At 51.3% G+C, this 57,671-nt stretch carries 56 protein-coding genes and 1 other annotated feature (2 of these 57 cut by a window edge); of the genes, 13 read left to right on the plus strand and 43 right to left on the minus strand.

Annotation, left to right across the window (positions count from 1 at the left end; translation table 11 throughout):
- The 7 genes from EVJ28_RS02045 to infC form a co-directional block, all read right to left on the minus strand.
- Positions 1-215, minus strand: the 5' end (the start) of a protein-coding gene (locus EVJ28_RS02045) for a TrmH family RNA methyltransferase (protein WP_131469729.1). Its footprint begins 532 nt before the window's first position; the window shows 215 of its 747 coding nt (coding positions 1-215); the start codon lies at positions 213-215; the stop codon falls past the left edge of the window.
- A 1-nt stretch (position 216) separates the two neighbouring features.
- Entirely contained in the window at positions 217-1,293 is a 1,077-nt protein-coding gene (locus EVJ28_RS02050; RefSeq protein ID WP_131487901.1) for a M42 family metallopeptidase, read from the minus strand.
- A 25-nt stretch (positions 1,294-1,318) separates the two neighbouring features.
- Entirely contained in the window at positions 1,319-1,801 is a 483-nt protein-coding gene (locus EVJ28_RS02055) for a dUTP diphosphatase (protein ID WP_131457970.1), read from the minus strand.
- A gap of 23 nt (positions 1,802-1,824) precedes the next feature.
- A complete protein-coding gene (locus EVJ28_RS02060) occupies positions 1,825-2,079 on the minus strand; it encodes a hypothetical protein (protein ID WP_070326953.1) in 255 nt (84 codons plus the stop codon).
- Positions 2,080-2,165: 86 nt separating this feature from the next.
- Positions 2,166-2,525: a 50S ribosomal protein L20 gene (gene rplT, locus EVJ28_RS02065; RefSeq protein WP_016508086.1), complete on the minus strand. Its 360-nt coding sequence runs from the start codon at positions 2,523-2,525 to the stop codon at positions 2,166-2,168.
- A 28-nt stretch (positions 2,526-2,553) separates the two neighbouring features.
- Positions 2,554-2,748, minus strand: a complete 195-nt coding sequence (rpmI, locus tag EVJ28_RS02070) for a 50S ribosomal protein L35 (protein ID WP_016508031.1) — start codon at positions 2,746-2,748, stop codon at positions 2,554-2,556.
- Between the two features lie 30 nt (positions 2,749-2,778).
- On the minus strand, positions 2,779-3,309 hold the full coding sequence (infC, locus tag EVJ28_RS02075) for a translation initiation factor IF-3 (RefSeq protein ID WP_131457969.1): 531 nt from the start codon (positions 3,307-3,309) through the stop codon (positions 2,779-2,781).
- A 348-nt stretch (positions 3,310-3,657) separates the two neighbouring features.
- On the opposite strand from infC, the gene EVJ28_RS02080 reads away from it, so the two are divergent.
- Positions 3,658-3,867 (plus strand): hypothetical protein, encoded by a 210-nt coding sequence (locus EVJ28_RS02080; RefSeq protein ID WP_131457968.1) that lies wholly within the window; start codon positions 3,658-3,660, stop codon positions 3,865-3,867.
- A 329-nt stretch (positions 3,868-4,196) separates the two neighbouring features.
- On the opposite strand, the gene EVJ28_RS02085 is transcribed toward EVJ28_RS02080, so the two are convergent.
- From EVJ28_RS02085 to EVJ28_RS02120, 8 genes are all read right to left on the minus strand, one after another.
- A complete protein-coding gene (locus EVJ28_RS02085; protein WP_131457999.1) occupies positions 4,197-5,060 on the minus strand; it encodes a DUF1002 domain-containing protein in 864 nt (287 codons plus the stop codon).
- A gap of 112 nt (positions 5,061-5,172) precedes the next feature.
- Positions 5,173-7,110, minus strand: a complete 1,938-nt coding sequence (gene thrS, locus EVJ28_RS02090; protein WP_131457967.1) for a threonine--tRNA ligase — start codon at positions 7,108-7,110, stop codon at positions 5,173-5,175.
- Positions 7,111-7,418: 308 nt separating this feature from the next.
- Positions 7,419-8,333: a primosomal protein DnaI gene (gene dnaI, locus EVJ28_RS02095; protein ID WP_070326949.1), complete on the minus strand. Its 915-nt coding sequence runs from the start codon at positions 8,331-8,333 to the stop codon at positions 7,419-7,421.
- 5 nt (positions 8,334-8,338) lie between these two features.
- Complete coding sequence (locus EVJ28_RS02100) at positions 8,339-9,688, minus strand: DnaD domain protein (protein WP_131487903.1); 1,350 nt, start codon at positions 9,686-9,688, stop codon at positions 8,339-8,341.
- A gap of 42 nt (positions 9,689-9,730) precedes the next feature.
- Positions 9,731-10,198: a transcriptional regulator NrdR gene (gene nrdR, locus EVJ28_RS02105; protein ID WP_035385865.1), complete on the minus strand. Its 468-nt coding sequence runs from the start codon at positions 10,196-10,198 to the stop codon at positions 9,731-9,733.
- A gap of 12 nt (positions 10,199-10,210) precedes the next feature.
- A complete protein-coding gene (locus tag EVJ28_RS02110) occupies positions 10,211-10,582 on the minus strand; it encodes a hypothetical protein (RefSeq protein ID WP_070326947.1) in 372 nt (123 codons plus the stop codon).
- A 111-nt stretch (positions 10,583-10,693) separates the two neighbouring features.
- A complete protein-coding gene (gene speD / locus EVJ28_RS02115; protein WP_114167243.1) occupies positions 10,694-11,080 on the minus strand; it encodes an adenosylmethionine decarboxylase in 387 nt (128 codons plus the stop codon).
- Between the two features lie 231 nt (positions 11,081-11,311).
- Positions 11,312-12,343, minus strand: a complete 1,032-nt coding sequence (locus EVJ28_RS02120) for a glyceraldehyde-3-phosphate dehydrogenase (protein WP_131469731.1) — start codon at positions 12,341-12,343, stop codon at positions 11,312-11,314.
- 155 nt (positions 12,344-12,498) lie between these two features.
- Here EVJ28_RS02120 and EVJ28_RS02125 point away from each other — a divergent pair, with 155 nt between their 5' ends.
- Complete coding sequence (locus EVJ28_RS02125; protein ID WP_131457961.1) at positions 12,499-12,981, plus strand: site-2 protease family protein; 483 nt, start codon at positions 12,499-12,501, stop codon at positions 12,979-12,981.
- A 16-nt stretch (positions 12,982-12,997) separates the two neighbouring features.
- Here the strand turns inward: EVJ28_RS02125 and coaE are convergent, their stop codons facing one another.
- From coaE to dnaE, 15 genes are all read right to left on the minus strand, one after another.
- Positions 12,998-13,603 carry a dephospho-CoA kinase gene (gene coaE, locus EVJ28_RS02130; RefSeq protein WP_131457960.1) on the minus strand — a complete coding sequence of 202 codons (606 nt, stop codon included), beginning with the start codon at positions 13,601-13,603 and terminating at the stop codon, positions 12,998-13,000.
- A 12-nt stretch (positions 13,604-13,615) separates the two neighbouring features.
- On the minus strand, positions 13,616-14,440 hold the full coding sequence (gene mutM / locus EVJ28_RS02135; protein ID WP_131487905.1) for a DNA-formamidopyrimidine glycosylase: 825 nt from the start codon (positions 14,438-14,440) through the stop codon (positions 13,616-13,618).
- A gap of 20 nt (positions 14,441-14,460) precedes the next feature.
- A complete protein-coding gene (gene polA, locus EVJ28_RS02140) occupies positions 14,461-17,058 on the minus strand; it encodes a DNA polymerase I (protein ID WP_131487907.1) in 2,598 nt (865 codons plus the stop codon).
- A gap of 207 nt (positions 17,059-17,265) precedes the next feature.
- Complete coding sequence (gene pnpS / locus EVJ28_RS02145; RefSeq protein ID WP_236634009.1) at positions 17,266-18,969, minus strand: two-component system histidine kinase PnpS; 1,704 nt, start codon at positions 18,967-18,969, stop codon at positions 17,266-17,268.
- A gap of 20 nt (positions 18,970-18,989) precedes the next feature.
- Entirely contained in the window at positions 18,990-19,694 is a 705-nt protein-coding gene (locus EVJ28_RS02150) for a response regulator transcription factor (RefSeq protein WP_131487911.1), read from the minus strand.
- Positions 19,695-19,890: 196 nt separating this feature from the next.
- On the minus strand, positions 19,891-20,826 hold the full coding sequence (mdh, locus tag EVJ28_RS02155; RefSeq protein WP_070326939.1) for a malate dehydrogenase: 936 nt from the start codon (positions 20,824-20,826) through the stop codon (positions 19,891-19,893).
- 40 nt (positions 20,827-20,866) lie between these two features.
- On the minus strand, positions 20,867-22,138 hold the full coding sequence (icd, locus tag EVJ28_RS02160; protein ID WP_070326938.1) for an NADP-dependent isocitrate dehydrogenase: 1,272 nt from the start codon (positions 22,136-22,138) through the stop codon (positions 20,867-20,869).
- Between the two features lie 114 nt (positions 22,139-22,252).
- Complete coding sequence (gene citZ, locus EVJ28_RS02165; RefSeq protein WP_131469739.1) at positions 22,253-23,365, minus strand: citrate synthase; 1,113 nt, start codon at positions 23,363-23,365, stop codon at positions 22,253-22,255.
- A gap of 184 nt (positions 23,366-23,549) precedes the next feature.
- On the minus strand, positions 23,550-24,014 hold the full coding sequence (locus EVJ28_RS02170; protein ID WP_131440022.1) for a DUF441 domain-containing protein: 465 nt from the start codon (positions 24,012-24,014) through the stop codon (positions 23,550-23,552).
- A 68-nt stretch (positions 24,015-24,082) separates the two neighbouring features.
- The gene (gene pyk / locus EVJ28_RS02175; RefSeq protein WP_131456070.1) at positions 24,083-25,825 is read right to left on the minus strand and encodes a pyruvate kinase; all 1,743 of its coding nucleotides are present in this window, start codon (positions 25,823-25,825) and stop codon (positions 24,083-24,085) included.
- A 95-nt stretch (positions 25,826-25,920) separates the two neighbouring features.
- Positions 25,921-26,889, minus strand: coding sequence for a 6-phosphofructokinase (gene pfkA, locus EVJ28_RS02180; protein ID WP_131456068.1), 969 nt, complete (start codon positions 26,887-26,889; stop codon positions 25,921-25,923).
- A 160-nt stretch (positions 26,890-27,049) separates the two neighbouring features.
- Complete coding sequence (gene accA / locus EVJ28_RS02185; RefSeq protein ID WP_131456066.1) at positions 27,050-27,985, minus strand: acetyl-CoA carboxylase carboxyl transferase subunit alpha; 936 nt, start codon at positions 27,983-27,985, stop codon at positions 27,050-27,052.
- On the minus strand, positions 27,978-28,832 hold the full coding sequence (gene accD / locus EVJ28_RS02190; RefSeq protein WP_071397830.1) for an acetyl-CoA carboxylase, carboxyltransferase subunit beta: 855 nt from the start codon (positions 28,830-28,832) through the stop codon (positions 27,978-27,980). Before accD ends, accA begins: the two co-directional genes overlap by 8 nt.
- 14 nt (positions 28,833-28,846) lie before the next feature.
- Complete coding sequence (locus EVJ28_RS02195; RefSeq protein WP_236634011.1) at positions 28,847-29,347, minus strand: FadR/GntR family transcriptional regulator; 501 nt, start codon at positions 29,345-29,347, stop codon at positions 28,847-28,849.
- A 128-nt stretch (positions 29,348-29,475) separates the two neighbouring features.
- A complete protein-coding gene (gene dnaE, locus EVJ28_RS02200; RefSeq protein WP_236634012.1) occupies positions 29,476-32,643 on the minus strand; it encodes a DNA polymerase III subunit alpha in 3,168 nt (1,055 codons plus the stop codon).
- A 101-nt stretch (positions 32,644-32,744) separates the two neighbouring features.
- On the opposite strand from dnaE, the gene EVJ28_RS02205 reads away from it, so the two are divergent.
- The gene (locus tag EVJ28_RS02205; protein WP_016508471.1) at positions 32,745-32,936 is read left to right on the plus strand and encodes a YtzJ family protein; all 192 of its coding nucleotides are present in this window, start codon (positions 32,745-32,747) and stop codon (positions 32,934-32,936) included.
- A 16-nt stretch (positions 32,937-32,952) separates the two neighbouring features.
- On the opposite strand, the gene EVJ28_RS02210 is transcribed toward EVJ28_RS02205, so the two are convergent.
- The gene (locus EVJ28_RS02210) at positions 32,953-33,918 is read right to left on the minus strand and encodes a DHH family phosphoesterase (protein WP_070326931.1); all 966 of its coding nucleotides are present in this window, start codon (positions 33,916-33,918) and stop codon (positions 32,953-32,955) included.
- Positions 33,919-33,994: 76 nt separating this feature from the next.
- Here EVJ28_RS02210 and EVJ28_RS02215 point away from each other — a divergent pair, with 76 nt between their 5' ends.
- Positions 33,995-34,309: a YtpI family protein gene (locus tag EVJ28_RS02215; protein WP_236633359.1), complete on the plus strand. Its 315-nt coding sequence runs from the start codon at positions 33,995-33,997 to the stop codon at positions 34,307-34,309.
- 40 nt (positions 34,310-34,349) lie between these two features.
- Here EVJ28_RS02215 and EVJ28_RS02220 read toward each other — a convergent pair whose 3' ends face one another.
- Positions 34,350-35,660 carry a DRTGG domain-containing protein gene (locus EVJ28_RS02220; RefSeq protein WP_070329497.1) on the minus strand — a complete coding sequence of 437 codons (1,311 nt, stop codon included), beginning with the start codon at positions 35,658-35,660 and terminating at the stop codon, positions 34,350-34,352.
- Between the two features lie 161 nt (positions 35,661-35,821).
- On the opposite strand from EVJ28_RS02220, the gene EVJ28_RS02225 reads away from it, so the two are divergent.
- Positions 35,822-36,916, plus strand: a complete 1,095-nt coding sequence (locus EVJ28_RS02225; protein WP_071397827.1) for a M24 family metallopeptidase — start codon at positions 35,822-35,824, stop codon at positions 36,914-36,916.
- 290 nt (positions 36,917-37,206) lie between these two features.
- Here the strand turns inward: EVJ28_RS02225 and EVJ28_RS02230 are convergent, their stop codons facing one another.
- Positions 37,207-37,929, minus strand: a complete 723-nt coding sequence (locus EVJ28_RS02230; protein ID WP_131469741.1) for a metallophosphoesterase family protein — start codon at positions 37,927-37,929, stop codon at positions 37,207-37,209.
- Between the two features lie 12 nt (positions 37,930-37,941).
- A complete protein-coding gene (locus tag EVJ28_RS02235) occupies positions 37,942-38,667 on the minus strand; it encodes an SDR family oxidoreductase (protein ID WP_131469742.1) in 726 nt (241 codons plus the stop codon).
- Between the two features lie 183 nt (positions 38,668-38,850).
- Between EVJ28_RS02235 and EVJ28_RS02240 the strand changes: the two genes are divergently transcribed.
- The gene (locus EVJ28_RS02240) at positions 38,851-39,288 is read left to right on the plus strand and encodes a universal stress protein (protein ID WP_016508455.1); all 438 of its coding nucleotides are present in this window, start codon (positions 38,851-38,853) and stop codon (positions 39,286-39,288) included.
- A gap of 49 nt (positions 39,289-39,337) precedes the next feature.
- Here the strand turns inward: EVJ28_RS02240 and EVJ28_RS02245 are convergent, their stop codons facing one another.
- The 4 genes from EVJ28_RS02245 to tpx all read right to left on the minus strand — a co-directional run bounded on the left by EVJ28_RS02245 (position 39,338) and on the right by tpx (position 43,193).
- Positions 39,338-39,928 carry a 3D domain-containing protein gene (locus EVJ28_RS02245; protein ID WP_131456055.1) on the minus strand — a complete coding sequence of 197 codons (591 nt, stop codon included), beginning with the start codon at positions 39,926-39,928 and terminating at the stop codon, positions 39,338-39,340.
- A gap of 450 nt (positions 39,929-40,378) precedes the next feature.
- Complete coding sequence (locus tag EVJ28_RS02250) at positions 40,379-41,590, minus strand: acetate kinase (protein WP_131456053.1); 1,212 nt, start codon at positions 41,588-41,590, stop codon at positions 40,379-40,381.
- A gap of 126 nt (positions 41,591-41,716) precedes the next feature.
- Positions 41,717-42,604 carry a class I SAM-dependent methyltransferase gene (locus EVJ28_RS02255; protein WP_071397832.1) on the minus strand — a complete coding sequence of 296 codons (888 nt, stop codon included), beginning with the start codon at positions 42,602-42,604 and terminating at the stop codon, positions 41,717-41,719.
- A 100-nt stretch (positions 42,605-42,704) separates the two neighbouring features.
- Positions 42,705-43,193: a thiol peroxidase gene (tpx, locus tag EVJ28_RS02260; RefSeq protein WP_071397833.1), complete on the minus strand. Its 489-nt coding sequence runs from the start codon at positions 43,191-43,193 to the stop codon at positions 42,705-42,707.
- Positions 43,194-43,356: 163 nt separating this feature from the next.
- Between tpx and EVJ28_RS02265 the strand changes: the two genes are divergently transcribed.
- Complete coding sequence (locus EVJ28_RS02265; RefSeq protein ID WP_070329489.1) at positions 43,357-44,166, plus strand: NAD kinase; 810 nt, start codon at positions 43,357-43,359, stop codon at positions 44,164-44,166.
- A gap of 43 nt (positions 44,167-44,209) precedes the next feature.
- On the opposite strand, the gene EVJ28_RS02270 is transcribed toward EVJ28_RS02265, so the two are convergent.
- Both EVJ28_RS02270 and ezrA read right to left on the minus strand, forming a co-directional pair.
- Positions 44,210-45,781 (minus strand): amidohydrolase, encoded by a 1,572-nt coding sequence (locus EVJ28_RS02270; protein ID WP_131456050.1) that lies wholly within the window; start codon positions 45,779-45,781, stop codon positions 44,210-44,212.
- Positions 45,782-45,856: 75 nt separating this feature from the next.
- Positions 45,857-47,587, minus strand: a complete 1,731-nt coding sequence (gene ezrA, locus EVJ28_RS02275; RefSeq protein ID WP_131456049.1) for a septation ring formation regulator EzrA — start codon at positions 47,585-47,587, stop codon at positions 45,857-45,859.
- Positions 47,588-47,824: 237 nt separating this feature from the next.
- Between ezrA and EVJ28_RS02280 the strand changes: the two genes are divergently transcribed.
- Complete coding sequence (locus EVJ28_RS02280; protein ID WP_070329486.1) at positions 47,825-48,307, plus strand: GAF domain-containing protein; 483 nt, start codon at positions 47,825-47,827, stop codon at positions 48,305-48,307.
- Positions 48,308-48,529: 222 nt separating this feature from the next.
- A complete protein-coding gene (gene rpsD / locus EVJ28_RS02285) occupies positions 48,530-49,129 on the plus strand; it encodes a 30S ribosomal protein S4 (protein ID WP_016508465.1) in 600 nt (199 codons plus the stop codon).
- Positions 49,130-49,164: 35 nt separating this feature from the next.
- Here rpsD and EVJ28_RS02290 read toward each other — a convergent pair whose 3' ends face one another.
- Together EVJ28_RS02290 and tyrS are read right to left on the minus strand one after the other, a co-directional pair.
- A complete protein-coding gene (locus EVJ28_RS02290; RefSeq protein WP_070329485.1) occupies positions 49,165-49,788 on the minus strand; it encodes a GTP pyrophosphokinase in 624 nt (207 codons plus the stop codon).
- A 106-nt stretch (positions 49,789-49,894) separates the two neighbouring features.
- On the minus strand, positions 49,895-51,142 hold the full coding sequence (gene tyrS, locus EVJ28_RS02295; protein WP_131487915.1) for a tyrosine--tRNA ligase: 1,248 nt from the start codon (positions 51,140-51,142) through the stop codon (positions 49,895-49,897).
- A 46-nt stretch (positions 51,143-51,188) separates the two neighbouring features.
- Positions 51,189-51,385, minus strand: a binding site (T-box leader).
- A 167-nt stretch (positions 51,386-51,552) separates the two neighbouring features.
- On the opposite strand from tyrS, the gene EVJ28_RS02300 reads away from it, so the two are divergent.
- Complete coding sequence (locus tag EVJ28_RS02300) at positions 51,553-53,982, plus strand: transglycosylase domain-containing protein (protein WP_131487917.1); 2,430 nt, start codon at positions 51,553-51,555, stop codon at positions 53,980-53,982.
- A 49-nt stretch (positions 53,983-54,031) separates the two neighbouring features.
- On the opposite strand, the gene acsA is transcribed toward EVJ28_RS02300, so the two are convergent.
- Entirely contained in the window at positions 54,032-55,738 is a 1,707-nt protein-coding gene (acsA, locus tag EVJ28_RS02305) for an acetate--CoA ligase (RefSeq protein WP_131456086.1), read from the minus strand.
- Between the two features lie 156 nt (positions 55,739-55,894).
- Between acsA and EVJ28_RS02310 the strand changes: the two genes are divergently transcribed.
- The 3 genes in view from EVJ28_RS02310 to EVJ28_RS02320 are tightly spaced (at most 11 nt apart) and all read left to right on the plus strand, a layout consistent with a single transcriptional unit that may run on beyond the window.
- Positions 55,895-56,524, plus strand: a complete 630-nt coding sequence (locus EVJ28_RS02310; protein WP_071397839.1) for a GNAT family N-acetyltransferase — start codon at positions 55,895-55,897, stop codon at positions 56,522-56,524.
- A gap of 11 nt (positions 56,525-56,535) precedes the next feature.
- Positions 56,536-57,168, plus strand: a complete 633-nt coding sequence (locus EVJ28_RS02315) for an acetoin utilization AcuB family protein (RefSeq protein WP_016508472.1) — start codon at positions 56,536-56,538, stop codon at positions 57,166-57,168.
- A protein-coding gene (locus EVJ28_RS02320; RefSeq protein WP_070329480.1) for an acetoin utilization protein AcuC crosses the window boundary here: on the plus strand, positions 57,165-57,671 show its start. 663 nt of this gene lie beyond the right edge of the window; 507 of the gene's 1,170 nt are visible here — the first part of the coding sequence; it begins with the start codon at positions 57,165-57,167; the stop codon falls past the right edge of the window. Before EVJ28_RS02315 ends, EVJ28_RS02320 begins: the two co-directional genes overlap by 4 nt.

Below are 57,671 nucleotides of genomic sequence, written 5' to 3' on the forward strand. Positions count from 1 at the left end.
AGTTCGAGCACCGGCATCTCATCTAGACGCCATGAACTTTTCGGACGATAGGATTCGCCCATAATCAATTGGACGAGTCGTCCGGCCCGGATCGCTTCGTCGACCAAGTGTTCACCTTCAACTAAAAATTGCCCAGACTCTTGTCTGCCTTTTTTCGTCATCAAGCGCTTCAAACGCTTAATCGTCTCGCTTTTCGTAGACGTGATTTTCGTCATATTATCCCTCTTTCAACCATTGAACCGTTTCGTTATCCAACCGCTTGGTGAGCGCCACGACTAAATCGATGGCCGCTTCATAATCGGCTTTATGGATGATTGACACGTTCGTATGCAAATAACGGACTGGAACCGTGAGCGCGACAGCCGGCATCCCGACTCCTGATAAATGGAACCGTCCGGCGTCGGTGCCGCCGCCCGGTGTCAAATCTAACTGATACTTAATGTCTTCTGCTTTCGCGACTTCGACGATCAAGTCGATGAGGCGCGGGTTCGTGACAGTCGTCGCATCAAAGAAGATGACTTGAACGCCTTCACCAAGTTTTGACAAACCTTCTGCCGGTGTCATACCTGGCGTATCACCTGGGATACCCGTATCCACGGCAATCGCGACGTCCGGTTTAATCAAGTTTGCCGCTGTGACGGCTCCACGCAATCCGACTTCCTCTTGAACCGTGGCCCCCGAGAAGACGGTTCCTGGCGCATCATTTTTCAGACGTTTGGCCGCTTCAATCGCGATCGCACATCCGATTCGGTTATCCCATGCCTTCGCCATCAAGAAGTCTTCATTTTTCATGACCGTGAACTCGCAATGCGGCACGACCGTGTCACCTGGACGGATTCCCCACTCGACGACTTGTTCTTTTGACGTCGCTCCGATATCTAAGAACATGTCTTTGATCTCGACCGGTTTTTTACGAGCTTCGGCTGGAAGGACATGCGGTGGCTTCGCACCGATCACGCCTGGGATTTTCTCTCCAGAGCGTGTGACGACGTCCATGCGTTGAGCGAGCAATACTTGGTTCCACCAGCCACCGAGTGCTTGGAAGCGCAGGAAACCACTATCTTCGATGCGTGTGACCATAAAGCCGACTTCGTCCATATGACCGGCAATCATGACACGCGGTCCCTCACCGTTCCCTGTCACACGGCCGAACAGACTACCGAGACCATCCTGTTCGAACGCCTCGACGTGGGGCTCGAGATACTCGCGCATGAGTGAACGGACTTCCCCTTCGTTTCCCGGAACGCCAGTCGCATCCGTCAGTCGTTTTAGCATATGTAAAGTTTCATTCATCTCGTATCGCTCCCTTTCGACTCCATTAGTAGCCTTGATTTTGTCGCTCATGGTTGACTTCATTCTTCGATACATACGCCGTCAGAATCAATTTCTCGTTGAAACCTAGCGTATAGCCTAGTTCGAGATATGCCGCCATCAGCGTCTCGTACATCGCTTCTGTCTTCGACAAACCAAAATTCGTCACTTTTCGAAAGATATCTAAAAAAGCATCAGTCGCGTCAAGATACGAGCTTCCTGCCGGGAACGACTCCCGTTCGTATCCGAGGGCGAGTCCGAGTGACAGTAAGAAATGGATACCGTCAACGTACTCTTCTAAGATCACGTCTTGAGGCGACGGGCCTTTCGTTGACCAAAATTTAAAACTTCGGGTCTCATTGGCGAGTTCACCGAGTTCGACGAGTAAAGCGAGTAGCCGTTCATCGAATTGGTTGCCGGATAGTTGATGTTCTTGTTTGATCCGCTCATCTAATTCACGTTGCCGATCAAATAATGTTGTCCAGTTCACCGGTTGCTCCTCCTATTCTCCACTTAAAGCAGTACTAAAATCATTAAAGACCAGCCCACTGCTAAAATCAATACTTGTATTTGCATGCTTTTTGGGGCATGAACCGTCTTTTGGCGTGTCAAATGAAGTCCAAACAACGCTCCAATGGCTCCTCCGGCATAGGCGTATAGCACGTTGAACTTCCCTTCACCGTGCGTATACTGCTTCGCCTGAAAATACGTATAGACGTTTAAAGCGATGAGCGCCAACGCGACGATGGCCAAGATAGATTGATCCATAGCGTGTCCTCCTTATCTTCATCTTAAGAAATTTACGAGAAAAAAGAAAGCGCCGAGATAGAGTCTCGGCGCTTTCGATTGAACGATTACGCGTTCAATTTTGATTTAGCTGTGTTAGCGAGTGAAGCGAACGCTTGTGCATCCGATACTGCAAGCTCAGCAAGCATCTTACGGTTGATGTCGATCCCTGCAAGCTTGAGTCCGTGCATCATACGGCTGTATGAAAGACCGTTGATACGTGCTGCCGCGTTGATACGTGTGATCCAAATACGACGGAAATCACGTTTCTTTTGACGACGGTCACGGTATGCGTACATGAGTGACTTCATGACCTGTTGTTTTGCTACTTTAAATAGAATATGTTTCGAGCCATAATAACCTTTGGCAAGTTTGATTTGCTTTTTACGACGTTGACGAGTCGTATAACCGCCTTTTACGCGTGGCATATAGTTTCCCTCCTAAATTCCTTCTGTATTACTTCGCAATCATGTTGCGAATACGTTTGTAGTCTCCAGCTGATACGATAGCACCTTTACGGAGCTTACGTTTCGCTTTCGTCGATTTGTTACCGAACAAGTGACTTGTGAAAGCGTGTGAACGTTTGAGTTTACCTGATCCTGTACGTTTAAAACGTTTAGAAGCACCGCGGTGCGATTTCATTTTCGGCATGAGTATTTCCTCCCCACTATGACTCGATGATTAATCTTCTTTCTTCGGAGCCAGCACTAAGAACATGCTGCGTCCTTCCATCTTCGGCTTTTGTTCAACTATTGCCAAGTCGGCACATTCCGCCGCCAATTTTTCCATAACACGTCTGCCGATTTCCGAGTGTGTGATGGCACGTCCGCGGAAACGGATCGACGCCTTCACTTTGTTTCCATTTTCAAGGAACTTGCGAGCGTTACGCAATTTGGTTTGGAAATCGTTGTCCTCGATTGTAGGACTGAGACGTACTTCTTTCAATTGGATGACTTTTTGGTTTTTACGCGCTTCTTTCTCTTTTTTCTGGAGTTCGAAACGGTATTTACCGTAGTCCATAATTTTAGCGACCGGTGGGTTTGCTTTGTCAGCGACCAAGACGAGGTCAAGTTCAGCTTCTTCCGCCAAGCGTAATGCTTCACTACGCGATTGTACACCGAGTTGTGCACCGTCCGCTCCAATAAGACGAAGTTCACGGGCACGAATGTTTTCGTTGATAAAGAGCTCTTTGCTAATGGTTAGCACCTCCATCGTGCGATTGCACGAGTTTTAGATTTTTAAATAAGACAACATAGTAATAGTAACAAAAAAAGCGTCGGCAGTTTCCCGCCCACACATCATTGCGTACTCAGAACGGCAAGACACCGAAACTGAATTACGTACATGATGGACCTGACCGAACCGATTCGGACGAGGTGAGAAGCGGGCGCTTCTGCTTTGTTGTATTTACTCACTAAGTCATCTTAACACTAGCAGAAAAAGATGTCAAGAATTCGCGCATGAATAATTGATAGCTCGCACTTTTATGATAATAACAGTCATTCCGTCGTTTCGCAATACCTTTTCAAAGGGAATAAAATAAAAAAGGAGGCGATGAGGATGAACTGGAGAAAAGACGTGAAACAAGATCACGATTATCATGATCAAATCAAACATATCGTCCAAGAAACGATGCGTCACCATGAAGTGAACGACGCCAAACTTGAAGCTGTATTGACCGATCTGCTTGAAGAGATGAACCGCATCACGTTGAAGATCGTCGATGACCATGAGTCTGCTCGGGACTATATCCATAAACGTTGGTATTAAAAAGCAGAGCCTTCGCTCTCAGCTTGTTGACTAACATGATTGATATCGCTCGTCCTTCCGGCGCCCACGCTTTCCGCAGGCAATCCCGGAGCCGCATCGCGACTCACGTCGCTGCTGGGTCTCCGTCAGATTGCTTTCCTGCGGGAGTCGGGGCGTCGTCGGACGAGCAACGCAAACGGTCGCCATCTGGCGGCCGTTTACATAGCATTTCTTCAATTTTATGTCGGGCAGAGCGCCTCGAAGTCTTCGCACATAAAAAAAGACGAACCAGATTGCTTTTAGCGACCTGGTTCGTCAACAGCCTGAGAGCCTTCGCTCTGCTTTTTCGTTTAGTTCGTCAACGACTTGAAGAAATTACTGAGCGACTCAAACAGCCGCGCAAAGAAACCTTGCACTTCTTTCGTCTCTAGAAACGCCTGCACGTCTTGGCCCGTTCCTTTTAACCCATCACTGATCGCTGTCCAATCCAAGTTGGCTTGTTGCATGTTCTCGAACAACGTCGTCAGCTGGTTCAATTGCGTATCTGACAATTGAACGTTGTTTTGATTCAACACTTGAATGACGATATCACGAATTTCAATATTCGTCTCGGGCATTTGATTCGCGATTTCCGCTTTGATCTCATTCATCAGCCCGGCCACATCTTCTTGACCGACCGTCTTCCCGATTTCTGACGTGACCGCAAGTTCTTCTTGCGCGAGATTTTTACGTTCCTCGGTCAGTTGAATCCCAGTCTCGTCAGCCGTCTGGTCGTACGCCTTCATAATACCTGTCAACGCAGACGTCCCGGTCACACGGATCGGGGACGTGATGTAAATATCAGCGTCAGTGACCCCGGCCGTGACGAGCGCGTTCGCATACATATCTTCCGTCACCCACGTGACGTTCTCGGTTTGAATATCAAGACCCGTCCCCTCAGTCAGCTTGATGCGTGCCGATGAGTACATGCCGCCGCCACGTTGTGCCTGGGGTACGGCGTCACCTAAATACTTCTCTTCGTCAGCTGCAGTCGTGATAATCGGTTCGATTCCTGCTGGCGCTTCGACACGCTCGAGCACCCAGTCTCGCTGCTCTGCTGATAATGTCTCCCCGAGGGTGACGATTGTATCGTCGACGATCGCTTCGGCGTTTACTTTAGGAATCATGCTAGTCGAGACGACCGTCCCGATCGTCAGCGCGATAATTGGTTTCATATAATTCAAACTGAATCACTCCTTTCTTCTACCATACGTGTTCTTTCATACATTGCGCATCCGTCTCTGGACCGAAAAGAAGACCACCCTTCCGTTGAAGGATGGCCTGCCTTTACCGTGAACGATTCGCGATTTCTTCAGTGAGGGACGTCAAGAACTCATCAAGCGTTGCCGACACTTGTTCTTGTTGACCGTAGCGACGGATGTTGACCGAACGCTCATCACGTTCTTTATCACCGAGTACGAGCGTCATCGGAATCTTCTTCATCTGTGCTTCACGGATCTTATAGCCTAACTTCTCATCCCGAAGGTCTGTCTCGACACGGACACCACGTGATAACAGTTTTGCTTTCACTTCAGCCACATAAGCATCATGGACGTGAGACACCGGGATCAATTTGACTTGGACTGGCGCGAGCCATGTCGGGAAGGCACCTTTGTACTCTTCGATCAAGTAGGCGACGAACCGTTCCATCGTCGACACGACACCGCGGTGGAGGACGATTGGACGATGATCTTTGCCGTCAGGACCTGTATACGTCAAATCGAAACGCTCTGGAAGCAAGAAGTCGAGTTGGACTGTCGACAGCGTCTCTTCTTTCCCGAGCGCTGTCCGGACTTGGACATCGAGTTTCGGTCCGTAAAACGCCGCTTCGCCATCCGCTTCGAAGTATGGCAGGCCGAGTTCGTCCATCGTTTCTTTCAATTGACGCTGTGCCGATTCCCAGATCGCATCGTTGTCGAAGTATTTCTCTTTATCGGCTGGGTCGCGATAAGACAGGCGGAACCGATAATCTTTAATCCCGAAGTCGGCATACACTTCTTGGATCAAGTGAACGATATCTTTAAACTCTTGCTTCATCTGCTCCGGTGTCACGAACGTGTGTCCATCGTTCAATACCATGTAACGGACACGTTGTAGACCTGTCAAAGCACCTGACATCTCATAGCGGTGCATGCCGCCAAGCTCGGCGATACGGAGCGGCAACTCACGGTATGAGCGCGGCTCATGCTTATAGATCGTCATATGGTGCGGACAGTTCATCGGGCGCAAGACGAGCTCTTCGTTATCCATCTCCATTTTCGGGAACATGTCGTCTTGATAGTGATCCCAGTGACCTGACGTCTTGTACAAATCGACCGAACCGAGCACCGGCGTATAGACATGCTGATAGCCGAGTTCGAGCTCTTTGTCGACGATGTAACGCTCGACCGTGCGACGAATCGAGGCACCTTTCGGGAGCCACATCGGCAAGCCTTGGCCGACTTCTTGCGAGACGAAGAACAAATCAAGTTCTTTCCCGAGTTTACGATGGTCGCGTTCTTTCGCTTCTTCAAGCAGACGCAAATGCTCGGCGAGCTGTTCTTTCGTCGCCCACGCCGTACCGTAAATCCGTTGCAACATCTTGTTGTCAGAATCTCCGCGCCAGTAAGCACCGGCGACGCTCATCAATTTAAAGACTTTCAATTTCGACGTCGACGGGACGTGCGGTCCCCGGCAAAGGTCAAAAAAGTCACCTTGATGGTAAATCGTAAGTGTCTCACTTGCCGGGATATCTTCGATCAACTCGACTTTGAGCGGGTCGCCGAGCTGTTTGTAACGCTCGAGCGCTTCGTCGCGCGTGACGACTTCACGTGTGATGTCGAGGTTTTCGTCGACGATCCGTTTCATCATCTTCTCGATTTCCGGCAAATCTTCTTCATTGATACGACGGTCCATCTCGATATCGTAATAGAACCCGTTCTCAATCGTCGGTCCGATGCCGAAATGAATCGTCCCCTCTTCGCCGTACAACCGCTTGATCGCTTGAGCCATCAAGTGAGCAGATGAATGGCGCATCAAGTCGAGGCCTGCCTCCGAGTCCGGCATGACGAGCTCGATTTGACCGTCGCGCTCGATCGGACGACGATAATCGATCAGTTCGCCATCGATTTTTGCGGCGATGGCTTTCTTACGAAGTCCCGGGCTAATCGAACCGGCTACTTCTTCTGCTGTGATACCAGCTTCAAACGCTTTGACTGCCCCATCTGGAAATGTCAATTGAATCATGTGTCTACTTCCCCTCTCTATTTGAAAAAAATAAAAAAAGCCCATCCCTATGAAAGGGACGAGCTTTGATTCTCGTGGTACCACCCTCGTTCCCAAGCTGTAAGCTTGGCTCGAACACACGATAACGAGTGTGAATCGCCGCACGATTGACCCGTGCGGTGCTCCGAGGGAGTAAGTCGATCGGCGTGTTTAGGAAGCTCTCACCATTCTTCCTTCGCTTTGAAACCCGTGACGATGTCTCGTATCCTCTTCTATGCATCAGTTATATGGTTATTAGTATAGTCAACTCGTTCGAGAAATACAATCCTTTACCGGCGACGATTTTCGCCTTTCAGTTCGATCTGTGTCGTTGTCGTCGAGATCCGTTGCATGAGCCGCTGCGCTTTCATCTTGTTTTGCGGCGATCCGTCAATCGAGAAGTGCGTCTCGAGCTCTTCGCTACTGAAGTTTGAGCTGTAGAGCGTCGGCAGACGATGCATCATGCGGTACTGCAAAATGATCCCGAACAGTTCGTCTCGTACCCACGGGCTGATCGCCTCGGCGCCGATATCATCAATCAACAAAATCGGCACGTGCTGGAACGAGGTCAAAAATGAATCGAACGAATCGGTACGAATTTTACGTTTCGCTTCCGAGACGAATCCTGGAGCGTGGACTAAAATCGTCTCGATGTCGGCGACTTTGAGTTCGTTGGCGATCGCGGCGAGCAAGTACGTCTTCCCGACCCCGAAACTGCCGTACAAGTAAAGACCGTTCACTTTTTGACGCGTCTTCATCCCCGAGACGAATCGCATCGCCTCACGGAGTGCGATCTTTCGGGCATCGTCCGAATAATCAAACGATTGAAAGCTCGCTTCCCGCACTTCTTCCGGTAAAAATAAGCTCTTGAACTTTCGATCCATCTCTTTTTGACGTCTCGCCTGGCGGTGAGCGACCGTCTCTTCATAGCGGATCGCAATTTGACCGAGATCGACATAAAGGACCGGCTGATGCCCGGGGATGACGGCTTGTTCATCGACAAGTTTCTTCCCGTCCATCTGCTCGGCATATTCGCTCAGTTTCGTAAATCCGACTTCAATCGCCGTCTCGTCGAGTTCTGGATGCGCCTTTAAAAATGTAATGACACCAGGGTGCTCGAGAGTTCGTCTGCGAATCGACTCGTACGCTTCCCGCACTTCTTTACGATTCATCATCTGGGCGAGCGTCTGATTGATCCGTTCCATGTCGCTCATCCTTTCTCTTTCAGTTCATTCAACAATTTGACGAGTTCCGCGTCATCTGGCACTGATGATTCGAGCGCCTCTTTTCGCTTCTGATCGTAAGACCGTTGCTCTTTCGCATCGTCTTCGAGCCATTTCGGTAATTCGGTCTTGTCTTTCCGACGCGAGCCGACCGTCGTACGCTGGACGTTTTCACGTTTTTGTTGCTTCTTCTCGATCAACGCGTCTTGCGTCGCTTCACGTTCTAACGCGTCACCCGCGTGCAAATAGCCCGCCGTCTTCCAACTCGTGGCGATGCGCATCACGTAATTCTCGCTGAGCCGCGTCTGTTTCTTCACTTCGATACAATAATAGAACAGCGCGTTGATCACACCTGGTGCGAGACCGAGTGTATCGACCATCTCGATGATGAGCTGTTCGTCACTTTTCGAGAGTTGTGGCGTCTTCCGAAGCGTCGATACGTACTGGTGCGGGTGCGCTTCCTCCATGACCGTTGCGTCATGCAGATCGCCGACCTCCGCCTGCTCCGTCTCGTCCGACTTCACTTTACGATGTCGCGTCTGTTTTTTCTTCAATTGTAATACCATCTGCCGGCAACCATCACGCTTCTCTTGTTCGCTGAGCGGTAAGTACGCTTCGTGAACGAAATACTCTTTTAGCATCTCGGCCATCGTCTCTTCATCGATTTGCGACACGTACGCGAGTTTTGTGATCGTCTCGTCTAACTTCTTCGTGAAGAAGCCGATTGGGAAGTTTGCCAGTTTTTTGACGATATCCATATCGAACGTATAGTTGATCTCGATCTTGGCGCGGTCCGGCTTCTCATAATTTTTTTGCGTGAACGCCATCTGGTTGACCCCTTTGACGTCGAACACTTCATTGAAATCTTTCGTCACTTCGACGATGCCTGCCGGTAACGGGTCGATCGTGAACCGTCCTTGCAACTGCTTGAATCGTACCTCCCCTACTTTGTAGAAGAGAAAACTCGATAACAGCCCATCGTTTAGGAACGTGTGGGGCGCGAGCGGGACTCTCAGTTGATAGACGTATTGCGTCAGCCGTGCGTCTTTCGTCTTGTACGTCCGGACGAGGCCGATCGCTTCGAGCCGGAATAGACTGTCCGCCAGTTCGTTGATCGAATAATCAAGCATTTCACACAAGGCGCTATGTGATATATAGTTCGACTTCATTTTGCCCGGCTTCAATTCACTCCAAAGCGTTTGATACAACGCGAGCGCCTTCACGCCGATGACGGGTTGATATAAATGATAAAGTGACTGATAAGACTCGCGATCAATGAGCCCAGTGCTCATGATCAATAGCTCATCAGTCCCGTAAAGAATCCGTTCTTTTTCCATAACGTTTCTCCCCTGAAAAAAGACGACCAGAAGGCCGCCCCTTTAGTTGGTCGATTTTTCTTGTTTCATTAAATCCTCTAACTCTTTAAAGAACACAGAGATGTCCTTAAACTGTCGATAGACCGATGCGAAGCGGACGTACGCCACTTCATCGACGCGGGCCAGTTCGTTCATGACGAGTTCGCCGACTTGTTCACTCGGGATCTCGGACTGTCCGAGCGCCCGTAACTGTTGTTCGACTTTCGTGACCACACCCTCGAGTTGCTCGAGTGTGACCGGTCGTTTCTCACAGGCGCGAATGATCCCGCGCAGAACTTTCTCTCGACTGAACTCTTCGCGGTTCCCGTCTTTTTTGACGATGATGAGCGGCGTCTGTTCAACCGTTTCAAACGTCGTGAAGCGATAGCCGCACTTTTCACATTCGCGACGGCGTCGAATCGAATAATAATCTTGGACTGGTCGGGAGTCGAGCACCCTCGTTCCGTTATGATCACATTTAGGACAACGCATGCTCAGCCCTCCTTATCGTTCGACAGATTGATTCCCGATGGCACGGAGTGGGAACTTATTTTGTAAAGCATCATAATACGCAGCGACAACTTGTTTCAGGTCAGGACCGAGCATTTGTTCACGATTCATCGTGAAATCGACGGCGGTCCGCCCTCCGTCCACTTGAACGACTGTGGCCAACGCGTCCCAACCGTCACCGTAAAAGGCGAGCTCGCCTCGCTCGGCGTCGATCCGGCGCACCGTCTGCCCCTCCGTTTTAATTCGTTCATCTAACCATGTCAGGACTGCGTTCGGCGACGTCGCGAAATAGCGCGTGCGCAACGCCTCATTTTTATGCGTATCATCCGTTTGGATATGTGTTTGAAACTTGTCTAGTAATCCCATTGTCCACCTCGGCACCTAATTTATATACGTTAAGCATATCAAAATTAACGACTTAACAAAACAATTAAAAAGGCTGACCGAAAATCGGCCAGCCCCAAAAGGTCAATCGGATTATTTGTTGATCGCCACTTGTGCTTCTGGAACACGAATCGGTCCCATACCGCGGTCAAGTTTGACGTCTTCGCGAACTTTCGCTTCCAAGCCTTCAGCAATGTATTGTGAAGCTGTCGCTGGATCGATCCGGTCCCCACATGTGAACACATCGACTGATGCGTAACCATGCTCTGGGAAACTGTGAATCGTTAAATGTGATTCTGAAATGATAACGACCCCACTCACACCATGCGGCGCGAATTTGTGGAAAGCGACTTCGCGGACTTCAGCGCCCGAGCGAAGTGCTGCATCGACGAACAAACGCTCGATGTAGTCGATATCGTTCAATTTGTCGGGATTGCACTCCCAAAGTTCTGTAATAATGTGACGTCCCATAGTATCCATATTAGTGGATCCCCCTTTACATCAATGGTCTCAAAGTAGTTGATGATCACTCACTTTGTGCCTGAATCGCCCACAACCACGGGGGCAAGTTAGTCCAAAGAGGTCCTAACCCTTTAAGTTGCGTTTGTCAGACCAATTGAAGTTCACGAGATTGAGTGTATCCTGTTTGGGACGTCGATACAAGCTATTTGTTTGAATTCGTTAAAATATTTTTGACGGAATATATTTTTCTCAAGCGTGCGTTTCTTGTTGGCCAATTTGCAGGTAGCTCGCCACCATATCCAAAAGATCGACGACGCGGCACGAATAGCCCCATTCGTTGTCATACCAAGCGAGCACTTTGACGTGGTTGCCGCCGAGCACCATCGTCGAATCCGCATCGATAATCGAGGAGCGTTCGTCTCCATTAAAGTCGATTGAGACGAGCGGTTCGTTCGAGACACCGAGAATCCCGGTCATTTCTCCGTAAGCGGCCCGTTCGAACGCTTCGTTCACTTCGGCGGCCGTGACATCACGACGTAGCTCGACGACGAGATCGACGAGCGAGACGTTTGGCGTCGGGACACGAAGCGCCATTCCGTTCAACTTGCCTTGCAGCTCGGGAAGCACAAGGCCGATCGCCTTGGCTGCCCCGGTCGACGTCGGTATAATCGAGCCACCACAAGCCCGGGCCCGGCGTAAATCTTTATGCGGATTGTCGATATTGTTCTGGTCGTTCGTGTAGGCGTGTACGGTCGTGACAAGTCCTGTCTCGATGCCGAACGTCGAATCGAGCACTTTGACGACAGGTCCGAGGCAGTTCGTCGTACAAGAGGCGTTTGAGATGATATGGTCTTGCTCCGGCATATACTCGCGATCATTGACCCCCATCACAATCGTCCGTAAGTCGCCTTTTCCCGGCGCCGTCAAAATGACTTTCTGCGCCCCGGCCGTCAAATGCTTGCGCGCCCCGACGTCCGAATTGAATTTCCCCGTCGCCTCAACGACGATCTCGACATCTAGTTCTTTCCATGGTAATCGTTCCGGATCACGCTCTGCGATTAACCGAATCTGTTTCCCGTCGACAACGAGCATATCCCCATGCGCCCGAACAGTGAGCTCAAACGGCCCATGGACCGTATCGTGCTTGATTAAGTGAGCAAGCGTCTCCGCCGGATAACTCGCATTGATCGCCACGACGTCGTGACGCCCTTCAATCATCAATTTACGAAACACCATTCTCCCGATTCGTCCAAACCCGTTGATTGCAACTTTCGTCCCCATTCCAGTTCCCCCTTTTTTCTGCGTTACGACACCATTATAACGGAAAAATGGAAGCGTTTTCACTATGTATCGTCACATTTTTATCACTTTTTTACAGTTTCGTTTTTGAAAAAGAGGGAAATTTGGTGTAGAGCTTTGGAAAGGAGCTACGTTATATGTTTGATTGGACAGACTTAGACCAATTTGTCATCTCGTTTTTTATCATCTTACCGATTGTGACAATTATCCATCAATTCGGTCATTTCTTTTTTGCGAAATTATTCGGGGGATCACTAGATATGGAGATCGGGACCGGGAAGAAACTATTCAAGGTCGGGCGCATGCAGTTTAACCGCGTCTACTTCTATGACGCCTGGTGCCAATTCTCAGACTTGAAATACAGTAATCGCTTGACGAGGAGTATCGTCTACGCGGGCGGATCGATCTTCAATCTATCGAGTATCTTGATTGTGAACGGGTTTATCCTGACACGGGAGATTGAACCGACCCTCTACACGTATCAGTTCGCCTATTTCTCGTTTTACTATGTGTTCTTCTCGCTCTATCCGATCTATTACTCGAACGGACATCCAAGCGACGGGCGCGCCATTTTCGACACATGGAAAAAAGGGGGACCGGACTCAGACCCGCTCAACTGAACAAAAAAAGAAGGCGTCAGTCGCCTTCTTTTTTCATGTCTTGAAATTGTTCGACGAGACGCGTCACTTGGGGCAACAAGTCCCCGAGCGCCCCGTTGTTGTTGATTAAAAAGTCAGCGTGATGCTTCTTTTCTTCAATCGGCATTTGCGAGTGGATCCTTGCGAGCGCTTCTTCTTTCGTCAAGCCGTTACGCTCCATGAGACGCATCAACTGCATCTCTTCCCGGCAATAGACGACGACCGTATAATCGACGAGGTCACGCATCGTCCCTTCGAACAAGAGCGGGATGTCAAAGATGACAACAGCTTCCCCTGCTGCCGCAAAGATCTGCATCTGCTCCTGCATCTCTTCCCGGATCGCCGGATGCATGAGCTGATTCAACAATTTCCGCTTCGCTTCATCATGGAAGATCTCTCGCCCGAGCGCCGGCCGGTTCAACTGCTCACCTTCAAAACAGCGCGGAAACGCTTCTCGGACAGCAGAGTAAGCTTTACCTTCAGGGTCGACGACGGTACGGGCAATCTTGTCGGCATCGATAATCGGGATCCCTTGTTGTCGGAATAGGCGGGACACCGTCGACTTCCCTGTCGCGATGCCGCCTGTCAAACCAATTTTCAACATTGTGTCCACCTCTTACTGTTGGCAGTGCGGACAGTAATGCGTCCCCCGTCCACCTAGTTTCATCTTTTCAATCGGCCGGCCGCAATTGTTACACGGTTCACCGGTCTGTCCGTAGACGTAGAGCGTCTCTTGAAACGTTCCGGCCTCCCCGTCCGGATTCGTATAGCTGCGGATCGTACTTCCGCCCCGCTCGATCGCTTCTAATAACACGGCGACCGCTTCTTGACGGACGGTCTCAACTTCAGTGAGTGAAAGCGAGGCTGCTGGCCGGGTCGGATGAATCCGTGCCCGGAACAACGTCTCGTCGACATAAATATTGCCGAGACCGACAAAAATCGATTGATCGAGCAACGCCGTCTTGATTGCTCTCACGTTCATGCGTTTCAGACGGGCGTGCAACGTTTCGGCCGTCACTTCAGGGTCGAACGGCTCGAGCGCGAGCAGCGACAGCGGCGGCGTCACGAACAACTCGTCGTTCGTCCGAAGTTCCATCGTGCCGAACTTCCTGACGTCGTTATAGTGCAGGCTCGTACCGTCGGTGAACGTGAAGACGACGTGCGTATGCTTGACCGGATCGACGACTTCGCTGTGCGGAAAGAATTTCCCTTCCATCCGTAAATGGGAGACGAGGTAGCCGTTCGTCAATTTAAATAAAATGAACTTGCCGCGCCGCTCGACGTCGACCATCGTCTCGCCGATCAACTGTTGTACCCACACGTCGGCCTCATGTCCACGAATGATTTTCGCGTCGCGTACATCGACGTCTTGAATCGTCTTTCCGGAGACGAACGGTCGCAGTCGGCGACAGACCGTCTCTACTTCTGGTAATTCTGGCATATCGATTTCCTTCCTTTACTTTATTTCGTGTCGAACCACGTCTCACCGAACGAGCCGTCCGCCCGAAGCGGGACGTCGAGAGTGATCGTATGTTCCATCGCCTGCTTCACAAGTTTTTCAAGCGCGGACGTCTCAGCAAGCGGTCCTTCAAAGATGAGTTCATCGTGAACTTGAAGCAATAGTTTCGATTGCAGGCCCGATGCTCGAAGCGCCGTATCGACGTCGATCATCGCTTTTTTAATGATGTCCGCCGCCGTCCCTTGAATCGGCGTGTTGATAGCCGTCCGTTCGGCAAAGCCGCGCAAGTTGAAGTTGCGGGAATGGATGTCCGGGATGTTACGGCGACGTTTGAGCATCGTCTCGACGTACCCATGTTCCCGCGCCCGCTCGATGGCGGCATCCATGAAGCGCTTCACGCCAGGGAACTGCTCGAAGTACGTGTCGATGAACGTCTGCGCTTCTTTCCGGCTGATCCCGAGGTTTTGCGACAATCCATAATCACTGATGCCATAGATGATCCCGAAGTTGACCGCCTTCGCTTGACGCCGCATGAGCGACGTCACTTCTTCTTTGGCGACACGGAACACGTTCGCCGCCGTCGACGTATGAATATCTTCGTCATTCAAAAATGCCTCGAGCATCTTCGCGTCTTGCGACATATGCGCCATGATCCGGAGCTCGATCTGCGAGTAGTCGACCGCATACAGCACCCAGCCCGGCTGACTTGCCGTAAACGCCTTACGGATTCGGCGTCCTTCCTCGAGTCGAATCGGGATGTTTTGCAAGTTCGGATTGACCGATGACAGTCGCCCTGTCTGTGTGAGCGTCTGCGTGTAGCGTGTATGAATCTTCCCGTCCGCTTTGATGACTTTTTGCAAGCCCTCGACGTACGTCGACTGCAGTTTTCCGAGCTCACGGTAATGCATGATATGTTCGACGATCGGATGGAGCGGCGCTAGCTTCTCTAACACGTCGGCCGCCGTCGAGTATCCGGTTTTCGTCTTCTTCACGGGTGGGAGTACCAACTTTTCAAACAAGATGACGCCAAGCTGTTTCGGCGAATTGATATTGAATGTTTCGCCGGCCAACCCGTGAATTTCTGTCTCGAGCTGATCGAGCCGGTCCCTGAGATCGGTTTCCATCGCTTGAAGCGTCGCCACGTCGACGTGAATCCCGGCCCACTCCATTTCCGCGAGCACCGAGGCAAGCGGACGTTCTAAATCTTGATAAAGTGACGTCTGCTCATTTTGATTGATCTCCGGAATGACTTTCGCGAACAACGTGAAGATGGCCATCGCCTTCTCGCCGAGATGCTGGTCGAGCACCGCTTGTTCCGGCACGTGCAGTTTCGCCCCTTTCCCGTAGACGGCCTCGTCTTCAGGCAACGCGTAATCGAAGTGCGCGGCGATCGAATCGAGCGTCGTTCCGCCCGACAAGTTGAGCAAATAACCGGCGACGAGCAAGTCTTCGTAGCCGCGAAGTGTCAATTCGTTCCGTTTCAATTGAATGATCGTCTGTTTGGCATCCAAACAGATCGTTTTCCGGGTCTCGTCCGCTAGCCACACCTTCACGTCCGGTACGTCTAACAACGACATATCCCCGACGGTCACACCGACTTTCGACGCGATTGCCACACCGATGATGTCGTCTTCGAAATAGTCGTCTCGCAGCTGTTCGAGAAACAGGACGGCTTCTGTCAAATCTTGCTGTTCGATGCCGACGTGCGTCACGTCTCGCGCTTCTGCCGCCTCTTCCGTCGTCGCATCGGTGTTCAGCTTGCCGATCAGTGATTTGAACTGAAGGCTCATGAACAACGGTTTGACTTTTGCCGCGTCATACGGATGGAACCGTAAGTCGTCCACACCGACGTCGATCGGGACGTCCGTATGGATCGTCGCGAGTTGTTTTGACATCCGGGCTTCCTGCTCGTTCGCCTCGACTTTTTCTTTTTGCTTCCCTTTTAACTCATGTGTATGTTCATACAGCCCTTCGACCGAGCCGTAATTTGACAGCAACTTGAGCGCCGTCTTCTCGCCGACACCCGGAATTCCCGGTATGTTATCGGATTTATCGCCCATCAGCCCTTTGAGATCGATCATTTGGCGAGGTGCCAAGCCCTCGTAACGTTCGTGGAACGCCGCCTCGTCCATCGTCTCGACGTCAGTGATGCCACGTTTTGTTAAGTAGACGGTGACCCGCTGATCAATCAGTTGAAGTAAATCTTTATCACCCGTGACGACCGTGACTTGTTCGAACGCCTCGTTTTTCGACAGCGTCCCGATTATGTCATCAGCCTCATATTGATCGAGCTCGAGCACTTTGATTCCGAACGCCTCACACAGTTCACGAACGATCGGGAACTGTTCGCGGAGCTCACCTGGTGTTTTCTGCCGCCCACCTTTATAGTCCGCATATGTATCGTGGCGGAACGTCTTCTTCGACGCATCAAACGCGACCGCGAAATGCGTCGGTTGCTCGTCTTCCATCAACTTTAAAAGCATCATCGTGAATCCATACACCGCGTTCGTGTTTCGTCCCGATGCATCCGTCATCGGAGGCAACGCGAAAAACGCACGATACGTCAGTGAGTTTCCATCGAGAAGCAGTAATTTATTCATCGTCCAACCTCCATTCTCTTCTGTATCCATCATATCATACGGGCACATGCGTTCGAAAAAAAGACCCTTTTCTAGTTACTAGAAAAGGGTCAATCTTCTCGACCGAGTGGAGATGAGCACCGGCCGGGATACGAGATGATGAAGAGGTCTCATCAATAGAGTAGCATCTGTTTGTAAAGGTCGTGTGAACGCGACATAAATTCCTTGTTAAGCGAGCGGGAATTCGATTGTGAACGTCGTCCCTTCATCTTCGACGCTTTCGACATGGATCGTCGCGTGATGAAGATCGACGATGTGCTTGACGATGGCGAGGCCAAGGCCGGTCCCTCCGGAATTCCGGCTCCGGGCCTTGTCGACCCGGTAAAACCGTTCGAATATGCGGCTCACTTCTTTTGGAGCGATACCGATCCCGTCGTCTTTGACGATCAAGCGCGCCGTCGTCTCCCGCTTCTCGACCGTAATCTCGACCCGGCTACCTTCAGGCGAATAGTTGATCGCGTTCGCGACAAGGTTCAAGATGACTTGCTTGATCCGATTCAAGTCCGCTTGCAGGACGACGCTACCTTCGTGACGCGCCTCAAGATGGATTGATTTTTGCTCCGCCTTCTGGCTTAAGACGAGACACACTTCTTCGACGAGCTGATTGAGTTGGACAGGTGTGAACTCCAAATGGAAATTTTCCTGCTCGAGCCGCGACAGTTCGAGTAAGTCCTCGACGAGCATTTGCATGCGTGTCGCTTCTTTTTGGATGATATCCAAAAATTGATCGCGCAACTCGGGCACTTCTTTCGCCCCGTCGAGTAACGTCTCACTGAAGCCTCTGATCGAAGTGAGTGGCGTCTTCAATTCATGGCTCACGTTCGCGACGAAATCTTTCCGCATTTTCTCAAGCCGTTTCAGTTCGGAGATGTCATTAAACAATAGCGTCGTGCCGCGCAACATGCCGGTATCGCTAAAGATCGGGGCAGCTGACACCATATACGTCTTCTGATTGAACCCGATTCGAATCGATAGCTGGCGACGTTGCGGCTCTTCTGTCAAATAGACGTCCTCGATCAATGTCTCGACGTCCGGACTCGGTAAAATGCCATGGTAAAACTGGCCGATCATCAAATCGTCATATTGGAACATATCCCGGTACGATCGGTTGACGAGCGTGACGATACCGCGTTCATCGACGAGCAACAGACCGGCTCCCATATACTCGATCAGTGACTCGAGCCTTGCCCGTTGCACCGACTCCCCGAGCGAGATCGTCTCTAAGTTACGAGCGAGGACGTTGATCGATCCGGCCAGACTTCCCGTCTCTTCATCGTTGCGCAATTCATACACACGGGCCCGATAATTCCCGTCGGCGAGTTCGCGTAACACGATCGTCGCCTCATCGATTGGCCGGATGAACTGGTTCGTCAAATTGTGGAGGACGAATAGAATCAGGAAAAATGAGAAGAACAATGCGAGCGCGACCGTCAGCCAAATCCGGTTGTAGACACCCTCTAAGTCAGAAATATAACGGATGAAGCTAAGGTAGACCGTCTCACCGGTCGACAGTTCGATTGGTTTCGTAAACTGGATCAAATCGTCGCGTGTCGCGTTGCCGAACGCACCGTTAGCCGGAATCGCGTTGGCGTCAATCCGGTATTCGAACGCTCCGACGCGGAACGGCGTGCCAGCAATCACTTCCATCCGGCGGTTCAACAGCAAGATGTCGAAACTGCTCTCATCGTCGATTTGTCGAACGTAGTCACGAATCTGCTCAAGTTCACCCCCGTCCAAATACAAAGCGGCGAGTTGGGCGTCTTCTTTCAACCGGTCGCGCTCCGAGTCCAAATAGAAATCTTTGAACAGTTGACCGAGCACGATCCCGAGTGTCAGCAACACGCCCGTCACGAGCAGGATGAGTGTCGTCAAAAAACGCGAGCGATACGTCTTCATTCGGGCATCGGTTCTTCCATCTTATAGCCGAGGCCTCGGATCGTCTTGATGTACGTCGGCTTCTTCGTCACCGGCTCAATTTTTTCACGCAAATGACTAATATGGACGTCGACGATGCGCGTATCACCGACAAAATCATAGTTCCAAATGGCTGACAGCAGTTGATCACGCGTCAACACACGGCCTTTGTTTTTGGCGAGATAAGCCAGCAGTTCAAACTCTTTCGGCGTCAATTCGAGACGTTCGCCTTTTTTGAAGACCTCATAGTTCGAAGCGATGATTTTGACGTCCCCGATCTCGATGACGTCGGCATCGACCGCCGTCGTTTCCTGGGGACCTGACCGGCGCAAAATCGCTTTGACCCGGGCCACGACTTCGCGCGGGCTGAACGGTTTCGTCAAATAGTCGTCAGCACCAAGTTCGAGACCGAGCACTTTATCGAACTCGTCGTCTTTTGCCGTCAACATTAAGATCGGCGTGTTCACTTTTTGTTGGCGCAGCCGTTTACATACTTCAAGTCCGTCCATCTCCGGCAACATCAAGTCGAGGATGATCAACACCGCGTCTTGTTTCTCGGCTAATTCAAGCCCCGCTTTTCCATCATGGGCCGTCTCGACCTCAAATCCGGCTTGTTCTAAATTAAATTTTAATAACGTCGCAATCGATACTTCGTCATCCACAACAATTACTTTATCGGCCACACTAGTTCCTCCTCGAATCTATCTGTTCAGTCGTTTACACTACCTATTTTACAAATCAATCCCACTCGCGACCAACTTCAAAGCAATTCTTTACAAAAACAAAACAAATCCACTGTCTATCTCCAGTTTAGCACGCTTGGAAGAAAAACGAATCCAACAAAAAAAGTCTAGCCTGCGACGCAGACTAGACTTGCTTTCAAGTTAGGACGTTCAAGACGGAACGGACCGAGTCAGCCGAGCGCTTGAGCGCGGCTTGTTCTTCGTCCGTCAGGTCAAGTTCGAGCACACGCTCGATCCCGTTCGCACCGAGAACCGTCGGCACGCCAAGATACAGGTCACGGAAGCCATACTCTCCATCAAGATACGTGATGGCCGGTAAGATGCGGCGTTGATCTTTTAAAATCGCTTCCACCATCTCGACGATGGCCGCGGCCGGCGCGTAGTACGCCGAACCGTTGCCAAGGAGTTGGACGATCTCACCGCCGCCTTTACGCGTTCTCGCGACGATCGCGTCGATGCGTTCACTCGGCAACAACTTCTCGAGCGGGATGCCTCCTGCATACGAATAGCGGATCAGCGGCACCATGTCGTCGCCGTGACCGCCGAGGACGAACCCGGACACGTCTTTCACAGAGACGTTCAACTCCGAAGCGACGAACGTCCGGAACCGCGCCGTGTCGAGCACACCGGACTGGCCGATGACGCGCTCTTTCGGGAAGCCCGACTCTTTGAACACCGTATACGTCATCGCATCGACCGGGTTCGTCAAGACGATCAAGATCGCGTCAGGTGAATACTTGACAATCTCTTTCGTGACCGACCGCATGACGCTAGCGTTCGTCGTGACGAGGTCGTCCCGGCTCATGCCCGGCTTGCGGGCGATACCGGCCGTGATGACGACGATGTCCGAATCAGCCGTGTCGGCGTAATCCGACGTCCCGGTGATCAATGAATCAAATCCTTGAATCGGCGCCGTTTCTTGCATATCGAGCGCTTTTCCTTTCGTCGGGTTCTCAAACTCTGGCATGTCGAGAAGGACGACGTCTCCTAACTCTTTTTGAGCCAAGTATAGTGCCGTCGTGGCCCCCGTGAATCCGCTACCGATAACAGAAATCTTGTTGCGACGAATCATTGTGCTCTCCCCCTTGGTTTAGTCCAAACTTGAGTGCTACTTACATGTTTTTGATCAGTTCATCCGCAAACTCTGAACATTTCACTTCTGTCGCGCCGTCCATGAGACGGGCAAAGTCGTATGTGACGACTTTCGATGCGATCGTATTCTCCATCGAACGAACGATGAGGTCAGCCGCTTCGTTCCAGTTCATGTGACGGAGCATCATCTCACCTGACAAGATGACAGATGACGGGTTGACTTTGTCAAGACCGGCATACTTCGGTGCCGTACCGTGTGTCGCTTCGAAGATGGCATGTCCTGTCACGTAGTTGATGTTCGCACCTGGTGCGATCCCGATTCCGCCGACTTGGGCAGCGAGCGCGTCCGAGATGTAGTCACCGTTCAAGTTCATTGTCGCGACGACGTCGAACTCACGCGGACGAGTCAAGATTTGTTGGAGGAAGATATCAGCGATTGAATCTTTCACGATGATCTTGCCTTCCGCTTCCGCTTTCGATTGCGCTTCGTTCGCAGCAGCTTCGCCTGACTCTTCTTTGATGCGGTCATACTGGGCCCATGTGAACACTTTGTCGCCGTACTCTTCTTCTGCGAGTTCATACCCCCAGTTTTTGAAGGCGCCTTCTGTGAACTTCATGATGTTTCCTTTATGGACGAGCGTGAGCGATTTACGGTTGTTCGCGATCGCGTATTCGAGCGATGCCCGAACGAGACGTTTTGTTCCTTCTGACGAGATCGGCTTGATGCCGATACCCGATGTTTCTGGGAAACGGATCTTGTTGACGTTCATCTCTTCTTTCAAGAACGTGATCAACTTCTTCACTTCGTCGCTGCCTGAAGCGTATTCGATCCCTGCATAAATATCTTCTGTGTTCTCACGGAAGATGACCATGTCTGTGTCTTCAGGACGTTTGACCGGTGACGGGACGCCAGTGAAGTAACGGACAGGACGCAAGCACGTGTACAAGTCAAGTTCTTGACGGAGCGCAACGTTGAGTGAACGGATTCCACCGCCGACCGGTGTCGTGAGCGGTCCTTTGATGGCAATCAAATATTCACGGATCTCGTCGAGCGTCTCGTTAGGAAGCCACTCACCCGTTTGGTTGAACGCCTTCTCGCCAGCGAACACTTCTTTCCATTCGATCTTCTTCTCGCCGCCGTATGCTTTCTCGACAGCTGCATCAAAGACGCGGACTGCAGCGTTCCAGATGTCTGGGCCTGTTCCATCTCCGATGATGAATGGAATCGTTGGTACGTTTGGTACGTTGAGTGCACCGTTTTCTACTGTAATCTTTTGACCTTGTGTTGACATATGAATCCCCCTAAGTACATTTATGTAGGCCGACGCGAGCGCCGACCTACGTCATCTGTTAGTTTACCAAAGTTTATGTCTAAATTGTGACGCAATCTTCGAACGATGCGTCAATTAACGCTCGTTTACCGGTACGTATGAACGATTCGTTTCGCCTACGTACTCGGCACGCGGACGAATGAGACGGTTGTCGGCGTATTGCTCGAGGATGTGTGCGATCCAGCCTGACATCCGCGAGACCGCGAAGATCGGCGTGAACAGCTCTTCGTCAAGACCGAGCGCATAGTACGTCGAAGCCGAGTAGAAGTCGACGTTCGGTTTGAGCCCTTTTTCAGTCTCGACGAGGTGGTCGATCTTCTCAGACATCTCGTACCAGTGTGGCTCATTGATTTGAGCCGTCAGTTGGCGACTCATCTCTTTCAAGTGTTTCGCACGCGGATCGCCGTCCTTATAAACACGGTGACCGAAGCCCATGATCTTCTCACGGCGTTCGAACTTGCCGCGCACGTAGTCTTCGACTTTGTCGACCGAACCGATTTCGTGAAGCATCTTCATGACCGCCTCGTTGGCGCCACCGTGAAGTGGACCTTTGAGTGCGCCCATCGCTGCCGTCACACCAGAATACATATCTGAGAGCGTCGCTACGCAGACACGGGCTGTGAACGTCGAAGCGTTCAACTCATGATCGGCGTGAAGAATGAGCGCCTTGTCGATTGAAGTCTCGGCGACTTCATTCGGCTCTTCCCCGTTCAACATGTATAAGAAATTGGCTGCATACGACAAGCCTTGCTTCGGCGCAATCGGTTGCTTGCCTTTCCGTAACCGCGCGAAAGCAGTCACGATCGTCGCGATTTGTGCTTGAAGCCGAATCGCTTTACGCATGTTTGCCTCTTCACTCATATCCTCAGCCTCTTCATCGTACAACGCGAGTTGAGAGAGTGCCGTGCGAATCGTGGCCATCGCGTTCGCAGACTTTGGTGCCCGCTCGAGTGTCGCGATGACATCTTCTGGCAACTTCGCTTCTTGAACGAGCGCTTCTGAGAGTTTCGTTAATTCATCTGCCTTCGGAAGGCGGTCGTTCCATAATAGAAAGACGACTTCTTCGAACGTGGCATGGTCTGCCAAGTCATCGATTGTGTATCCTCCATAAGTCAATTGTCCGTCAATGATCGAACTGACTTTTGAGGCTGCTGCCACAATTCCTTCTAACCCTTTAGTTGTTGACATTCATAACTCCCCCTCAGTCTTTGAAAGTAGTCGACCGCATCATACAGTCTGTTTGCAGGGAATAAGGGTGGGGGTTCGATAAATCTCCCCAGCACGTATCGAGTTCGCGCCACCCTGTCCTCCGTCTAGTATAAACAATTTACTGAAAAAAAGAAATGTAAGCGTATCCAGTCGTAAAAAAATGTCAAACCCACTTCTCGATAAGGTTATATCCCCCTAAAATGAGCGCGGCAATCCCGGCACCAATCAGTGGTCCGACCGGAACGCCTTTCATGAATCCGACCGCGAGAATGGTGCCTGCGAGCAAGGCCGTCGTCACGACCGGATCGACACGCATCAATTGCACGCCCTGGGCGGCGGCGAGGGCAACAAAGATACCGGACGAAAAGGCAATGATGCCGACCGGTCCTTTAATACTATTCCACAATTCTCTAAAACCTATGTCTCCGGTCGCGATTGGGACGAGGACGGCGATCGTGATGATCGTCACACCCCAATGAATCCCTTTTGCGGCGAGCGTCGGGAACAACTGGTCTCCGAAGCCGATCGCTTTAATGATTAAGAGTACGCTGCTTGCGATAATGATGGACTGATTATGAGCAATCACCCCGATCAAGACGAGTAATAGCAGAAATAAATAAGCACCCATGGTTCATCCCTCTTTCTGAATGGAAAAAGAACCGACCTCATGAGAAGGTCGGTTCGATTGTCATTCGATTACGCGTTATAAATTTTTCCAGTAAGCGGGTCGATCGAGATCATCTGTCCGTCACGGAACGTAGACGTTGCAGATTCAACACCGACGATAACCGGTTTACGGAGCGATGGTCCGACGATGCCGGCATGGCTCGTCAATCCGCCGTCTTCCGTGATGATGCCGGCTGCTTTTTCGATCGCTGGCATCATTTCTTTATCAGTGAACGGTGCGACGAGGATCATGCCGTCTTTTGCTTTCGCGTTCGCTTCGTCCGCATTGTTCGCAACGACGACTTCTCCGACGAGGCCGCGCTCACCGATGCCGCGTCCGTTTGCAAGAGCGTGTCCGACGATGTGAATTTTCATCATGTTCGTCGTACCAGAAGTCGCTGCCGGAATACCTGCTGAGATGACGACGAGGTCGCCGTCTGTGACGAGTCCAGCGTGACGAGCTGCTTCAGATGCTTGAACCAACATCTCATCCGTGTTGTTCGGCATTGTAGCAGCAACGATCGGGTATACGCCCCAAACGAGGTTCAACTGACGAGCGACGCGCTCTGATTCAGTCACCGCGATAATGTTTGCTTCCGGACGATATTTCGCTGTACGGGCAGCCGTGTAACCTGATTGTGTTGGCGTCAAGATCGCTTTCGCGTTCAAGTTGATTGCCGTATGGGCAACCGCTTGTGAGATCGCATCCGTTACCGTATGCTCACTGCGTTTTTGACGATCTTTGAGCAAGTTTTTGTAGTCAAGCATACGCTCTGTACGAACAGCGATCGCTGCTTGCATTTGAACTGACTCGATTGGGTAGTCCCCTGCAGCCGTCTCACCTGAGAGCATGACCGCATCCGTACCATCGAGGATGGCGTTGGCAACGTCAGACGCTTCCGCACGTGTCGGGCGCGGGTTGCGTTGCATCGAGTCAAGCATTTGTGTCGCTGTGATGACCGGCTTACCGAGGTCGTTACACTTCTTGATCAATTCTTTTTGTACCGGTGTGACTTCTTCAGTCGGGATCTCGATACCGAGGTCACCACGCGCAACCATCAAACCGTCAGAGATAGACAAGATCTCGTCGATGTTATCGACACCTTCTTGGTTTTCAATTTTCGGGTAAATCTTGATGTGCGACGCATCGTGCTTCTCGAGAAGTTGACGAATGGCGACGACGTCAGACGCACGACGTACGAATGAAGCCGCGATCACGTCGATATCTTGCGAGATACCGAACTCGATGTCCGCGATATCTTTGTCTGTTAAGGCAGGAAGGTTAACCTTGACGTTCGGCAAGTTGACACCTTTCTTCGTCTTGATGACGCCTTCGTTTTCAATGATGCAACGAAGATCGCGGTTCGGAAGTTTTTCGACGACACGGAGACCGATGAGTCCGTCATCGAGCATGATGCTAGAACCGACTTCGACGTCATCGAACAATCCTTCGTACGTGACCGAGAAACGGTCTTTCGTTCCGACGATTTCTTCTGTTGAGACGATTGTCACTTCTTTCCCTTTTTCAAGGAGTGCCTTTCCGTCTGCGAACGTATGCGTCCGAATTTCAGGACCTTTCGTATCGAGAAGGACTGTCACGATTTTGCCTGCGACGCGTGATGCTTCACGGATGTCGCGGATACGTGCTCCGTGCTCTTCGTAGTCACCGTGTGAGAAATTAAGGCGAGCCACGTTCATTCCAGCTTCAATCATTTCTGGGAGAAGCTTCTCTGAAGCTGGTCCGATCGTACATACAATTTTCGTTCTACGCATAAATAAAAACCTCCTAGGGGATGTATTACATTTACACACAGAAAACGGGGGGTCGATTGACCTGATCCCGTCTCTGTGGAGTTCACTGTCACTCGTTAAATCGAAAGTTGGTTCGACAGGTCGATCAACTTCATGTCAAGCGTATGCTTGTTATGGTCGAGCGCCTCGTCGATATCGAGGTCCATCATTTTACCGCCACGGATTCCAACGACCCGTCCAGCTTTGCCTTCTAACAGGATTTCAACGGCGTAAGCGCCCATCCGGCTAGCAAGCACGCGGTCGGCGGCAGTTGGTGAACCACCACGTTGGATATGTCCAAGGATCGTGACACGTGTTTCCGAGTTTGTCTGCTCAGCAATGAGCTTACCAATCTCTTCGGCACTGCCAGCTCCTTCAGCAACGACGACAATCGAGTGTTTCTTGCCGCGGGCAACACCATGGTTGATCCGCTCCACAATCGCACTCAAGTCTTCAGGACGTTCTGGGACGAGGATCGACTCCGCTCCACCGGCAAGACCGGCGTAAAGAGCGATGTCACCCGCGTCGCGACCCATCACTTCAATGACATACGTACGTTCATGTGAAGAAGCCGTGTCACGAATCTTGTCGATCGCATCGAGCGCCGTGTTGAGCGCTGTGTCAAATCCGATCGTCGTGTCCGTTCCCGGAATATCGTTGTCGATCGTACCAGGTAGTCCGATTGTCGGGAAACCGAGATCCGTCAACTTCTGAGCTCCACGGTAAGAACCGTCTCCGCCTACGACAACGAGCGCATCGATGTTGTATTTCTTCAACTGTTTGACCGCTTTAGCCCGGCCTTCTTCAGTTCTAAACTCTGGGCAACGGGCAGAACGTAAGAACGTTCCTCCGCGTTGAATGATATCGCCGACTGAACCTAGGTTCAATTCAACGAGATCGCCTTCAATCAAACCTTGATAGCCGTTATACACGCCGTACACTTCTAGACCTTCAAAAATTGCTTTTCGGGTCACTGCACGGACTGCAGCGTTCATTCCGGGGGCGTCTCCCCCACTTGTCAATACCGCAATTCGTCTTAAATTCACGTCACTCACCTCTTATGTGTTTTAACGAAATCTGAAATAAAAATACCATGTCTGACCTTTGTTTTACAACACAAGTATGTGAAAAAAATGCATGGGGTACCGTCGGAAGCAGTCATTTCGTGAGTCGTTTAACGTGAGCCTCAAGCGGTTGTTACCGTTTTCACGAACCAAATGTGCCAATTTGATGATATTTGGCAGCGCGCCCTTGCAGCAACTCATCACGCGAGCGTTTCACCAACTCACTGACGTGTTGTATTAATACAGGCTTCAAGAGCGAAGACTGTAGTGACACATCGATGTGAGCTCCACCAAACACTTCCGTCACAATCTCATCGACAATCCCTAAATCGAGCAAATCTTGTGCTGTAATCTTCATCGTTTCAGCGGCCCGTTCCGCCAGCTTCGCATCTTTCCAAAGCAGTGCTGCCGCACCTTCTGGCGAGATGACCGAGTACGTGCTGTTCTCGAGCATGAGCAGCCGGTCGCATACACCGATGCCGAGCGCTCCTCCAGAACCGCCCTCGCCGATGACGACAGAAACAATCGGGACTTTTAACGTCGCCATCTCAAACAAGTTGCGTGCGATCGCCTCACTTTGTCCGCGTTCTTCGGCCGCCTTACCCGGGTAAGCACCTTTCGTGTCAATGAACGTGATGACCGGCCGGTTGAATTTCTCGGCCTGCTTCATGAACCGTAACGCTTTGCGATACCCTTCCGGATGAGGCATGCCAAAGTTTCGCAACATGTTCTCTTTCGTATTGCGGCCGCGTTGATGGCCGATGATTGTCACCGGGACACCGTCGAGCGTGGCAATCCCCGCGACGATCGCCGCATCATCATATCCGTGGCGGTCGCCATGCAGTTCAATAAAATCCGGGAACAGCTGATCGATATAGTCGAGCGTCGTCGGCCGTTTCGGGTTCCGTGCCAATTGCACGCGATCCCACGGTTTCATATTCCCATAATTGTCTTTTTCTAATCGGTGGAGCTTCGTCTCGAGATGGCGGATCTCCCGGGATAGGTCGATCCCTTTCGTTTCCGCCATCTCGCGCAACTTTACGAGTTGTTCGTTCAATTCTTTCGTTGAGTCAAACATGGTGTGCCCCCCCGTCATGTAAATCGATGATGTTCTTTAAGAACGAACGCATCTGTTCACGATGAACGACGGCATCGAGTTGACCAGCCTCTAGCAAGAACTCAGCAGTTTGGAAGTTGTCTGGTAATTTTTCACGAATCGTCTGTTCAATGATTCGCCGTCCGGCGAAGCCGATCAACGCACCCGGTTCGGCGACGTTCAAGTCACCGAGCATGGCAAAACTAGCCGAGACGCCCCCTGTCGTCGGATGGGTCAAGTAGGCGATATACAGCAATCCGGCCTCGTCATGTTGCTTGAGCGCGATGGACGTATTCGCCATCTGCATGAGGCTGACCATCCCTTCTTGCATGCGCGCACCGCCTGAAGCGGTGAACAACACGACAGGTAACCGTTCCGCGGTCGCAGTCCGAACGGCTGAAGCGATTGCTTCCCCGACATAAGCCCCCATCGACCCCATCCGGAAGCGCGCGTCCATGACACAGATGACGGCGTGACGGCCAGAGATCATTCCGCGGCCGCAGACAATCGCCTCTTCAATCCCAGTTCGTTCCCTGTCTTTTTTTAATTTTTCTTCATAATCTGGAAAATCGAGCGGATTTTCTTTCACGCGCGGTCCAGCAAATTTCACGAATGAGTTCTCATCAGTGAGCAATCGAATCCGCTCATCTGCACTGAGCGGGAAATGGTAGCCACAATCGCACACTTTATGGTGTTCGTTCAATTGTTTCGTATAATGCATATATTTACAGGATGGACATTTCGTCATCAATCCTTGTGGTGCGTCAATTTTCGGTTCTCGTTGACGCAACGGCATGTATCGTTTTGGTTTCTTGAAAAAAGCAGTCATCGCTTCCCCCTCGTTCATTCCGGCATCCTCACCTTGCGCCACATCTCCAATAATTGTGTTCGTTCTTCGATCGTATACAGTTCACCTGCGTCCGTCCCGTCATAAAATCGGTTCACTTCACTCCAAATTCGAATGAAGAGCTCATTGCCTAGGCCTAGAATCAGCTGTTGTCGGAACTCGCGGTCATTCGCTAAGTTCACTTCGAGCAGCTTGACCCGCTCCGGTGTCGGCTCGACTTCAGAGAACGCCAGGCGCTCAAGCAACCGCAACACGTCGACGATGTCGGACGCTTTCGTCTGTTTCGTGACGATAAACTCAGACAAGATCTCGATGTAGCGGTGCCGATCTTGCTCGCACAAAAACGTCCCGCCCCCGTGACGCGTCTCCACGATCCCAAGAAAGCTGAGGGCCCGAAGCGCCTCTCGGACCGAAGCGCGGCTGATTGAAAGCGTCTCGGCAAGTTCACGTTCGGATGGAAGACGGTCGCCCGGCGCGAGCGATGCCTGAACGATCAACGATCTAATTTTAGAAATGTTTTCGTGAAATGAGGATGCGTATTTTCCATGCATCTGACCGTTCAACTCCTTTTCGGATGGCATTTTCTTTAAAGTGGTCAGACCAATCAAACAGATTATACCACTTTTTATGACTTGGTACTAGTTCCCGTGCTGGACGTTTTTGAATCGACCCGCTTTAAGACGACGTCCGCTTCCCCGAACCGGTTCTTCAAAGCGGTCATGAAGGATTCCGTCGGATTGACCGAGTAAGCAGACGCCAATTGCTTCACCTCTTTTGAGTCGGAGAAGCGACAAATTACCGGGACGTCCCCACTTGCTGTATGAAGGAGTTCTTCGAGCTCGGCGAACGATTCACGGCGAAGTCGGACGAACAACGCTTGACCGTTTAACGGCCGTACCCGCTCCACGACGAGTTGAATCCGCCCGTCCCGTTCGTTTGGATGAACCTCGAGCAATAGGACGTTCCCGACATAGAGCGAACGTGCGTAGTTTGCGAACACGCGCGGGAAGATGACGACCTCATCTTGCGAGACCCCGTCATCGACCATGGCGACACCCATCTCCTCGTTTTTCTTCGTCTTAAACGTCCGGATCGCATCGACGTAAACGACGATAAACCCTCTGTCGCCGCGCAACACTTCCTCGATTGTGGCCGTGTCCACTGGAAGGGGTGCCACCGTCGTCAAAGGTGAGTGGACGATCCACGTCCCGAGCGCCTCGCGTTCTTCCTCCGACCAATTCGGTTCCGGCATCTCGGTCCGTTTCAAACCGAGGGCCGACAGTTCATCCGGGAGCAAATGTGTCCCCGTCTCTTCCCGCAAGCGTTCCACAGCCCGGAAAGCTTGGCTCCGCTCCCCGTGGTACATACGGTCTAACGCCCCGGAACCGAGCAGACGGCGCAATTTCAACTGATCTTTCGCTCCCCAGTCCATCAGCTCCACGAGTCGTTTCACATCGGTGAACTGATCGTGATGCTCAATCAATCGTTCCACGTCCCGCTTCGTCAATCCTTGAATCGCCTTGAGGCCCAGACGGACACCCGGACCTTCTAGAAACGCTCCCGCTTTCCCGTGCAAGACGTCAGGAGGATAGACGGGGATTTTCCCTTTCCGGAGCATGCGCACGAGTTGATTCGTCTTATCATACGTCACGAGATAAAAAATGCGTTCAAAGTGAGCTTTCACATACGCCAATCGATAACTGATCAAACTATAGGCGACGGCGTGCGACCGGTTGAACCCGTAGCCCGCGAATTTTTCAATCCATGAGAATACTTGTCGCATCGAATCCATGTCGTGCTTCGCCGTCTTCTCCAAAAAACGGATTTTCTCGACCTCGATGGCGGCCATATCCTTTTTAGCGATGGCTCGACGAATCAAATCGGCCTCGGCGTATGAATATCCGGCGAGTTCGCGCAACAACTTCATGACTTGTTCTTGGTAGACGAGCACGCCTTTAGTCGTCTCCATCACTTCGCCAACGATCGGATGGACCGGCTTGTACGGCATCCCGTGCTTACGCTTGGCATACGTCTCGATGAACTGCATCGGTCCAGGGCGATAAAGCGACATCGTGACGACGATATCTTCAAACTCGGTCGGCTTCACTTGCCGCAGCGCCTGCTTCATCCCGTCCGACTCAAACTGAAAGACGCCGTCTGTATCGCCTCGTGCGAGAACGCGTAACGTCCGGTTGTCATCGAGCGGGATCGATTTTAGGGAGAATAGTGAATCGGTGTCACGAATCAACATCTCCATCTCGCGCAATCGTGTCAAGTTCCGGAGGCCGAGCAAATCGATTTTCAGCAGTCCGAGCGCCTCGAGATCCTTCATATTATATTGCGTCACTTGACCCCCGTCCGTCGGTTGAAGCGGCGTTACCGTGTCAAGCGGATCTCGGCTCAAGACGATCCCGGCCGCATGGATCGACGCTTGCCTCGGCAAACCTTCCAATTGAGACGCGATCGTCAACAAGTGCGACCGTTTTTGACTTCCGGCAAACCACTTCATTTTAGTCGGATTGTTCGTAATGCCCGCGATTCCGTCGTCCTTGACTTGTTTACTCGCAGCCTGGCCTTCTTCAAGCGTCATCCCGAGAGCACGCGCTACGTCACGCAGCGCCGCCTTCGCACCGAATGTGGCTAACGTACCGATTTGAGCGGCGTGATGCAGTCCATACTTATTAAGCACGTACTGGACGACCTCGTCTCTCCGTTCGTCTTCGAAGTCCAAATCGATATCCGGCATGCTGATCCGTTCCGGGTTCAAGAAACGTTCGAATAGCAAATCGAAGCGAACAGGGTCGACTTCTGTGATATGGAGCGCGAAACTGACGAGCGACCCGGCCGCTGAACCACGACCTGGACCGACTTCGATGCCCTGCTCCCTGGCGAAGCGAACGATGTCCTCGACAATCAAGAAGTATGAGGCGAACCCCGTACCGGCGATGACGTCAAGCTCGTACCGGGCCCGATCGATATACGTCTCGGTGAGCAAATCAAGTGCTTTCAATCGCTCCGCGACGAGACGTTTGAGTCGATCGACGGCATCAGGCAGTTCCGGGATCGCGGCAGTCGCGGCCGGAATATGCGCTACCGATGCAAGTTGTTCGAATCGCGCGAGTTCCTCGAGCTCCAAGGGTTCGAACCAGTCGTTCATCTCGCTCGGAAGCCGCACATACTTGCCTTTTTGATGAACGTCCTCTTGGGAGATGACCTCGCCTTCCCCGATTGCGACGATGGCACGATACGCTTCAAAATCTTCTGGTCGCATATAACACGTCTCTGGCGTCGGCACTAAACGAACACCGAGTTCTTCGCGCATCCCCCGAAGCTGTTTGACGATGAGCGTCTGTTCGGTCGTCTGCGGAGCAGGCAACCCGAGCCATAACCGCTCTTCTGCCACAAAGCCGAGGATACGGTTAAACAAACGACGTCGGTGGACCGGGTCACTCGTTTTCCAATTCTCAGGTAAGATGACGACCGATAAATCCGTCGGTTCGGTCAATCCGCCTGCCTCGACGATGCGATACAGCTTTGGAATATCTAGGTCGGTCATCGCATACACGAGCACGGCCAACTCGAGCCCATCGACATGAAGGCTCGTCCGTAGACCGATGACCGGCTTGACCGCATAGCGTTCGCATAGTCTCACAAATTGAGGAACGCCATAAAACGCGTCATCTGCGACCGCGACCGACTTACTCCCCCGCTCCGCCATCGAGGCGACATATTGCTCTAGGCGAATCGTGCTATGCATCAAGCTAAACGCTGATCTTACATTTAAATGGAGCACAAGCGCCCCCCTCTCTTTTTTCTTAATTGTCAAACTCATCTCGATGCTTCTCTGATACAATAATTATAGACAAAACGAATGATAAAAGGGGGTAAAAGCGTATGATTATTAATCGGGGTAAAATCGCGCGCGACAAGTTAGAACTTTTACAGAACGGACAGACCGTATTTGCCGACAGTCCTGAAATTATCGAACGGCTGCGCAAATACATTACCGAGTACCAACTAGACGTCGTCGAAGACGTCACCGATCGCGGCACGTGGTTCATTCCACAAGACGACGATACAAAATGAAGAGAGCTGACCGCGGTCAGCTCTCTTCATTTTCAAATTCGAACGGTGCGGCCACTTCTTCTAGTGCGGCAATCACATCGTCCATTTCTTCCCACGTGTCAATTGTCGCACCGGCTGCCATCGGATGCCCGCCGCCACGGTAACGTTTGGCGACTTCATTGATGACCGGGCCTTTCGAGCGGATACGGACACGAATCTCATCTTTGTTCTCGACGAACATGACCCAACATTTCAACCCCTCCAGTCCAGAGAAGCTGTTGACGAGCAACGATGCCGCTTCCGGCGTCGCATGAAACGTCCGGAGCACGTCGGCGTCGATTTTGACATATCCGACGCCAGCCTCTGTCACTTGAACGTTTTGCAGGACGTAACCTTGCAGTTGGAGTGTCGCCAAGTTCGTCTTATACATTTGGCGGTACAAGCGGTTCGTGTCGATGCCGTAACTGATCAAGTCAGCAGCGATCTCAAACGTGTGCGGCGTCGCGTTCCGGAACTGGAAGCGTCCCGTATCACCGACGATACCCGCGAAAAGTAAGAACGCCGACTGCTCATCGATAGCCAAGCCCCATATCCGAGCGAGCTCGGCCACAATCTCCGACGTCGAACTGACCGTCGTATCGACGATCTGATGTGTCGCATACTCGTCTTCGTCAGGATGGTGGTCGATCTTGACGACGGTCTTCCCTTTCAAGGCGTATGGTCCATCGATTCGTTCGTGGTTCGCTGTATCAAGCACGAGGACGAGCGCCTCGTCATACATCTCCGGCTCCACGTGTTGCATCTTCCCTAAAAATTCGAGGTCGCGGGCGATCCCGCCGACGACGTAAACGTGTTTATCCGGGTAAGCCCGCTCGATGATTCGCTTTAAGCCGAGTTGACTTCCGAGCGCGTCTGGGTCGGGACGGACGTGTCGATGGATCATAATCGTGTCCGCCGCCTCGATTAACTTCAATATCGTTGTTGCTTCAGGCCAATGTGCCATGGTCGTTCCTCGCTTTCTTGATGTCCATTCTATGGTATGATGATAACAGATTATACGTTTGAAAGGGGTTTCTCACTTGAGTCAATTAATCATGATCGGACTCATCTTGTTCTCACTCGGTGCGTATTTGGTCTATAAACGTCGGGCCTTCTTGACGAAGACGCCGTACCGGAAAGCGTTGTTCAACACGCAAGCGCTCATCTGGCTCAGCTTGTTTTTGGCGCTGTTCGCCATCAACCAGATGCTCGGCGGCCTCGGCCTCAATTCGACCATCGGCTGGATCGTCAGCATCGTCATGCTCGTCCTCGGGCTTGGCAACGCAATCGTCGGGATCATTCGCTATCGCAAGATTTTCCCGAAGGCGTCTGAAGAACCAATCAACCAATCTTAATATGTAAAACGAGCTGATGACATCATCAGCTCGTTTTTCTTTACCGGTCGATCAGTTGCGCTGTGACGAGCGCTTTAGCGACGAGTTGTGTCCCTTGTGTCATCTCGACGTCGACTTTCCCGAACTTTCGTCCGAGGTCGAACACGTTCGCCGAGACGCGGATTTGGCTCTCGATTTGAATCGGTTTCATGAAGTAGACCGTGATATTCTCGACGACAAGGTCGCCTTTTTTCATATGCCGCAAACTCCGGGTCGCCCCTTCGACTAGAAGCGTCGTCAAGACTCCGGACGACGCCGTCCCCATGTGGCTCGTCATTTGAGGTGCCACTTCGACCGTGAACGCCGTCCCGTTCGAAGTCGGATCCTCTTTCAACTGATTGGTGATCATATTATCAAACGTCTCACCGACTTGTGGTTGCCGGTTCGCGAGCTGAAGCGCCTTTAGGACGTCTTGACGGCTGATGATGCCGAGCAGGCGACCGTAGTTGTCGACGACCGGCAACATCTCGATCCCTTCCCATACCATCTGGTGGGCCGCATTCGTGACACTTGTCTGAACGCCGGCCGTGATCGGGCTTTTCGTCATCACTTTTTCGATTTCTGTATCGTGCGGCCGATCGATGAGATCTTTGGCGGTGATGACGCCGACGACTTTCATCTGGTCGTCGATGACCGGGTAACGGTTGTGCTTCGTCCGTTCATTGAGTTCGTGCCAACGTTTGACCGTATCGTCCACTTTTAAATAAAACGTATCGTGTAACGGAATGACGATATCCGAGACGAGCAGAATTTCCTTTTTGATCAAACGGTCATAGATGGCGCGGTTGATCATCGTCGCCACGGTAAAGCTGTCATAGGAAGTCGAGATGACGGGCATGTTGTACTTATCCGCCATCCGTTTCACTTCGTCGGTCGTATCGAATCCACCGGTGATCAGTACGGCCCCGCCTGATTGCAAGACGAGTTCATGCGCTTTCTCCCGGTTCCCGATGATGACGAGCGAGTCGACGTCGATATATCGCATCATCGCTTCGAGCTTCATCGCCCCGATGACGAACTTAGATAGCGTTTTATGCAGGCCGTCGCGTCCGCCGAGCACTTGACCATCAACGATGTTGACGACTTCGGCAAATGTCAGTTTTTCAATGTTCTCTTTATGTTTGCGCTTGATGCGGATCGTGCCGACCCGTTCGATCGTTGACACGAACCCCAAGTTCTCCGCTTCTTTGATGGCCCGATAAGCCGTCCCCTCTGATACCGCAAGTTCTTTGGCGATTTGGCGAACGGAGATTTTAGACCCGACATCGAGCGACTCGATATGTGCTATGATCTGTTCATGTTTTGTTGTCATGTCACGAGTCCCTTTCCTCAATACATTTTCTGTCATCCTCAGTATACTGTATCAGTGAACCTTGTTCAAACTGTACTACTGAAAATGCAACATTTCCTTTCCATTTTGGAAAACGCTATAATGAACGAGAAAGCCACTGAACAAGAAGGAAGGGAATCGAGTTGAATCAACGAACCAACCACATTGCACAATCTTTGGCCACGAAAGGGCTAGACGCCGCGTTTGTCACGTCAAAAGCGTCCGTCTTCTATTTTTCAGGAGTATACGCCGAGGCCCATGAACGTTTGATCGCTATCCTAGTACTGAAGAACGGGACAACGGCGCTCGTCTGTCCGGCCCTTGAAAAAGGAATCGTCGAAGCGAGCGACTGGAACGGTGAGATCGTGACGTACATGGACCACGAGAATCCGTGGGACAAGGTCGTCAAACTGTTTCTCGACCAACAAATCATTCCGGAACGAATCGGGATCGAAGGCGAGCATTTACCGTATAACCGCGTCGAACAACTTCGTGCCGGGTTTGCCGGACTTTCAATCATTGATTTGACGGAAGAATTACAAGCGCTCCGAATGATCAAGTCGACAGATGAGATCCGGGTCATGAAACGGGCGGCCGAACTTGCCGACATGGCAATCGAAGCCGGCATCCGCGCGTTGCGTGAAGGGGTGACCGAACTTGAAGTCATCGCCGAGATCGAATACGCCATGAAACGGCAAGGTGTCCGTGAGATGTCATTTGACACACTCGTCTTGTTCGGTGAAAATAGCGCCGATCCGCACGGTGTGCCTGGCAACAACCGACTTAAAAAAGGTGACTTCGCCTTATTCGATCTCGGTGTCGTCTGGCAAGGCTACTGTTCAGACATCACCCGTACCGTCGTCTACGGTGAGGCGAGCACGAAACAGCGGGAAATCTATGAGACCGTGCTCCGGGCCGAAGAAGCCGCCATCGAGATGGCGAACGTCGGGACGACGCTCGGCTCGATCGATATCGCCGCCCGCCAAGTCATCACGACGGCCGGATACGGGGAATACTTCACCCATCGCGTCGGCCACGGTATCGGGATCGAGGTTCACGAGTTCCCATCGATGGCAGCCAACAACGATATGACGGCCCAGGTCGGTATGACGTTCACGGTCGAGCCAGGCATTTATCTCCCCGGTGTCGGCGGCGTCCGGATCGAGGACGATATCGTCATGACGGAAAGCGGACCAATCTTGTTGACGAGCTTCCCGAAGACGTTACAAGAAATTTGAAAAAGGTTGACTAACACAGTCAAATTCGCTCGTCCTTCCGGCGCCAACGCTATCCGCAGGCAATCCCGGAGCCGCAGTACCATCGGACGAGCAAAGCAAACGGTCGCCCTCGGGCGGCCGTTTCACATTCTACCGCGGACGAGAACGACCGTTACATAGCATTTCTTCAATTTTATGTCGGGCAGAGCGCCTCAAGGTCTTCGGACATAATAAAAGACGAACGAGATCGCTTTTAGCGACCTCGTTCGTCAACAGCTTGAGGTTAAAGGCATACGCCTTCAACCTCTTTTTCAATAGAACAGGCGCCACATCACTTCGCGCTGCGGCACTTCGTCACGCTCCATCTTGTTCATGAAAGACGGTTTATCGTACAGGATCGTCTTAGCGAGGACACGCAGTCCCGCCTCATCCCACTGCAGCACTCCGTAGCGGGCCAAATCGTCTTTGGCGACGCCGAGCGCTCCCGGATTGAAATACCGTTTGCACTCATCTTGAAACGCGTGGACCGGGTGATGGTGACCGAAACAAACGACGTCCGCCGCGTAATCACCAAATAAGCGCTGCATGTTCGGAAGCGTCGCTTCGACGATGTCATGAAACGGCTCGTCGACGATCGATGCCTCACGTTTTTCAGTCGGGATGTGGTAATGAATGCCGTATATATGCTCCCTGCCTATCGTTTGCTCGATCGTACGAGGCAATTTCATAAGCGCATCGGCGTAGTCAGGGCGCAACGTTCGTGCGACCCATTCGTGATGTGGCCGCGTATGGGCATAACTTTCGGGATGCCCTGTTCCGGCGAGCAGTGAGAGGACGGCTTCATCGTGGTTTCCCGTGATCATCTTGACACCTCGGTCGAGGAGTCGCGCCATCACTTCGTTTGAATCTGGCCCCATCGCGATCATATCGCCGAGACTCCAGATGTCATCGATCCCTTGACCGTCCAACTCGTTCAAAACCGCGTCTAACGCTTGGACGTTCCCGTGAATGTCCGTCAAAATGGCCAACTTCATATGAAGCACTCCTTACTTTCGATATTGGTGGACGACGTTGACGCCTCCGGTCACATCGATGACCGCCCCGGTGACCATGTCCGAGTCCCGCGCGAGCAAGAACATGATCATTCGCGCGATGTCTTCGCCGGTCCCATGCCGACCGACCGGTGTTTGATCATCCGGTTCAGCGGATTCGATCCGCATCTCTTTCTGCGCACCGACGATGTTACCAGGATTGATCATGTTCGCCGTGATACCGTGCACCGCTTCCTCGAGCGCGACCGTCTTCGTCAAACTGACGAGACCGGTCTTCGCGGCAGCAAAGGCGGACCGATGCAACCAGCCCGGTGCCGTCGCACTCTCAGGGAAGCCATACGTGATGATACGACCGAATCGCTTCGCCCGCATATCCGGAATCGCCCGACGCATCAGCCAAAACGAGGCGGACAAGTTCCCGGTGATCACTTCGTCCCACTCCTCGTCCGTCAAATCAACGAGACATTTCCGTTCGAAAATATACGGACCCGCGTTCAAAATCAAAGCGTCCGGCTTACCGAACTTGCTCACCGCCTCGTCATAACCGGCCGTCACCGCTTCTCGGTCCGTCAACGGCGTCTCGATCATATGTAGCCGTTCATGCTCCCAATCAATCGGTTTTCGTTGAAGCACGCTGACATACCAGCCCTCCTCCAACAGTCGTTCCGTCACAACCCGGCCGATCCCTTTCGCACCAGCCGTGATGACTACGTGTTTCATCGTCATCCCTCCTCTGTATCATCTTACCCGTTCCATCTATCGATTTCCAAACTTCAACCTGTTCCGTAAGAAAGTTGTGAAAATTTCATCCATTCTCAAAAGAACCGAGCGTGAATTTCCAGTGAAGTGGTATACTATATATGTAAGCCGCACGTACATTTCAAGCGAAAGGTTGGGATTTACATGGCAATTGTCTACAAACATATCCTTTCTGCCGTCGACGGCTCGAAAGAGGCGGAACGTGCATTCGAAACAGCAATCGACGTCGCCCTTCGAAACGACGGAAAACTGTATATCGGTCACGTGATCGATACACGGACGTTCGCAACGGTCGAAGCATACGATCGGACGATTACCGAACGTGCAGAAACTTATGCGAAAGAACTGCTCGACGACTATGTCAATCGGGCCAAAGAACGTGGTGTCAAAGAAGTCGAAACGGTCATTGAATACGGTTCGCCTAAAGTGACGATTGCGAAAAAAATCGCACCGAATCACGAAATTGACCTTATCATCTGTGGAGCGACCGGCTTGAATGCGGTCGAACGCTTCTTTATCGGTAGCGTATCCGAGAGCATCGTCCGGTACTCGAAGTGCGACGTCCTGATCGTTCGTCAATAATTTCATTAAAAAAGAGTCATCGCGTTTGCGATGACTCTTTTTTATTGGCTTATAAGACTTTGACCGTGACCGTCTTGCGGCCAAAGTTGATGGCCGCACTTTGCGAGTACATGAGAATATCGATCTTATGTCCTTTGATGGCGCCGCCTGTGTCAGCCGCCGTGTACGTACCCATTAACTTCCCACCGACATACACTTGTACTTTAGAACCAAGCGGGATGACGCGCGGGTCGACAGCGACGACGTTATGTCTTTGTGTACGCACGTTCCATCCGAGTGCCGTCTTACCTGAACACCCTTTGCAGTATGGTGTGTAGGCAGAAGCGTTCATCGTATACGATTTCACGTTCGCTTTCGCAACCGGTTTAACGGTGCGTAAGTATTTGGTTGCGATCCAACCGGCCTTACCTTTATAGTTGACGCGAATCCAAGCCCCTTTTGTACCAGTGCGTTGGAGTTGTTGTCCTTTATTGATTTTTCCGAGTACCTTACCATTAATCGTAGCCGCTGAGCGAACGTTTAATCCATTCACTTGGCTTTTTACATAAATTTTAGAAGACGCCTCTACTGGTTGTTGCGGTAAAAGCATGGCGAATGTCATGACCGTCAGTAATAAGACCGTTCCAATTTTTTTTAACATGAGGTTCGTCCTTTCCCAGTCGGTTTGTTTTGTCGTTTTTCATAGTTGTCAGTTCTTGGTGATTGTTACGTTTAAACATAAACACGATGCGTCAAGACGAGTAATGTTTCGTCCAGATAACTATATGACGAAACAACCGGACGTGCGTTTACAACTAAAATTCATTTGAGTGACACTAAAATTACAGAAGTGTTACAAAAGCGGACTATTTTAACGAGAGATGACAACTTTACAGAGATACCACTTTTTACGTCATATTAAATTCCAATTTTTGGTTGTAATATAACTCAAACGTTACAAACGTATCGTTTTTTGACTCTTTTTATTACAGCGCGCGTCTCCCGGATAATCCTTTAGACACAATTTCCCCGGATGAACTATGACAAAAGAACTAAAAAAAGTCGCGCTGTTCGAATGAACAGCGCGACTAGAGAGGTTAAATTGTGTGGATTAAGCGTGTGCTTCTACAAGGTTTGCGATCCGAACTGTATCGCGGGCGATGACCAATTCTTCATTCGTCGGAATGATGATGACTTTGACCGGCGAATGCGGATAGTTGATGAACAACTCTTTGCCGCGTGCTCCGTTGTTGAGCGATGGATCCCAGTAGACGCCCATGAATTCAAGCCCACGCAAGATACGCTCACGAATGACGTCAGAGTTTTCACCGACACCCGCCGTGAAGATGATGGCATCGACACCGTTCATCTCAGCAGCGTACTGACCGATGTAACCGTGAATCCGGTTCGAGAAGATTTTAAGTGACACTTCAGCCCGGTGGTTACCTTCTGCTGCAGCTTGTTCGATGTCACGTAAGTCACTTGAAATACCCGAGAGACCGTAAACGCCTGATTCTTTGTTCATGACGTTCAATACGTCTTCAGCCGACTTGCCCGTTTTTTGCATAAGGAACGGGATGAGGGCCGGGTCAAGTGATCCTGAGCGCGTTCCCATCGTGATTCCTTCAAGTGGCGTGAAGCCCATCGTCGTATCGATCGAACGACCGCCGGCAACCGCCGCGATTGACGCTCCACTGCCGAGATGGCATGAGATCAAGCGCAAATCTTCGAGCGGACGACCGAGTAGCTCAGAAGCACGTTGCGTGACATATTTGTGGCTCGTCCCGTGGAAACCATATTTTCGTACTCCGTGTTCCGTGTAGTACTCGTACGGGAGGCTGTACAGGAAGTTTTCTTCCGGCATCGATTGGTGGAAAGCCGTATCAAAGACGGCGACTTGCGGTACGTTCGGCAAAATCGTTTGGAACGCACGAATCCCAGTCAAGTTAGGCGGGATGTGAAGCGGTCCGAGTTCGACGAACGATTCGATGTTCTTCATGACTTCCTCATCGATCACGACTGAATCCGCGTACAGTTCTTTCCCGTGAAGAACACGGTGCCCGACACCCGAAATTTCATCGAACGAAGCCATGATTCCAAGGTCAATCAATTTTTCGAGCGCAAGCTCGACCGCTTCTTTATGTGTGTGAAGCGGCGTGACGACGTTGAACTTTTGCCCTTCGCCGTATTTAATAGTAAAGATCGCATCGTCTTTTCCAACGCGCTCGACGAGACCAAGCGCGAGCATGTTCTCAGATGGCATCTCGAGAAGTTGGAACTTCAGTGACGAACTACCTGCGTTGACTGCCATAATTTTTGTCATGTCATACACCTCTTACCTTTCGATTTAAACACGTTTCTTTATCTGTTCTCTTTAAAACCGATAACTGTATCATAATGAAGATACTTGATATGGCATATGTTTTTCAAGTCTTTTGCCCAATAAATATTATGTTGTTTTAAACCATTCATCAATCTGTTTCACAATATTGGCAACAGCTCGCACGTCAGTGAACGATGGTAACTCAACGAGGAGCGCTTGTTTCGGCCGTGTAACGCCCTCTCCTTGCTTCTGTAAGATGAGGATACTCTTCGCATACCGTTCATCTTTGAACATCGTTGTCGGTAGTTGGAGGACACCCTTCACGACCGCTTCTCGGTCCATCCACTGTTTTAATTTCCCTTCATCATCCTGTTCAAACAAATTGTTCGGGATGACGAAGACACCATGGCCTCCCGGCAACGTATGCCGCATCGCCTGCTCGATCATCAAGAAGTGAGAATAGGAATGACCTTCTTCTCGCTTCAACTCATAACCGCTCGCCACTTCGTCGTTCGGATAATAACCGATCGGCAAATCGACGAGTGTGAGGTCACTCGGCTCGACGAACAGCGGTGCAAGTGCGTCTTGATGGAAGTAAGAAACCGGCTTTTTGAGTAAATTGCTAATCGCATATGACAAACGAAGCATCAATTCATCGACTTCGACGGCTTGTGCGGTGGCGTCCTTCACTTGCGATAAAATGGCGTGGACGAGAGTCCCGGTGCCGCTTCCGAGTTCAAGCACGTTCGCTCCGTCTTTGACGAGCTTCGTCGCCAAATATCCGATAAATAAGCTGACTGCGTCCGGTGTCGGTTGATGGTTCGGCGGAAGCGTTGTCGTCTCTTCAAGCACAAGCAGACTCACTGCCTTGCGCACGTCATCCGGTTTCTCCGATTCAACGTCGACTCGCTCAAACACTTCGATCAATGCTTCGAGCGGCAATAAATCAAGGTCGGCCACCAATTTTTTCGTTTCTTTCTTCCAATCTCGGTACAATTGTTCAAATCGTTCCATAGTCGTTCATCTCCTCCATACAAAACCGGCTCTCGTTTCGAGAGCCGGTTGGTTAACTACAATATAGTGTAAGCTATTCGTCCACGTTTCGCCAAGTGAATCAGTTTGCCGCGTCGAACGCTTCAAGCGCCGCGTCAAAATCGACTTCGTCTGTCATCTCATCCATATACTGAACGTATTGGATAGTTCCTTCCGAGTCGATCACGAAGACTGACCGGGCTAGCAAACGAAGCTCTTCCATGAGCACGCCGTACGAATGCGCGAACGACTGGTCGCGGTGATCTGACAACATGATGACGTTATCGAGACCTGACGCCGCACACCAGCGTCGCTGGGCGAACGGTAAATCGTTCGAGACGGTCAATACCGTTCCACCGAGCGATGCCGCGTTTTCATTGAACGCACGAGTTTGCGTGTCGCATAGTCCTGTATCGATCGATGGGACGACACTAATCAATTTCTTCCCTGGGTAAGACGCGAGCGACACTTCTTCGAGTGCAGTCGTGAGGGCGGTGAAATCGGGTGCAGCATCTCCCACTTTCACTGGATTCCCTTGCAATGTGACTGTATTCCCTTTAAATGTTGGCATCAAATCATCCCCTTGTTCTGAATTTTACTTCTTCATCATATCGATGGTGCCGTCACGAAGACAAGCATCCTGCTTCAGACGGCCTGATTGTCATTTTCCCTATATAGGACGCCTAAAACAAGTTATAATGAGAAGGACACAATTGACAAAGGGGATGATTTAGATGAGAAACAACGTGTATCTGCACCATCGTAACGTCAACGAGTTCACGAAAGAGGTAAAAAAATTAAGAGAAATCGGGGAGAAACATGGTTTCAACATCATGGACCGCCCGGAAGATGCCAACATCATCGTCGCCATCGGGGGAGATGGCGCGTTTTTACAGGCCGTCCGTTACACCGGGTTCCGTCAAGACGCCATCTATGTCGGTTTTGGCCGCGGCCTCAACGAATTTTACTGTGACTTCGATATACATAAACTCGACGAAGTCGACCGTTTATTCTCGGATAACTCTGCCCGGATCGAAGCCGGTCTCGAAGTACGGAAATATCCGCTCTTATCCGCTTCGATTAACGAATCGTCGCCACTCCTCTGCCTGAACGAGGCATCGATCAAATCGAGTATCATCAAATCGCTCGCGATCGAAGTCTACATCGACGACCTCCACTTCGAGACGTTCCGCGGGGATGGCATGGTCGTATCGACACCGACGGGATCGACCGCCTACAATAAATCGTTGAATGGCGCGGTCGTCGATCCGCTCATCCCATGCATGCAAGTGAGTGAAATCGCTTCGGTGAACAACAACCGTTACCGCACGCTCGGCTCAGCATTCATCGTCCACGCATCACGCAAGCTGTCGCTCCGCATCGTTGAAGACGGAAACGATTATCCGATTATCGGCATGGATAACGAAGCGCTTAGTCTGAAATATACAGACCGGATCGACATCGAATTGTCGGACAAGGTCGTCAAAACGGTCAAGTTGAAAACCAACTCGTTCTGGCACAAAGTGCAACGCTCTTTCTTCTAAACTGACAAAGGCTAGTCGTCCATCGCGGACGACTAGCCTTTTCTCATGCTTTGATGACGTCCGCCTCGTAGACGGGCGAACCGTCGACGACGGTCATGACAAGTCGGTTGTTCAAAATATCTTGTCCGTTCAAGTCAAAGAAATCCTGCTCCCACACAGTGAACGTCGCGTTATAGCTTTGAATCAACAGGCCGTCACGGCCATGTGTTCCGGTCGCGACACGCGGCGAGTAGGTGAAACTCCGTAGCGCCTCGTACATCGATAGACGCTCGGACGGATTCAGTGCACCCGACGCTTCAAACGATTGTCGTGTCACAGCGGCATAGAGCCCCTTTCTAACATCGACAGAAGAGATCGGGGCATCACTACCCCCGAGTACGAGCGCACCCGTATCGAGCATCGATTTGAACCGATACGCGTCATCGACCCGCTCGTTGCCTAGACGGTCGAACAACAAGTCCATATCATCCGACAAAAAGACCGGTTGCGCGTCGATGAGGACCGGCAACGCACTGATACGTTTCAACAGCGAATCGTTCAATAGCGAAGCGTGGATGATGCGGTCGCGCGTCCCTCGTTTCGCCGGATACTTCTCGAGCAGCGTGATGAACTGCTCAGCCGCCGCATCTCCGATGACATGAGCCGCAACGTTCATCCCGTATGAGCGCGCTTTTTTGACGAGCGCCTCGAGGTGGTCCGGGCGGTGGACTTCGATCCCGCGCTGTCCGACTTCATCTGCATACGGCTCAAACAAGAGCGCCGTCCGGCCGCCGAACGAACCGTCGACGAAAATCTTCATCGCCCCGAAGTCGAAGCGCAGGCGCTTCGCAAGCGCATCTTTTTGTAGCAATTGATCAACGACTTGTTCATGGACGAGCAGATGGGCATGGAACGGAAGTTCTTGAAGTACATCTTCATATGCTTGAATCGTCTCGAGCGGATCTCCGTGGTAGAACAAGTCTTCCGTGTGGGCTCCGACGATCCCATGGGCGAACAACGAGTCGACGGCCCGACGGATCGAGGCGACGTTCTTCTCACGATTTCCGCCGAGCTCTTTATGGAGCAGATCGAGCGCCGCATCGTACAACACGCCGTTCAATTTCCCGTCGTCATCACGTCCGAGCTTCCCGCCTTCAATGACGGTGTGATGAATGAGGCCTAAGCGCTCGAGGCCTTTCGAGTTGACGACGGCGACGTGGCGACAGACGCGCTTCAAGACGACCGGGCGATCCGGAATGACGGCATCGATCATCTCACGTGTCGGCATCTGTCCGAGCAGACGATCGTTAAAGCCTTCAGCGACGATCCAGTCGTCCCCTCCCGACTTCGCTTTCATCGCTTCGAGCAAGGCGTTTAAATCCGTCGTCTCGGTCGCGTCGATGCGGTCGAGCGCCTCGCCATATCCGATCAAGTGAATGTGCGAGTCTGTAAACGCCGGATACACGCTCTTCCCTTCGAGGTTCACAATCTGTTTGATCCGGCCCGCGTATGTACGGCGAAGATGACCTTCCTCCCCGAGTTTCAACACGCGTCCGTGCTCGACATACATCGCCCGTGCCATTTCATGTTCTTTGTTCAGCGTATAGATCTTTCCGTTTACCCAAAGCGTTCCCATCACAAAATTCCTCCTCGATTCAAAAAAGATTGACGTCTACGTTAATTCCCGTTTACGTCAATCTTCATGCATAGATTATTTTCGAAGCATATCTTGTTGTTCTAAACCTTTTTCAACACGTTGACGGATCTCGCGAGCCGCTCCTTCGTCGAAGCGCCCGAGCACACGTTCACCGATTTCGACGGCCGTACCGTACTCGCCGTGTAAAAACTTGTTCTCAGCGAGCGTCAAGGCGACATGCACCTCGTTATCACGACGACGGTACCGATTCGCATACTGGAGCAACTGTTCCGCATACGTCACTTGCCGGAGCAGTGCTTTGACGCGGTCACGGAAGTTATCCATCGTTTCCTCGACATCGTGACTGAGGCCGACGATATACGTCATGTTGAACGGTGCCTTCTCGAACTGTTCATCTAGCGACTGCACCCCTTTTTGAAGTTGTCGCATGTCACTCGTCAAATCAGTCGGAACGACCGGCATCGCGCTCTTCGCCAAGAGGCGACGGTGAGCGGACAATTCCTTCTTCCATGACTCGAGTTTATTTCGAACTTCGAGCTCTTCTTTACGAAGCGAGTTCGTATTTTCGATAAACCGTTCATGCATCGCACCGAACTGGTCGAGTGACCGTTTCGCATCTTGCACTTTTGATTTGATCAGACTGAACGGAATCACCTGAGCGACGAGTGCTTGTTCGATATCGAGGACGTTCGCAGCGAGCACCGCACGTTCCCGGTCCAATTGTTCGAACTCCTCACCGACCCGGGCATTGATTTCATAGTTGCTGACAAGCCGCGACATCTCTTGGTGAAGGCGCGTCATCAATTCGTTCGTCTGACGTTCGCGTTCTTTGACCCCAGCAAACTCTTTTTTTACGTACTGCCTTGCATCGACCTCGGAGCTGAACGCCTCGAACAATTGATCGATATCCGAACTGAGTTGCTGCATGTCCGTTTCAAAGTGTTCAAAATCAAGCTGTTCGATCCGAGTCATGAGCGCGAGACGGCGGTCTTCTGCCTGCTCGATCTCTTCGACTAAACCGAGCGTCTCGAGGGCGTAGCCATCCATCTGCATTTCTTTATGACCCGCACGCAGTTGATTCAGTTGGTGCTTTAAGTCAAATTGAACCGTCCGGACAAACTGGGGAATCACTTGAACGAGTTCACGGATCTTCGTCACCTTTTCAGACAGGACTTGGCCGGCCATGAACGCCTCTGAGACTTGTCCTTCTTGCTTGAGCGTCATCATCTCGGTCCGTTTCGATTCCGCAACAGCGATTTCGGTTTCGACGAGATCGTACGTCGGGCCAAAAGCGCTATTTTGAGAAATGAGCGTCTTGCGGAACTGATACAGTTCTTTCTCGTCTTTTTTGACGATATCTAGCAGGGAGGCATGATGGTCGTTAAACTCCGCCATCTCATCGAGCATCGCGTGAACCATCGATTCGAGTTCTTCGATCACCTGTTCGGTCGCAGCCAAGTCTGATTTGACTTTAAGGAAACGATATTTGTCGAGGTCTTCCTCTGAACGGTATAACGCCTCATCGATTTGACCCGTGTGGACGCTGACGAGTTCATCCCATGACTGGTGCCAGCGTTCGAATTTTTCTTTCGTTTCGCCTTCCATCGGCCACTGTTTGAACTTTTGAAGCTCGGCCGGGACACTCGCACTCAGGATGCCTTGTTTTCGCATATCCAAATCATCAATTTTCTGGTAAAAACTTCGTCTAGCTAGCATACTACCTAACATTGCTCCTAGAGCGATGACAATAATTCCAATTAAAATTCCGTATATTCCGTAATCCATCTCTGTAACAACCTCCAAGCCGCTTTCGTGGACTTATGTATCTTTAAGAAGAAAATGAAGTATTTTATAAGTATAGATATTAATAATCATATTATAGAAACAATGTTTTGCATAGGTTTTCCAACGGTTTAGGGAGAGAATGTTATTTTCCGCGAAATTCTTTTTGGGAGACAAAATAAAAAAATGCGTGTACCATGATGCTAATCTGAAATACATCTTGATATAGGAGGGAAACAAATGTTCCAAACTACTACTTACTCTGGCGACCTGGCCGCCGGCTATGACTTACTTAACAAACAACTCGCTGCCCTGCTCGAAGGAGAGACGAACCAAGTCGCTAACCTTTCGAACGCGAGCGCTCTGCTCAACCAGTTTCTTGACCGCATCAACTGGGTCGGCTTCTATTTGACTGACGGTGACGACAGCCTCATTCTCGGACCGTTCCAAGGTCTTCCTGCTTGCGTCCATATCGCCTTCGGCAAAGGCGTCTGCGGCACCGCCGCCTCGACACAAGAGACACAGTTGATCGCCGACGTCCACCAATTCCCAGGCCATATCGCCTGTGATGCGGCCTCGAACTCTGAAATCGTCGTCCCGCTCATCCGTGACGGCAAAACGATCGGCGTCCTCGATATCGACAGTCCCGAGTTCGATCGCTTCTCAGAAGTCGATCGCCAAGGCTTAGAGCAATTTTGCCAGACATTACTTCGCTTCATCTGATTGACAAGCTGCTCGATCCATCGTATACTGATTTTTGTGCATGAAATGACGATAGCAGTCCTAGACAGACGTATCCACCTTTCGGGCCTCGACTGAGTCGGAGGAGCATCTTGTAGCTTCGCTATCAAGTGAAGGTGCTTGAACCTAGAAAGGGGCGTCACCCGTCTTTGACACCGTTGTTCTTTTGTGCAAAATACATGAACAACAAGGAGGAGTCCAATCATGGCTCGTTACACAGGTCCAGCTTGGAAACTCTCGCGTCGCTTAGGCATCTCGCTTAGCGAAACGGGTAAAGAATTAGCAAAACGTCCTTACGCACCAGGCCAACACGGCAATGGTCGTCGTAAAATCTCTGAATACGGTCTTCAGCTTCAAGCGAAGCAAGCACTCCGTCACATGTACGGAATCAACGAGAAGCAATTCCGTCGCATCTTCAACGATGCTGGGAAAATGCAAGGTATCCACGGTGAGAACTTCATGTTCTTGCTCGAGTCACGCCTTGACAACCTCGTTTACCGTATGGGCCTCGCTCGCACACGTCGTGGAGCACGCCAACTCGTCAACCACGGTCACATCCAAGTTGACGGTTCACGCGTAGACATCGCGTCTTACCGTGTAAAACCAGGTCAAGTCATCTCGGTTCGCGAAAAATCGAAAACTTTCAAAGCGATTGCTGAAGCTCTTGAAGTAGCACCAGCTACAAAAGAATTCATCACGTTCGACGCTGAGAAACTCGAAGGTACGTACGTACGTATCCCTGAGCGCGCTGAATTGAACGACCAAATCAAAGAGCAACTCATCGTTGAGTACTACTCACGTTAATGCTTTTATCCCCTTCTCTCGAGAAGGGGATTTTTTTATATCAAGATCTGTTCGCGAATCCGGCCCATCTGCGTATCGAGCGCGTCCGCCATTCGGGCCGCCTCGATGAGCTCTTGCCGTGACGTCTCGGGGATTTGATGCTGATATTTATATTGAAGCTTATGTTCGGTCGCCGCCCAAAAGTCCATCGCGAGCGTCCGAATTTGAATCTCGGCCGGCACCCAGATGACACGTTCCGCCAAGTACACTTTCGTCCGCACAATCAGATGGAGACTGCGGTAACCGCTCGGCTTCGGATGTTCGATATAGTCTTTGATGACGTCGATCTGTAAGTCGTCCCGCTTTTTCAAGTGATCGAGAATCGCGTAGATGTCATCGCGGAAACTCGTGACGATCCGTACGCCGGCGACGTCATAAATATTGTCCCATAACGCTTCCACTTCGAGTGGGAGCTGTTTTTGATTCATCTTCCGAATGATCGACGGCAACGTCTTCATCCGCGTCTTCACGTGCTCGATCGGCGAATAGCCGAGTCGGGTCTGCCAATCGAGGTCGATGATGCCAAGGTCGCTCTCAAGCTCCGTGATCGCCATCTCGTAATAGCGGAACCGTTCCCGCCACTGATGAAACTGTTCGCCAAAAAACTCTTCGATATCCATTAGACGTCCTCCTCGGTCTCTATATTTGAAATGGTATCAGACCACACCTGATTTGACACAACAAAAAAGTCCATGTCCGCAAACTTTGCGGACATGGACGGATCGGTTAGACGTGACGAATCACGAAGTATTTCTTTTTGCCTCGGCGGATGATTGTGAAGTCCCCGAGCGTGTCTTCACGCGTGACGAGCTTGTCGAGCGCTTGCTCGCGTTCCCCGTTCAAGTAGATCGCTCCGTTTTGGACGTCTTCGCGCGCTTGACGTTTCGATGGGGCGATTTTCGCCTCAACGAGAAGATCGACGAGATTGCGTTCGCCGTCGAGTTCGAATTGCGGCATCCCTTTGAACGCGGCATCCATATCCTCGGGCTCGAGCGTCTTCAGATCACCGCTGAAGAACGCTGTCGTGATGCGTTCCGCTTGGTCAAGACCCGCCTCACCGTGGACGAGCTTCGTCATTTCTTCGGCGAGACGGCGCTGTGCCGCACGTTTTTCAGGTGCTGCCGTCATTTCCGCTTCGAGCGCGTCGATTTCTTCATGCGTCATGAACGTGAAGTACTTGATAAATTTGATGACGTCGGCATCGTCGACGTTGATCCAAAACTGGTAAAACTCGTACGGTGTCGTCTTGTCCGCGTCGAGCCATACCGCACCACCGGCCGTCTTCCCAAACTTCTGTCCGTCCGACTTCGTGACGAGCGGCACAGTCAGACCGAACGCCTTCTCCGAATGGCCGAAGCGACGGATCAATTCAAGCCCGGCCGTGATGTTGCCCCACTGATCGCTGCCGCCGACTTGGAGGCGGCAATTCTCTGTCTCGTACAACTTCAAGAAATCAAACGATTGGAGCAACATGTATGAGAACTCCGTGTACGAAATCCCGTTTTCCATGCGCGAATCGACCGAGTCTTTCGCGAGCATGTAGCTGATCGGGAAGTGCTTGCCGATGTCACGTAAGAAATCGATGATCGACAGCTCTTCTGTCCATTCATAGTTGTTGCGGATCGTGATCGGGTTCTCCCCTTCGAGCGGGAGGAAGCGGCTCAACTGATCTTTGATCCGGTCCGAAAATTCTTTGACCGTATCGAGCGTGTTGAGCGAGCGTTCGTCCGACCGTCCTGACGGGTCGCCAATCATCCCGGTCGCGCCACCGACGAGCGCGATGACGTGGTGCCCCGCCTCTTGGAAACGCTTCAACGTCAAGATCGGTAGCAAGTGTCCGATATGGAGCGAGTCCGCCGTCGGGTCGAACCCTGTGTATAGTGTCGTCGGTTTAACGAGTTGTTCCCGAAGTCCTGCCTCATCCGTCATTTGGTTGACGAGCCCTCGAAATTCTAAATCTTTTAATAGTTCCATGTTTTCCACTCCTTCAATTGACATAAAAAACGTCCCTTCTCAAATGAGAAGGGACGGAGATTCCGCGGTACCACCCTAATTGCCACAGCCGTGGCCACTTAAAACGAGAGATAACGGTCCCAACCCGGCCGAATGGCACGCTCCAAAAGTGTAATTCATCGTTGACATTGGCTAGTTCACAGCACCCACTAGCTTTCTGGACAAGCGGTCAACCGACTACTTCGTTTTTTTCATCGCGTCTACTATTATTGACTACGCTATCCATTTTATAAGTTCCGTTTCCTCGTTGTCAACTGCAAGATTGAAACTTGCATTAGTCTGCTCATTCACGATAAGGTGGGCAAGGACTTGTGCTATAATCGTATATAATACTGTCTAAAATAGTTTTACACCATATTAAGGAGGCTGTCATGCTGCAGAAGATTCGAGACATATGGAACACACCAAAGTCGTTGAAAGCCCGCCGTTATGCCACTGTATTTTATGATGTGTCGTGGAACGTTTTGCTCCTCACCATCATCTCTGTCGTCCTCATCGGTTTCTTAGGCGCCGGGATCGGGGCCGGGTATTTCGCATCACTCGTTAAAGATATGCCGGCTCCAGCCTATAAAACGATGACGTCACAAATCAATACGTACTCATCGACGTCCGATATTTATTTTGGAAGCGGTGAACGGATTGGGAACTATACGACCGATGAAGTTCGGGTACCGATCACGGTCGATAAAGTTTCACCTTTCGTCGTCGATGCCTTACTCGCCACCGAAGACGTCGAGTTTTATGAACACGACGGCGTCGTCCCGAAAGCGACGCTTCGGGCCATCCTGCAAGAAGCGACCGGTTCGGAAGAACGGACAGGTGGTTCGACACTAACCCAACAGCTCATTAAAAACCAAATGCTGACGAACGAGGTCTCATTCGAACGGAAAGCAAAAGAAATTCTGCTTGCCCTCCGTTTAGAGAAAGCGATGGACAAAGACGAGATTTTGAACGCCTACTTGAACGTCGTCTCGTTCGGCCGTAACTCGATGGGACGCAACATCTCAGGCATCGAGGCCGCCTCGCGCGGTGTCTTCAACACGTCGGCCGAGAAGCTGACGTTGCCGCAAGCCGCGTTCTTGTCCGGCATCCCGAAAAACCCGTTCCTTTACACCCCTTACTATCAAGGCGGGGTCATTAAAGAAGATGTATCACCGGCGATCAACCGGATGAAGACGGTATTGAACCGGATGTACGTTGCTGGCAAGATTACAAAAGCAGACTATGACGCCGCATATAATTACGACATCACGCAAGACTTCATGAAGACACAGTCGAAGCCGCGAGACCGGTATCCGTACGTGATTGACGTGGCCGAACGTGAAGCACTTGCGATTGTAACCGCTCATCTACTCAAGCAAGATGGAATTAACTTGAACGACCTTGAGCCGAGTGAACGGAAAGAAATCAGTTCTAGCTACGGAAAACGTGCCCATAACGCCCTTCGCCAAGGCGGGTATAAGATTCATTTGACGCTCGACAAACAAATCCATGAATCGATGCAACAACCTGCCAAAAACGCTGACAATTTTGGTCCGAACAAAAACGCCGATGGTAAGAGTTATCCGGAACAAACAGCCGGCGTCATGCTTGAAAACAAAACCGGACGTGTGCTTGGATTTGTCGGCGGTCGTTATATTAACGGCAAGACCGAAGAGTATAACCATGCGACACAGATGACACGCCAAATCGGATCGACAGCAAAGCCGATTCTCGTTTACGCGAACGCGATTGAAGCTGGCATGATTACACCTGCAACGACCATCATTGATGAAAAGTACTTCTACAAGTTTGATTACAGCGAACGGAAAGATCCTGTAAAAAATGAAAGTGCCCAATATCGTGGTCCTGTCACGGTGCGCGACGCCCTCAAACTGTCACTCAACGTTCCTGCCGTCAAGATTTACGAAGAGCGAAACCAGATGGAGTCAGATACTCAAAAACTCATTGATATGGGTATTAACGTTTCTGACACTAACCGAAAAGCATCTTCAATGGCACTCGGCGTTGGTGAAGTAAGTCCTGTAAATCTTGCTTCCGCTTACGCCATGCTCGCTAACTACGGGGAACATGTCGAACCGTATTTCGTCGATCGGGTCGAATACCAAGGGGAAACAATTTTTGAGGCCAAACCGAAAAAGACACGTATTTACGAAGACCGCACCGCTTATCTCGTCGTCGACATGTTACGTGATGTTTACACGTCCGGCACCGGAACGTACGCAAAATCATTGTTGAACGTCCCTGGCGACTGGATGGGCAAATCCGGAACGACTCAGAAGATGCGTGATTCGTATCTCGTCGGTTCGACTCCAGACGTCACGCTCGCTGTCTGGTCTGGTTACGATAACCAAACTCTCGAAATGACCGACAAGTATCCGTACGGTCCATACTATCAACGAACACAACGCATCTGGTCTCAGACTGCTAACCGCGTGTACGCTGACAAACCGGAGACGTTCACGAACGCACGATTCAGTCAACCGTCTAGTGTCAAACCGGACGACTTCAAAGACTCTGGAACGTTCTCTGAGAAGAAAAAACTTGAAGAGAAGAAAGAAGAGGAAGCGAAGAAGAAAGCTGAAGAAGCGAAACAAGAAGCCGAAGACGCAAAGAAAGAGGCGGAAGAGGCAGAACAAGAAGCTGAAGACAAGCAAGAAGCGGAAGCTGCTAAGAAAGCCGAAGACGAAGCGAAGAAAAAAGCTGATGCTGCTAAGAAAGCCAAAGCTGAAGCCAAGAAGAAAGCTGAAGATGAAGCGAAAGCAAAAGAAGAAGCCGAGAAAGAGGCGGACGCTTCATAACGCAAGCCAAACGAAAGGTCGACACATCGCGTGTCGACCTTTTTTATGCTCAATCTTCCATCGTCGATAAGTCTCCGGCCTCAAGGTTCAACTCCCATGCTTTGAGGACGCGACGCATAATTTTTCCGCTCCGCGTTTTCGGCAATTTGTCTTTGAACTCGATCTCACGCGGTGCCGCATGGGCCGCCAAACCTTCTTTGACGAATTTTTGGATTTCTGCTTTCAATTCGTCCGATGGCTCATAGCCTTTTCTGAGCGCGATGAACGCTTTGATGATCTCACCGCGGATCGGATCCGGTTTCCCGATGACTCCGGCTTCGGCGACAGCCGGATGCTCGACGAGGCGGCTCTCGACTTCGAACGGTCCGACCCGCTCTCCTGCCGTCATGATGACGTCATCCACTCGGCCTTGGAACCAGAAATAACCGTCCTCGTCCATATAGGCCGAATCACCAGATACGTACCAGTCACCCCAGAAGTAGCTCTCGTACTTCGCATCATTTTTCCAAATTTTACGCATCATCGACGGCCAAGGCGTCTTCAATGCCAAGTTGCCCATCCGATGCGGTGGTAGCGGTTGGCCACGGTCGTCTAAGATCGCCGCCTCACAGCCAGGAATCGCTTTCCCCATCGATCCCGGTTTAATGTCCATCGTCGGATAGTTACAGATCATCATCGCTCCTGTCTCCGTCATCCACCACGTGTCATGAATGCGTAGCCCGAACGATTCGTTGCCCCAGCGAATGACTTCCGGGTTGAGCGGTTCGCCGACCGATAGAATGTGGCGCAGTGATGACAAGTCGTACTTCTCGAACGCTTCCTCCCCCGCGCCCATCAACATCCGGAACGCTGTCGGCGCGCTGTACCAGACGGTGACGCCGAACCGCTCGATGACCGAGTACCAAAACTCAGGGTTGAACCGTCCGCCGACGATCACGTTCGTCGCCCCGTTCAAGAACGGCGCAAAAATTCCGTAACTCGTACCCGTCACCCAGCCCGGGTCGGCGGTGCACCAGTAAATATCGTCCGGTTGCAAATCGAGCACCCATTTCCCGGTCATCAAGTGCTGGATCATGGCGTTATGGACATGCAAGACGCCTTTCGGTTTCCCGGTCGAGCCCGACGTATAATGCAAGATCATGCCGTCTTCTCGGTCGACCCACGTAATATCGAGATCGGTCGATGCATCGTTCGCCAGTTTCCGGTAATCGATGATTTTCCCTGATTCGTCGACGTCGTCGCCAACAAGCAAAATCGTCTCAAGATGTGGCAATTGATCGACGGGTATACGCGGCAACAGCGCCTCTGTCGTCACGATGACTTTCGCTTCCGCGTCGAGCAACCGGTCGTGTACCGCCTGTTCCATGAACGCCTCAAATAGCGGTCCGACAATCGCACCGAGCTTTAACGCACCGAGTAAAATAAAATAAAGTTCTGGACTCCGTGGCATGAAGACAAAGACACGATCGCCTTTCTCCACCCCAACCGATTTCAGAACATTTCCAGCGCGATTACTTTCCTGTTTCATCTGCGCGTAAGTATACCGCTCTTCCCGATCCCCATCGAAATAGAGCAGTGCCAGTTTGTCCGCCAGCTCCCCTTCAGCGTGACGATCAATCGCCTCGTACGCCATGTTGACATTTCCAGTCAGGTTCCAAGACAATAATCCTTCTGCTTGCGTCCACTCGAACGACTGACAAGCCTCTTCATACGACGCTAATTGATGCTCCCCTGATAACGCTTTCAATTTTTCCATCGTCAAAGATTCGCCTCCCCCTATAATGAATGGTGTAACCACTTTCAGTATAGTGTTAATATTATGACAAATCAATGAATTTCCAAAAACTCCAAAACAGTGTGAACGTTGTGCAATGAAAGCGCTATAATAGAACGTGAAGAAGGTGGTGACTCCATGGAAAAACAATATCATTCAAAAGTGTGGGAAACCTCACTCGGAGCCGTAATCATCGATGGACCAATCGAGAGCGACGTGCTCGCAACGTATCGGCTTGATGAAGGCTTGACCGCGTTTCGAGAGCCAGAAGACCAACATAAGGCGCTCGTTGAAATTGCCGGGTTGAAAGAAGGACGGATCATCGTGGCGCGCGTTGACGACCTCGTCATCGGTTACGTCACGTATTTGTATCCAGACCCGTATGAACGTTGGAGTGAGGGGAATGATCCATATATTCTCGAGCTCGGCGCCATCGAGGTGAGTCCACGCTTCCGGGGACAACGGATCGGTAAACAGCTACTCGAAGTGTCGATGCTAGATCCCCATATGGATGATTTTTTAATCTTGACGACGGAATACTATTGGCACTGGGATCTAAAAGGAAGCGGTCTGTCGATTTGGGACTACCGCAAAGTGATGGAGAAAATGATGAACCACGGCGGTCTTGTCTTCTATCCGACGGACGATCCGGAAATCGCGTCCCACCCGGCCAACTGTCTGATGGCCCGCATCGGAAAAAACGTGCGGCAAGAATCGATCGATCACTTCGATTCACTCCGGCTTCGACGCCGGTTCATGTATGACTGAGGAGGGTTACGATGCTGATTGAGCAAATGATGAATCGCCACGTCGTGACGATTCAACCGACCAATACGATTGCGCACGCGGCAAAACTCATGCGCGACCATAAAGTACGCCACTTGATCGTCACCAATCCGGCCCGGCAAGTTGTCGGGATTATCGGTCAGTTCGAGATGAGCGGTGCCACAAGTGTATTTCATCCAGAGAGTGAGCGTGCCGACTTTAAAAACCCCGTCTCGAGCATTATGCGTCAAGACGTGACGACGGCCCACCCGTACGATTTTTTTGAAGACGCGGCCGCCCTGTTCTATGAATATCGTTTGACGTGCCTGCCGATCGTCGAGCAAGGGAAACTTGTCGGTGTGTTGACCGAAACCGATTTACTTCGTTATTTCGTCCAATTGACGGGCGCACTCGAACCGAGCTCACAAATCGAGATCCTTGTCGAGAATACGACCGGTGCACTTGAAAAAGTGACGCGGCTCTTAGCAAAAACGAACGTGAATATCATCAACGTCTTCGTCCATCCGACACCCGATCCATATAAGCGAATCATCTCATTCCGTGTTCAAACGATGAACCCGCTGCGCATCATCGATCGATTAAAGCGAGAAGGTTTTGACGTACTGGGTCCGGAGATGTTCCAATGAGACCCGCCTACATATTCGGGGAGAATGAGAACTCGTACCGCTTCCACGCGGATCATCCGTTCAATCCGATCCGTTTAGAGCTGACGACATCTCTTCTGGTCGATTCCGGAAAACTGTCAGCCTCTGAGTGGATCGCCTCACCGATCGCTTCAGTCGAGTCGCTCGCGCTTGTCCATGACGTTGACTACATCGAGGCCGTCCAAGCAGCTGCCGCGGGTAAACTGTCAGGGCTGAAAGCAAATAAATTCGGACTCGGGACGGAAGATACGCCCATCTTCCCAGCTATTCACGAAGGAGCTGCCCGGCTCGTCGGCGGAACGATGCATGCGCTTGAACTCGTCGCGAGCGGACAAGTCGAACGCGCTTTTCACGTCGGTGGCGGGCTCCATCACGGGATGAGACGAAAAGCGTCCGGCTTTTGCGTCTATAACGACGCCGCCGTCGCCATCGCTCACGTCCGCAAGCAATATGGGACACGGGTCCTCTACGTCGATACAGACGCT

This window comes from Exiguobacterium sp. SH3S3, from assembly GCF_004337115.1.
In the GTDB taxonomy this organism is placed as follows: Bacteria; Bacillota; Bacilli; order Exiguobacteriales; family Exiguobacteriaceae; genus Exiguobacterium; species Exiguobacterium aurantiacum_A.

Excerpts from the sequence above, each read along its gene's own strand:
- EVJ28_RS02290 (WP_070329485.1), bottom strand. The coding sequence starts at position 49,788 with ATGGATATCGAAGAGTTTTTTGGCGAACAGTTTCATCAGTGGCGGGAA.
- mutM (WP_131487905.1), bottom strand. The coding sequence starts at position 14,440 with ATGCCAGAATTACCAGAAGTAGAGACGGTCTGTCGCCGACTGCGACCG.
- polA (WP_131487907.1), bottom strand. The coding sequence starts at position 17,058 with ATGAATAAATTACTGCTTCTCGATGGAAACTCACTGACGTATCGTGCG.
- EVJ28_RS02210 (WP_070326931.1), bottom strand. The coding sequence starts at position 33,918 with ATGGCACATTGGCCTGAAGCAACAACGATATTGAAGTTAATCGAGGCG.
- EVJ28_RS02060 (WP_070326953.1), bottom strand. The coding sequence starts at position 2,079 with ATGGATCAATCTATCTTGGCCATCGTCGCGTTGGCGCTCATCGCTTTA.
- pyk (WP_131456070.1), bottom strand. The coding sequence starts at position 25,825 with ATGCGTAGAACGAAAATTGTATGTACGATCGGACCAGCTTCAGAGAAG.
- tyrS (WP_131487915.1), bottom strand. The coding sequence starts at position 51,142 with ATGGAACTATTAAAAGATTTAGAATTTCGAGGGCTCGTCAACCAAATG.
- EVJ28_RS02085 (WP_131457999.1), bottom strand. The coding sequence starts at position 5,060 with ATGAAACCAATTATCGCGCTGACGATCGGGACGGTCGTCTCGACTAGC.
- EVJ28_RS02240 (WP_016508455.1), top strand. The coding sequence starts at position 38,851 with ATGGCAATTGTCTACAAACATATCCTTTCTGCCGTCGACGGCTCGAAA.
- EVJ28_RS02250 (WP_131456053.1), bottom strand. The coding sequence starts at position 41,590 with ATGACAAAAATTATGGCAGTCAACGCAGGTAGTTCGTCACTGAAGTTC.
- EVJ28_RS02280 (WP_070329486.1), top strand. The coding sequence starts at position 47,825 with ATGTTCCAAACTACTACTTACTCTGGCGACCTGGCCGCCGGCTATGAC.
- EVJ28_RS02270 (WP_131456050.1), bottom strand. The coding sequence starts at position 45,781 with ATGGGAACGCTTTGGGTAAACGGAAAGATCTATACGCTGAACAAAGAA.
- EVJ28_RS02265 (WP_070329489.1), top strand. The coding sequence starts at position 43,357 with ATGAGAAACAACGTGTATCTGCACCATCGTAACGTCAACGAGTTCACG.
- EVJ28_RS02080 (WP_131457968.1), top strand. The coding sequence starts at position 3,658 with ATGAACTGGAGAAAAGACGTGAAACAAGATCACGATTATCATGATCAA.
- EVJ28_RS02315 (WP_016508472.1), top strand. The coding sequence starts at position 56,536 with ATGCTGATTGAGCAAATGATGAATCGCCACGTCGTGACGATTCAACCG.
- rpsD (WP_016508465.1), top strand. The coding sequence starts at position 48,530 with ATGGCTCGTTACACAGGTCCAGCTTGGAAACTCTCGCGTCGCTTAGGC.
- acsA (WP_131456086.1), bottom strand. The coding sequence starts at position 55,738 with ATGGAAAAATTGAAAGCGTTATCAGGGGAGCATCAATTAGCGTCGTAT.
- mdh (WP_070326939.1), bottom strand. The coding sequence starts at position 20,826 with ATGATTCGTCGCAACAAGATTTCTGTTATCGGTAGCGGATTCACGGGG.
- tpx (WP_071397833.1), bottom strand. The coding sequence starts at position 43,193 with ATGCCAACATTTAAAGGGAATACAGTCACATTGCAAGGGAATCCAGTG.
- coaE (WP_131457960.1), bottom strand. The coding sequence starts at position 13,603 with ATGTTGAAAATTGGTTTGACAGGCGGCATCGCGACAGGGAAGTCGACG.
- EVJ28_RS02300 (WP_131487917.1), top strand. The coding sequence starts at position 51,553 with ATGCTGCAGAAGATTCGAGACATATGGAACACACCAAAGTCGTTGAAA.
- EVJ28_RS02255 (WP_071397832.1), bottom strand. The coding sequence starts at position 42,604 with ATGGAACGATTTGAACAATTGTACCGAGATTGGAAGAAAGAAACGAAA.
- EVJ28_RS02110 (WP_070326947.1), bottom strand. The coding sequence starts at position 10,582 with ATGGGATTACTAGACAAGTTTCAAACACATATCCAAACGGATGATACG.
- ezrA (WP_131456049.1), bottom strand. The coding sequence starts at position 47,587 with ATGGATTACGGAATATACGGAATTTTAATTGGAATTATTGTCATCGCT.
- EVJ28_RS02100 (WP_131487903.1), bottom strand. The coding sequence starts at position 9,688 with ATGGAAAAAGAACGGATTCTTTACGGGACTGATGAGCTATTGATCATG.
- EVJ28_RS02170 (WP_131440022.1), bottom strand. The coding sequence starts at position 24,014 with ATGGGTGCTTATTTATTTCTGCTATTACTCGTCTTGATCGGGGTGATT.
- rplT (WP_016508086.1), bottom strand. The coding sequence starts at position 2,525 with ATGCCACGCGTAAAAGGCGGTTATACGACTCGTCAACGTCGTAAAAAG.
- rpmI (WP_016508031.1), bottom strand. The coding sequence starts at position 2,748 with ATGCCGAAAATGAAATCGCACCGCGGTGCTTCTAAACGTTTTAAACGT.
- accA (WP_131456066.1), bottom strand. The coding sequence starts at position 27,985 with ATGTTTGACTCAACGAAAGAATTGAACGAACAACTCGTAAAGTTGCGC.
- EVJ28_RS02125 (WP_131457961.1), top strand. The coding sequence starts at position 12,499 with ATGTTTGATTGGACAGACTTAGACCAATTTGTCATCTCGTTTTTTATC.
- EVJ28_RS02310 (WP_071397839.1), top strand. The coding sequence starts at position 55,895 with ATGGAAAAACAATATCATTCAAAAGTGTGGGAAACCTCACTCGGAGCC.
- EVJ28_RS02050 (WP_131487901.1), bottom strand. The coding sequence starts at position 1,293 with ATGAATGAAACTTTACATATGCTAAAACGACTGACGGATGCGACTGGC.
- citZ (WP_131469739.1), bottom strand. The coding sequence starts at position 23,365 with ATGTCAACAACTAAAGGGTTAGAAGGAATTGTGGCAGCAGCCTCAAAA.
- EVJ28_RS02235 (WP_131469742.1), bottom strand. The coding sequence starts at position 38,667 with ATGAAACACGTAGTCATCACGGCTGGTGCGAAAGGGATCGGCCGGGTT.
- dnaI (WP_070326949.1), bottom strand. The coding sequence starts at position 8,333 with ATGGAACGGATCAATCAGACGCTCGCCCAGATGATGAATCGTAAAGAA.
- icd (WP_070326938.1), bottom strand. The coding sequence starts at position 22,138 with ATGTCAACACAAGGTCAAAAGATTACAGTAGAAAACGGTGCACTCAAC.
- speD (WP_114167243.1), bottom strand. The coding sequence starts at position 11,080 with ATGGATACTATGGGACGTCACATTATTACAGAACTTTGGGAGTGCAAT.
- nrdR (WP_035385865.1), bottom strand. The coding sequence starts at position 10,198 with ATGCGTTGTCCTAAATGTGATCATAACGGAACGAGGGTGCTCGACTCC.
- accD (WP_071397830.1), bottom strand. The coding sequence starts at position 28,832 with ATGACTGCTTTTTTCAAGAAACCAAAACGATACATGCCGTTGCGTCAA.
- infC (WP_131457969.1), bottom strand. The coding sequence starts at position 3,309 with ATGGAGGTGCTAACCATTAGCAAAGAGCTCTTTATCAACGAAAACATT.
- thrS (WP_131457967.1), bottom strand. The coding sequence starts at position 7,110 with ATGATTCAATTGACATTTCCAGATGGGGCAGTCAAAGCGTTTGAAGCT.
- EVJ28_RS02245 (WP_131456055.1), bottom strand. The coding sequence starts at position 39,928 with ATGTTAAAAAAAATTGGAACGGTCTTATTACTGACGGTCATGACATTC.
- EVJ28_RS02220 (WP_070329497.1), bottom strand. The coding sequence starts at position 35,660 with ATGACAACAAAACATGAACAGATCATAGCACATATCGAGTCGCTCGAT.
- EVJ28_RS02230 (WP_131469741.1), bottom strand. The coding sequence starts at position 37,929 with ATGAAGTTGGCCATTTTGACGGACATTCACGGGAACGTCCAAGCGTTA.
- EVJ28_RS02205 (WP_016508471.1), top strand. The coding sequence starts at position 32,745 with ATGATTATTAATCGGGGTAAAATCGCGCGCGACAAGTTAGAACTTTTA.
- EVJ28_RS02120 (WP_131469731.1), bottom strand. The coding sequence starts at position 12,343 with ATGGGGACGAAAGTTGCAATCAACGGGTTTGGACGAATCGGGAGAATG.